The organism is Actinacidiphila sp. bgisy167, assembly GCF_057707665.1.
Window position 1 is genome coordinate 1 of the sequence record NZ_JBYIQP010000056.1, and the last position, 45,171, is coordinate 45,171.

Consider the following 45,171-nt stretch of genomic DNA (forward strand, 5'->3'; position numbering starts at 1 on the left):
CCCCTCCACACCCGGGTCAGCGGGGCGCGGTCCGCCGTGGGCGACCCGGCGGACCGCGAGGACACCGAAGACGTCGGGGAAGCCGAGGAGAACGAGGAGGCTGAGGCGGACGCCGAGGACGCGTCTGGGCCGACGCGCCGGGCGGCGGCCCCGCGGGGCGCCGGGACGGACGCCAAGGCCGAGGCCCGGGCGGTCCGGCGCGCATCGGTCGGCCCATCGGTCGGCGCGCTGGTCGGCACAGCAGGCCGTGGGCCGCCGCCGAGCCGTACCGTGCGGTCCGCCACGGCGAGCAGCGCCGGGCGGTGCACCACGAGCAGCACCGTACGGCCGGCCGCGAGCCGGCGGACGGCGTCGACCACGGCCACCTCGGTCTCGCCGTCCAGCGCGGCCGTGGGCTCGTCGAGCAGCAGCAGCGGGCGGTCGGCGAGGAACGCCCGGGCCAGGGCGACGCGCTGCCGCTGTCCTGCGGAGAGCCCGGCCCCGTCCTCGCCGACCGCCGTCGCGGGGTCGAGGTCCGGGGCGCCGGCGTCCCGGAGCGCGGTGCGGACCTCGGCCGCGTTCGCGTCCGGCCGGGCCAGCCGTACGTTGTCGGCGACGGTCCCGGCGAACAGGTGCGGCCGCTGGGGCACCCAGGCGATCTGCGCGTGCCAGCCGGCCGGGTCGTGGGCGGCGAGGTCGGCGCCGCCGGCCAGGACCCGGCCCGAGGTCGGCTCGGTGAAGCCCAGCAGCACGGAGAGCAGCGTACTCTTGCCGATCCCGCTGGGGCCGGTGAGGGCGATCGTCTCCCCGGGGGAGATGCGAAGGGAGACCGGTTCGAGGCGGCCCCGCACGGCGACCCCGTCCAGTTCGACGACGGCGCCTCGCAGGTCGGGGGCCGGGGCCGTGCCGCGCCGGGGCGGCGCCGTCTCGAGGACGGCGAAGACCTCGTCGGCGGCCGAGAGCCCCTCGGCGGCAGCGTGGTAGTGGGCACCCACCTGGCGCAGCGGCAGATACGCCTCGGGCGCCAGGACGAGGATGACCAGCCCGGTGTAGAGGTCGAGTTCGCCGTGGACCAGCCGCATGCCGACGCCGACGGCGACCAGGGCGACGGAGATGGTGGAGAGCAGTTCCAGAGCGACGGAGGAGAGGAAGGTGATGCGCAGCGTCCGCATCGTGGCGCGCCGGTGCTCGGCGGTGATGGCGCGGATGGATGCGGCCTGGGCCTTGGCCCGGCCGAAGACCTTGAGGGTGGGCAGGCCCGCGACGACGTCGAGGAAGTGGCCGGACAGCCGGGCGAGCAACTGCCACTGACGGTCCATCTGGGCCTGCGTGGCCCAGCCGATGAGGATCATGAAGACCGGGATGAGGGGGAGGGTCAGCGCGATGGTGAGCGCCGAGATCCAGTCCTCGGTGACGATGCGGGCCAGGACGGCGGCGGGTACGACGACGGCAAGGCCCAGTTGGGGCAGATAGCGGGCGAAGTAGCCGTCCAGGGCGTCGATTCCCCGGGTGGCGAGCGCGGTGAGCTCTCCGGTCCGGCGCTCGGTGAGCCCCGCCGGGCCGAGGGCGGTGACGTGCTCCAGCAGCCGTGTGCGCAACCGGGACTTGACGGTGGCCGAGGCCCGGTGCGCGCACAGCTCGGTGAGCCAGGAGACCGCCGCGCGGCCGGCCGCCACACCGGCGAGCAGCAGCAGCGGGCCGCGCAGCGCCCCGGCGTCGAGGCCGTCCTGGAAACCCCCGACCACGATCTTCGCGAGGAGCATCGCCTGCGCGACGACCAGTCCCGCACCGGCGAGACCGAGCAGGACAGAGACGGCGAGGAACACCCGGGTCGCGCTCGCGTGCCTCAGGAGCCGGGGGTCGACGGGTTTCACGTGAAACAGCTCCTTCGGTGCGCGTCAGTGCGCTTCGGCGATGTGCTGGGTGCCGATCCGCTTGCGGAACACCCAGTACGTCCAGGCCTGGTAGAGCACGACCAGCGGGGCGGCGATCCCGGCGCACCAGGTCATGATCTTGAGCGTGTACGGGGTCGAGGAGGCGTTCTCCACCGTCAGGCTCCACGCCGGGTCCAGCGTGGAGGGCATGACGTCCGGGAAGAGCACGAGGAAGAACATCGCCACCGTGGCGACGACGGTGATCCCGGAGAACGCAAACGCCCAGCCCTCGCGGCCCCGCAGATTGGCGCCCAGAGCGGCGAGCAGCGCCGCGACGGCGACCGCCGCGGCCGCCAGGCTCCGGCTGTCGCCGCCGTCGCCCTGCGTCCAGGCCAGGAAGGCGAGTGCCAGCAGCACGGTGACGGCTCCGGCCCGGGTGGCGAAGCGGCGGGCGCGGGCGCGGATGTCGCCGAGGGTCTTCAGCGCCGCGAAGACCGCGCCGTGGAAGGTGAAGAGGCTGAGCGTGACCAGCCCGCCGAGCAGGGCGTAGGGGCCGAGCAGGTCACGGACCCCGCCGGTGTACTCACCGGAGGCGTCGATCGCGACGCCGTGCACGATGTTGGCGAAGGCCACGCCCCACAGGAACGCGGGGACCAGGGAGGTCCAGAAGATGGCCTGCTCCCAGGCGGACTGCCAGCGTTCGCCGGTGCGCTTGGCGCGGTACTCGAAGGCGACCACCCGGATGATCAGGCAGAGCAGGATCACCAGCAGCGGCAGGTAGAAGCCGGAGAAGAGGGTGGCGTACCACTCGGGGAAGGCGGCGAAGGTGGCGCCGCCCGCGGTGATCAGCCACACCTCGTTGCCGTCCCAGACCGGCCCGATGGTGTTGATCAGCACCCGCCGCTCGGGGCGGTCGCGGGCGAGCAGCCGGGTGAGGACACCGATGCCGAAGTCGAAGCCCTCGAGGAAGAAGTAGCCCGTCCACAGGACGGCGATGAGGACGAACCAGACGTCGTGGAGTTGCATGCCGTCTCTCCCTAATACGAGAAAGCCATCGGGCGGTCGGGGTCGCCGCCGCCGATCTTCGTGGGGGGTTGGAGGTCGGCCTCGGTGAGCTCGGGCGGCCCGGCCTTGGCGTACTTGACCAGGAGCTTGACCTCGACGACCGCGAGGACGGCGTAGAGCGCGGTGAGGACGATCAGCGAGGTGAGCATCTCGGCGGTGGAGACACCGGGGGAGACCGCGTCCTCGGTGCGCAGCAGCCCGTAGACGACCCAGGGCTGACGGCCGTTCTCGGTGAAGATCCAGCCCCAGGAGTTGGCGATCAGCGGGAAGCCCATGGTGAGCAGCCCGATCCGCCAGTACCAGCGGGACAGGGCCGGGGAGAGGGCGGTGTTCCGGGTGAGCATCAGGCGCGGCGGTTCGTCGTCGGCGGTGCGCTGCTCCTCGGCGAGCCAGAACCGGCGGCGGGTGAGCCACAGGCCGGCCAGGCCTACCGCGAAGGAGGTCATGCCGAACCCGATCATCCAGCGGAAGCCCCAGTAGGCGACCGGGATATTGGGCCGGTAGTCGCCGGGGCCGTACTTCTCCTGCTCGGCCTTGTCGATGTCCTTGATGCCGGGGACGAAGGAGTCGAAGTCGTCGTGGGCGAGGAAGGACAGCAGTCCGGGGACCTCGATGGCCACGCTGTTGTGCCCCTTGTCGACGTCGCCGTAGGCGAAGATCGAGAACGGGGCCGGGGCCTCGCCGTCCCACAGGGCCTCGGCGGCGGCCATCTTCATCGGCTGCTGCTCGTACATGACCTTGCCCAGCCGGTCCCCACTGATCGCAGTGAGCAGGCCGGCGACGACGGCGGTGACCAGGGCGAGGCGCAGCGAGGTCCTCATGACCGCCACATGCCTGCGCCGGGCCAGGTGGTAGGCCGATATGCCGATCATGAAGGCGGCACCGGTCAGGAAGGCCGCGGTCAGTGTGTGGAAGACCACGACGAGGGTGGTGTTCTGGCTGATCACCGCCCAGAAGTCGGTGAGCTCGGCGCGTCCTGTGGCCTTGTTGTAGCGGTAGCCGACCGGATGCTGCATCCAGGAGTTCGCGGCGAGGATGAAGTACGCGGACAGGATCGTGCCCAGCGAGACCAGCCAGATGCAGGCCAGGTGGATTTTCTGCGGCAGCTTGTCCCAGCCGAAGATCCACAGGCCGATGAAGGTGGACTCGAAGAAGAAGGCGATGAGCGACTCGAAGGCGAGCGGGGCGCCGAACACGTCGCCGACGAAGCGCGAGTAGTCCGACCAGTTCATGCCGAACTGGAACTCCTGGACCAGGCCGGTGGCCACGCCCATGGCGATGTTGATCAGGAAGAGCTTGCCCCAGAACTTGGTGGCCTTGAGGTACTTCTCCTTGCCCGTGCGCACCCAGGCCGTCTGCAGACCGGCGGTCAGGGCGGCGAGGGAGATCGTGAGGGGTACGAAGAGGTAGTGGTAGACGGTCGTGATGCCGAATTGCCAGCGCGCGACGGCGACGGAGTCCAGTGCAAGATCCACGCCACGCCTCCTATCCTGGTGCGCTTGTGAAAGTGAACGCATTCACAAGCACAGTATGCCGCACACGTTTTCGCCCCCTCACACCGGGGGGTGTAGGGGGCGGAAACGGGACGGGTCAGGACGCCCTTGCGGAACCCGGGGCACCGCGCCCGGGCCGGCTACAGCTCCTTGCGGAAGGTCTCCGCCGTGCGGAGCATGACGTCGTTGGCGGCCTCCTCGCCGATCGTGATCCGCACGCCCTCCCCCGCGAACGGACGTACGGTGACGCCGGCCCGCTCGCAGGCCGCCGCGAAGTCGGCCGTGCGCTCCCCCAGCCGCAGCCACACGAAGTTGGCGTGGGTCTCCGGCACGGTCCAGCCCTGCCCGGTCAGCGCGTCGACGACCCGGGTCCGCTCACCGACCAGCGCGTCGACCCGCCGCAGCAGCGCCTCCTCCGCGCGCAGCGAGGCCACCGCCGCGTCCTGGGCGAGCTGGCTCACACCGAAGGGGACGGCCGTCTTGCGCAGCGCCGCGGCGACCGGCTCGTGCGCGATCGCGAAGCCCACCCGCAGTCCGGCGAGCCCGTACGCCTTGGAGAAGGTGCGCAGCACCGCCACGTTGGGGCGGTCGCGGTAGACCTCGACCCCGTCCGGCACCTCGGGGTCGCGGATGAACTCCCGGTACGCCTCGTCCAGTACGACCAGCACATCCGAGGGGACGCGGTCCAGGAAGCGCTCCAGCGCGGCCCGGCGGACCACCGTGCCGGTGGGGTTGTTGGGGTTGCAGACGAAGACCAGCCGCGTCCGGTCGGTGATCGCGGCGGCCATCGCGTCCAGGTCGTGGGTGTCGCCCGCGTCCAGCGGCACCCGCACCGAGGCCGCTCCGCTGATCTGCGTGATGATCGGGTAGGCCTCGAAGGACCGCCAGGCGTAGACGACCTCGTCACCCGGTCCCGCGGTCGACTGCAGCAACTGCTGGGCCACACCGACCGATCCGGTACCCGTCGCGATGTGCTCGACCGGCACGCCGAAGCGGTGCGCCAGCTCGGCGTGCAGGGCCGTGCACGCCATGTCCGGGTAGCGGTTGCACTTCTCCGCGGCGGCGGTGGCCGCCTCCAGGACACCCGGCAACGGGGCGTAGGGGTTCTCGTTGGAGGACAGCTTGTAAGCCGTCACCCCCTCTTCCACGGCCGGGGGTCTTCCCGGCTTGTACGTGGGGATGCCGTCCAGTTCGCGGCGCAGTTTGGGGCTCATGCCCCACACCATACGAGTGGCTGGGCGGCCCGGGGGAGGCCTTGCGGCACACGGGTTCGCGACAGGGGCCCGCGGCGGCGGACCGGGGTGCGGCACGCACTGCGCGCTGGTGGCGCGCGCGGTGGCGCGCATCCCTCGTAGGGGTGAGTTGAAGGCCCCGCAGCCCACGCGGCACGGGGGCGGCGGCGGGCCGTGCAAGGGCCGTATGCGGTGCCGGATACCCGCCGCCACCTGCGCTTTCCCGGCACGCGCCCGGCGGCGCGTGCGAGGAAACGTATCTGTCGGCGCCCTCCTTCGCACCCCGCGAACGGACCAACCGCGCCCCTACTATCACCACGCCATGACAGCAGCAGGGAAGCACCAGGCGAGCCGGCCCGTCGGACGCCGGCTGAGGCGTGCCGGCATCAGGGACGTGGCCGCCGCGGCAGGGGTCTCGATCACCACCGTCTCCGACGCGCTCAACGGCAAGGGCCGACTGCCCGACACCACCCGCCGTCACGTCCGTGAGGTCGCCGACCGGCTGGGCTACCGCCCCTCGGCCGCCGCCCGCACACTGCGCACCGGCAGGTCAGGGCTGATCGGCCTGACCGTGACGACGTACGGGGAAGAACCCTTCACCTTCACGGAGTTCGCCTACTTCGCCGAGATGGCCCGGGCCGCCACCTCCGCCGCGCTCGCCCGCGGCTACGCCCTGGTCATCCTGCCGGCCTCCTCCCGGCACGACGTGTGGAGCAACGTCGCGCTGGACGGCACGGTCGTGATCGACCCCTCCGACCACGACCCCGTGGTCACCGAGCTGGTACGGCAGGGCATCCCCGTGGTCAGCGACGGCCGCCCGGCCGGAAGCCTGCCCGTCCGCGCCTGGGTCGACAACGACCACGAGGCCGCCGTCCTCGGCATCCTGGAACACCTCGCCGAGGCCGGGGCCCGCAGGATCGGCCTGCTCACCGGCACCAGCACCGACACCTACACCCGGCTGTCCACCGCCGCCTACCTCGACTGGTGCGAGCGGATCGGCCAGGAGCCCGTCGTCGAGGCCTACCCCGCCCACGACCCGTGCGCCGGCGCCGTCGCCGCCGACCGCCTGCTCGCCCGGCCCGACCGCCCCGACGCCGTCTACGGCCTCTTCGACCCGGGCGGCACCGACCTGCTCGCCGCCGCCCGCCGCTACGGGCTGCGCGTGCCCGACGACCTCCTGCTGGTCTGCTGCAGCGAGAGCATGGTCTACGCGACGACCGAGCCCCCGATCACCACCCTCTCCCTCAAACCGGGGCGGATCGGCACCGCGGTCGTCCAACTGCTCGTCGACGCCATCGAGGGGGTGGACCCGGGCCGCCCGGTGCGGCAGGTGATGCCGACCGAGCTGATCGTGCGCACGTCCTCCCAGCGGCGGTCGCCGCGCACCACCGTCAGCCCGCCCCGCGGGCCCGCGGGAGGATAGAAGAAGGCGTCCGCCGGGAGGAAGAGGAGCCCATCCCGGGCGGATTTGTCCGGACCCAGGAAAATCGCTGTCAGCAGGTGTGTCACGCCACGACATCCTCATTCCTATGATGGGCGGATGGTGGCGAGACGGTGGAGGGGTCGATGACTCAGGGGGCAGGTCGGGGACCCATGCCCGATACCTCGTACGGCTGGTCTCAGGACCCGTCGGAGGCGGTGGCGCACGCCGCGCCCGTGGCGCCCCCGGCGCACCCCGCCGACGTCGGAGCCCCGCCCGCGCATCCGGCCGGACACCCGCCAACCATGATCGACGAGCAGATGGCGCCGCCCGAGTACACGCCCACTCAGCGCGACCTCCCCGTCATCACCACGACGGACGCCCGGGCCCTGGGCCCGCTCTACGCCGTCGGCGACATCCACGGCTACCTGGACCGATTGCGCGAGGCCCTGTACACGACCGGGCTCATCGACGCCGAGGGCCACTGGGCGGCCGGCAACGCCCGCCTGTGGTTCCTGGGTGACTTCACCGACCGCGGCCCCGACGGCGTCGGCGTGATCGAACTCGTCATGCAGCTCTCCGCGGAGGCCGCCGCGGCCGGCGGCTACGCCAGGGCCCTCATGGGCAACCACGAGCTGCTGCTGCTCGGCGCCCACCGCTTCGGCGACACCCCGGTGAACTCCGCCGGCGGCACCGCCTCCTTCCTGGCCGCCTGGCGCCTCAACGGCGGCCAGACGAGCGACATGGAGCGGCTGCAGGACCACCACATCGCCTGGATGTCCCGGCTGGACGCGGCCGCCCTCACCGACGGCCACCTGCTGCTGCACTCCGACACCACCGCGTACCTGGAGTACGGCACCACCATCGACGCGATGAACGACGCCGTCACCGGCGTCCTGCAGCGCGGTGACGCCGACGAGTGCTGGGAGCTGTTCCGCAAGTTCACCCGGCGCTTCGCCTTCCGCGGCGAGGCCGGGCCCCAGGCCGCCCGCGAGCTGCTGGACGCCTACGGCGGCCACCGCGTCGTGCACGGCCACAGCCCCATCCCATACCTGCTCGGCGAGCCGGGCGGCGATCTCGGCGCCGAACAGCCGGACCGCTCCGCGGTCGTGGAGGGCCCCCATGTGTACGCGGACGACCTGGCGGTGGCCATGGACGGCGGGGTGACGATGGACGGCAGGCTGCTGGTCGCCCAACTGCCCCTCTAGTCCCCGGAAGGCCCGATTTTCCGGAAACACTCTGTCATGGCGTCACCCCCGCGCTCTACCATCGGTATTCCGTAGGCAGCTTCTCCTCCGCTTCCGCCCAGCCGGACCGGACCTTCGTCCTTCGTGAACCCCGGGAGGAGCCGGAGACGGAGCATCGGGGGATGCACATGAACAGCGCTCCACACCTGCTGACCGAGGACCGTCCGGAGTTCGAGCGGGCCCTCGACGCGGCCCTGCGGTCGGAGGGCACCCGGGCCGCGCTCGCCGACACCCACAGCCGCCTCAGCGCCGAGCAGTTGCGCACCATGGCGCTCAACGCGGCCGCCCCCATCGCGGCCTGCGCCGCACCCGAGTACGAACAGTTCGTCAAGCTCCGCGAGACCGCGGCAGAGCGCCGCCGCGCGGCACGCACCGCGCGCGTACCCGGCCTCGGCTACGCGGCCGCGGCGGCCCCGGTCACCACGGACGGGCCGGGGGCCGGACTGTTCGCGATCGTCGCCGTGCTCACGCCGATCCTGGCGGCCACGGCCGCCGTCATCCTGCTCCTGCTGGGATACGCGCTGCGCCTCGGGCACCCGGAGCCGGCGATCGCGCCGCCGCTGCGCCAGGCCGGCTGGCTGTTCGCGGCCGTCGCCGCCTGCGGCATCGTCATCGGCATGGTCGGACTGCTGCTCACCGCACTGCGCAACGGCGCGGCCAACCGCCACGAGCCCCCGGACGACGACGGGTCACGGGACGTCGCGCTCGCACGCGAGGTGTGGCGCCGGGCGCTGCTGGAGCGAGGGCTGCAGCCCTTTCTCGCAGAAGCCCTGGCTCAGGCCGCCGGCACGGCCACCACGGCCCCCGCCCCTTCCGCGACCACCGGGGGCAACGCCCGGATGCCGCGCCTCGGTTACTCCCGCCCGGACTTCTCCAGCCCCGGCCCCGAGTCCTCCCCCGAACCGGGCGACCGCTTCTCCAGCCCCGACTTCTCGAGTCCGGACTTCTCCAGCCCCGACTTCGGCGGCCCGGAGCACCGATCCGACTGACGCGTCGCAGCGGGGAGCGCTGTCACACCCCCGTGTCAGGGTTCGGAGCATGGACATCGACCGGTTCTGGTCCCTGATCGCATCCGCCCGCTCCACCGCGGCGACCAGTGGCGAGCCCTTCGACGAAGTGCTGGCGGACCTGCTCACCGGGCTCCCGGCCCCGGAGATCCTCGCGTACGCGGAACGCTTCGACGCCCTGCACGACGCCTTGTACCGCTGGGACGTCTGGGCCGCCGCCTACCTGGTGGGCGGCGGTTGCTCCGACGACTCCTTCATCGACTTCCGCGCAGGGGTGATCGCCCAGGGCCGCGCGTGGTACGAGCGCGTCGCCGCCGCACCCGACAGTCTCGCGGGCCACCCCGCAGTGGTCGCGGCCGCACGGGCCGGGAGCGATGACGCGCTGTTTCACGAGGAGGTCGACTACGTGGCCGCCGAGGCCTTCGAGCGCATCACCGGCGACCGGGACGCCTTCTACACCGCCTGGGCCGCCCACCGGCCCGGCGACGCCCGGGCCACGGCGGAACCGGACATGGGCGAGGACTTCGACTTCGACGACCCCACGGAGATGCACCGCCGCCTGCCCCGGCTGGCCGGTCTGTACCTCGGCCCGGACAGCGCCTGAAGGCGGTCGAGGCACCGTGGCCCTGCCCCGGGGCGGGCCCGCGAGCCTGTGAGGTCGCGGGCCCGCACGGCAGCGGGCGGGTCGGTCGGCGGTCAGCGTGCGGCAGTCGATCCGCGGCTCAGTCGGCGATCGGGAGGTAGACGCGGTTGCCCGAGGCGGCGAACTCGCGCGACTTCTCCGCCATGCCGGCCTCGATCTCCTCCGCCGTGCCGCCGTGCCGGCGTCGGATGTCCTGGGAGATCCGCATGGAGCAGAACTTCGGACCGCACATGGAGCAGAAGTGCGCGGTCTTGGCCGGTTCCGCCGGGAGCGTCTCGTCGTGGAACTCCCGCGCCGTGTCCGGGTCGAGGGCCAGGTTGAACTGGTCCTCCCAACGGAACTCGAAGCGGGCGTCGGAGAGCGCGTCGTCCCATTCCTGGGCGCCGGGGTGGCCCTTGGCCAGGTCGGCGGCATGCGCGGCGATCTTGTACGTGATGACGCCGGTCTTGACGTCGTCGCGGTCGGGCAGGCCGAGGTGCTCCTTGGGGGTGACATAGCAGAGCATGGCCGTCCCCCACCAGGCGATCATCGCGGCGCCGATGCCGGAGGTGATGTGGTCGTAGGCGGGCGCGATGTCCGTGGTGAGCGGGCCCAGGGTGTAGAACGGCGCCTCCTCGCAGATCTCCTGCTGGAGGTCGATGTTCTCCTTGATCTTGTGCATCGGGACGTGCCCCGGGCCCTCGATCATGGTCTGGACGCCGTGCCGCTTGGCGACGGAGTTGAGCTCGCCGAGCGTGCGCAGTTCCGCGAACTGGGCCTCGTCGTTGGCGTCCGCGATGGAGCCGGGACGCAGGCCGTCGCCCAGGGAGTACGTGACGTCGTAGGCGGCGAGGATCTCGCAGAGCTCCTCGAAGTTCTCGTAGAGGAAGCTCTCCTTGTGGTGCGCCAGGCACCAGGCCGCCATGATCGACCCGCCGCGCGAGACGATGCCCGTCTTGCGGCGGGCGGTCAGCGGAACGTAGCGCAGGAGCACTCCGGCGTGCACCGTCATGTAGTCGACGCCCTGCTCCGCCTGCTCGATGACGGTGTCCTTGTAGATCTCCCAGGTCAGTTCCTCGGCCTTGCCGTCCACCTTCTCCAGGGCCTGGTAGAGGGGGACGGTGCCGATGGGGACGGGGGAGTTGCGCAGCACCCACTCGCGCGTGGTGTGGATGTTGCGTCCCGTGGAGAGGTCCATCACCGTGTCGGCGCCCCAGCGGGTGGCCCAGGTCATCTTCTCGACCTCCTCCTCGATGGAGGAGGTGACGGCCGAGTTGCCGATGTTGGCGTTGACCTTCACCAGGAAGCGCTTGCCGATGATCATCGGCTCGGTCTCCGGGTGGTTGACGTTCGCCGGCAGGACGGCGCGTCCCGCCGCGATCTCCTCCCGGACGACCTCGGGGGAGACGTTCTCGCGGATCGCGACGTACTCCATCTCCGGGGTGATCTCGCCGCGCCGCGCGTACGCGAGCTGCGTCACCGGCTGCCCGGTACTGCCGCGCCGCGGGAGGCGGGGGCGGCCGGGGAAGACGGCGTCCAGGTTGCGCAGACCGCCGCGCGGCGAGGTGTGCCGCAGGCCGTCGTCCTCGGGACGGACGGGACGGCCGGGGTACTCCTCGGTGTCGCCGCGGGCGACGATCCAGTTCTCCCGCAGCGCCGGGAGGCCGCGGCGGACGTCGGTGGTGATGTTGGGGTCGGTGTACGGGCCCGACGTGTCGTACAGCGTCACATCCTGGCCGTTGGTCAGATGCACTCGGCGGACGGGGACCTGGATGTCCGGGCGGGACCCGGTCAGATATCCCTTGTGCCAGCCGATTTCGCGCGCGCGTGCATCCTGCATGGTCATGAGACCCACTCCCTACGCCGGCATTACCCGGTAACAGGTTCAGCGGTCGGCGCAGCTGATGGCCCCTCGGCCGGTCAGCGCCCTCTCAGCCCGGTGCTCCGAGCTCCCGCGTTTGCAAAGGTGCCTCAACGCTAGCGGGTCCACGCCGGTCCACACCAGTGGGTGTTGCGATGATCGGGCGGTGGAAGCCTCTCCCCCGCAGACACCCGCCCACGGGCACACGCACAGCCACACGCACGGGCACGGCCACGGCCCGGTGCCGCCGGTCTCCCGGCACCTGCGCACGGTCATCGCCGCCGTGCTGATCCCGTTCGTCGCGGCCGTCGCGGCCGGCCTGGTCGTGCTGTGGCCGGGCGGTGTGCCCGAGCACCGGCACACCGGCGTCGGTTTTGACCAGCAGACGCAGACCGGGCGGGTGGTGAAGGTCGAGGACGTCGGATGCGCCGACGTCGGCGCAGGACCGGACGCCGATGCCGCACCCTCCCCGGCCTCGGCGCGGAAAGCCGCGGCCACCTGTGAGCGCGCGACGATCGAGGTCGGCTCGGGCGAGGACAGGGGCCGCACCTTCACCGAGATCGTGCTCCCGAGCCAGACCCGGCACTACACCGAGGGGCAGAGGGTGCTCCTGGCCTACGCGCCGCAGGCGCCGCGCGACCTGCGGTACTCGGTGGCCGACGTCGACCGGGCCTTCCCGCTGTGGCTGCTGGCCGGGATCTTCGCCGCCGCGGTGGTCGTGGTCGGACGGCTGCGCGGATTCCTGGCGCTGGCCTCGCTGGTCGTCAGTTTCGCGGTGCTGACGCTCTTCATCCTCCCGGCGATCCTGCACGGCGGCGATCCCCTGCTGGTCGCGGTGGTCGGCGGCAGCACCATCATGCTGATCGCGCTCTACCTGTGCCACGGCCTGAGCGCCCGCACCTCGGTGGCGGTGCTGGGGACCCTGTGCTCGCTGCTGCTGATCGGCCTCCTGGGCTCGGTCTTCGTCGACCGGGCGCTGCTCAGCGGCGACACCTCCGACGAGACGGGGCTGATCCACTCCCTGTACCCGGGCCTCGAGATCCGCGGACTGCTGCTGGCCGGCATCGTCATCGGTTCCCTGGGCGTCCTGGACGACGTGACGGTCACCCAGACCTCGGCGGTGTGGGAGCTGCACGGGGCTGATCCGGGGGCGAGCCGGCGACGGCTGTACGCGGCGGCGATGCGGATCGGGCGCGACCACATCGCCTCGGTCGTCAACACCCTGGTGCTGGCCTACGCGGGCGCGGCACTGCCGCTGCTGCTGCTCTTCTCCGTCACGGAGCGCGGGGTGCTGGCGGTGGCGGGCAGCGAACTGGTCGCCGAGGAGATCGTACGGACACTGGTGGGCAGTGTCGGCCTGGTGGTGGCGGTGCCGTTGACGACGGCGCTGGCGGTCCTGGTGGTGTCCGCGGACCGCGGCGGCGGCGGCGCTGTGCTCGCGGGCACCGCCCGTCACGTGGCGCGGCCCCGCGGGGTCACCACCTGTCGCGGTGGTCGGACGAGGACGAGGACGAGGTGAACTTCCTGACCAGGTACACCAGCCCGCCGACCAGCGCCACGAAGACCAGCACCTTGAAGAGCAGCCAGAACAGGAAGCCGATCGCACTGGCGATCATGCCGCCGAAGACCGCGATCGCGATCACCGGCACCGCGACCCATGTGACCCACCAGGGCAGGCCTTCGAAAAGCTTCTTCACCGTGTCCTCCTCCGTGTCGTCCTTCCGCTCCCAGGCTAGGGCCGCGACGGCGCTCCGCGGAGGCTCCGCGGTCCCCATCCCTCCCTGACCCTTCCCCTACGGGACCCGGGGCCGGCCGCCCCTCAGGCCTCGGGGGGCGAGAACACCACGAGGACCTTCAGGTCCTCGGTGACGTGGTGGAAGCGGTGCGGCGCCCCGGCCGGGACGTAGACCACGCTGCCGCGCGCGACGTGCGTCGTCTCCTCCCCCACGGTGATCAGCGCCCGGCCGCTCACGACCAGGTAGATCTCGTCCTGGGCATGCGGTTTCTGCGGGTCGAGCTCCCCCGTCCGCAGGGCGTACAGGCCCGCGGACATGTTCCGCTCGCGCAGGAAGCTGAGGTACGCGCCCTCGTTGGCCGCCCGCTCGGCCTCCAGGTCGTCCAGCCGGAACACCTTCACGTGGCCGCTCCCTCTCGTCCGTGCGCCTGCTCTGTGCCTGCGCTGCAGCTTCTGCGACGATCTCAGCCATGATGAACTTCGTCGTCAAGACGCTCGCGAACGCCGGGGCCCTGCTGGTGGCCATCTGGCTCGTGAGCGGCATCACGCTCACCGGTGACGACACCGGCCAGAAGGCCCTCACCCTCATCCTCGTCGCCCTGGTCTTCGGCGTGGTGAACTGGCTGGTGAAGCCGGTGGTCAAGCTGCTGTCGCTGCCCCTGCTGCTGCTCACGCTCGGGTTGTTCACGCTGGTCGTGAACGCCCTGATGCTGCTGCTGACCTCCTGGATCTCCGGCGAGCTCGACCTGGACTTCCACGTCGACGGCTTCTGGGCGGCGTTCCTCGGCGGCCTGGTCATCAGCATCGTCTCGTGGGCCCTGAACATGATCCTCCCGGACGAGGACTGACATCGGGGCTGCATCATGGAGCCCATGAGCGCTCCGTCCTCCCGCACACCCCTGCGGGTGTGCTTCGTGTGCACCGGCAACATCTGCCGTTCGCCGATGGCCGAGTCCGTCTTCCGCTCCCGCGTGGCGGAGGCCGGGCTCGCCGGCCTTGTCGTCGCCGGCAGCGCGGGGACGGGCTCCTGGCACGAGGGGGACGACGCGGACCACCGCACCGTGGCCGTGCTCCGCGCGGCCGGGTACGGGTACGAGCACATCGCGCGCCAGTTCCAGCCCGAATGGTTCGCCGAGCTCGACCTCGTGATCGCCCTCGACTCGGGCCATCTGCGGGATCTGCGCCGGCTGGCGCCCACGGCGCGGGACGCCGCCAAGGTGCGGCTGCTGCGCTCCTACGACCCCGCCGCGGACGCCGGTGCGGACGACCGCGGCCTGGATGTTCCCGACCCCTACTACGGGGACCTGAGCGGCTTCGAGGAGTGCCTGCGGATGTGCGAGGCCGCAGCCGACGGGCTGCTGGACGCCGTACGCGACGCCCTCGGCAGCGAGCCCGCCGGCACCCCGTGACGGACGCGCCCGGGCTCGCGGACCGGGTCGCCGCCCTGCTGGGCGAGCCGGTGACGGAGGCCGGCCCGGTGGGCGGCGGTTCCGTCTGCCGATCCGTCCGGCTGCGGCGCCGCTCGGGCGGCACGGTCTTCGCCAAGACCCTCGCGGACGCGCCGCCTGGCTTCTTCGCCGCCGAGGCCGCGGGCCTGCGGCTGCTGGGCGGGACCGGCACGGTCGCCGTACCCGAGGTGCTGGCCGCGGACGAGCGCACGCTCGTCCTGGAATGGGTGGAGCCCGGTCCGGCGACCCCCGCAGCCGCCGAGCGCCTCGGACGTGAGCTGGCCGCGCTCCACCGCGTCCCCGCCCCGGGGTACGGGACGGCGCACGCGGCCTTCATCGGCCCGCTCCCCCTGCCGGCGGCCGGGCCCGGGCCCGCGTCCGGGCTGCCGGGCGGCGGGGAGGACTGGGCCGCGTTCCACGCCGCGAGGCGGCTGCTGCCCTTCCTGCGGCAGGCCGCCGACCGCGGGGCCATGGCACCGGCGGACGTGCGCGCGGTCGAGCGGCTCTGCGAACTGCTGCCGAGGATCGGCGGCCCCGCGCAGCCTCCTGCGGTGATCCACGGCGACCTGTGGTCCGGCAACGTGCTGTTCGCCGCCGACGGCCGCGCCCGGCTCGTGGACCCGGCGGCGCAGGGCGGGCACCCCGAGGCCGATCTGGCGATGCTGGAGCTGTTCGGCTGCTCGCACCTCGAGCGGGTGCTCGCCGCGTACGAGGAGGTCCGGCCGCTGCCCGGCCGCCGGGAGCGGGTGCCCCTGCACCAGGTGCACCCGCTGCTGGTGCACGCCGTCCTGTTCGGCGCGGGCTACGGCGCCGCCGCGGGGCGCGCCGCCCGCGCGGCCCTCACGTCCGTCTAGCGGACGGCCGTGTTCGCTGGCCCATACACCGGTATCTTCCGCTTGTACATGTGTGAACGCGGGGGAGCGAGGAGAGGGCGATGACGGAGTACGAGAGCAGGCCGGGGGACAGCACCCGCAGCGTGCACGCGGGCCGCCCGCCCGCCCTGCCCCACGAGCCGGCGCTGCCCGGCCCGGTGTTCGCCGCGCACTACCACCTGCCGGGCGACGTCACCGGCCCGTACACCTACGGCCGCGACGAGAACCCCACCTGGACCCGGCTGGAGGAGGCGATCGCCGCGCTGGAGTCGCCCGACGTCCCCGCCGAGACGCTGGCCTTCTCCTCCGGCATGGGGGCGATCTCCTCCGTGCTGCTCTCGCAGGTGCGTTCCGGCGACACCGTGGTGCTGCCCTCCGACTGCTACCAGGCCACCCGCTCGCTGCAGGGCCGGCTGGAGGACTACGGGGTCGCGGTGCGCCTGGCGCCCACCGCGGGCGACGCCCAGCTGGAGGTGCTGGAGGGCGCCCGGCTGCTGTGGATCGAGACGCCGTCCAACCCCGGCCTGGACGTCTGCGACATCCGCCGGCTCGCCGACGCCGCACACGCCGCGGGCGCGCTCGTGGCCGTCGACAACACCCTGGCCACCCCGCTCGGCCAGCGCCCGCTGGAGCTGGGCGCGGACTTCTCGGTGGCGAGCGGCACCAAGGCGCTGTCCGGCCACGGCGACCTGCTGCTGGGGTATGTGACCACGCGCCGGCCCGAGCTCGCCGCCGGGGTGCGGATGTGGCGCAAGACGATCGGCGCGATCCCCGGCCCCATGGAGGCCTGGCTCGCCCACCGTTCGCTGTCGACGCTCGCGCTGCGGGTGGACCGGCAGGCCGCCAACGCCCTGGAGCTGGCCGCCGCCCTGCTCCGGCGCCCGGAGGTGACCGACGTGCGCCACCCCGGCCTGGCGGAGGACCCGGCGCACCCCGTCGCGGCCGCGCAGATGACGCGGTTCGGCAGCGTCGTGTCCTTCACGCTGCCCGACAGGGAGCACGCCGAGCGCTTCCTGTCCGAGCTGCGGCTGACCACCGAGGCCACCAGCTTCGGCAGTGTGACCAGCACCGCGGAGCGCAGGGCGCGCTGGGGCGGCGATGCCGTCCCCGAGGGCTTCGTCCGCTTCTCGGTCGGCGTGGAGGACGCGGCCGACATCGTGCGGGACGTGACGCGGGCCCTGGACGCCGCCGCGCGCTGACCCCATCCGTTCATCTCGCGCGGATGGGCACGCAGTCATCGGCCGCACATGCGGAAGGGGTGGCCCGAGCCTCCCCCCTCGTGGCTCGGACCACCCTGGCTTGACGGGCGGAGATCCGCTTGGACAAGGCTAGTTGACTCTGCGTCAGTGTCCAATCACAGTTGCGATACAGACCTATCGATATATTTATATGTCCGCGGTCGTACGGCGGCCGGGAGGGAGCGGTTCATGGATCTGGCTCTGCTGCGCACGTTCGTCACGGTGCACCGAGCCGGTTCCTTCACCAGAGCCGCCCAGTTGCTGGGCCTGTCCCAGCCGGCCGTCACCATCCAGATCCGCAGCCTGGAACGGCAGCTCGGCCGCCCCCTGTTCCTGCGCCTGCCGCGCGGCGTCGCCCCGACGCCGGTCGGCGACGACCTGGCCCACCGGGTGGCGCCGCACCTCGACGCCCTGCTACAGATAACACAGGCGGACCTCGGCGAGCAGTCCGCGCAGCGCACCCTGCACCTCGCCGGGCCGCCCACCTTCACCTCCGTGCGCGCTCTGCCCGCTCTGGCCCCGCTGGTCGCCGAGGGCCTGCAGCTGAGGGTCACCCTGGTCGGCGAGGACGAGGCGCTGGCCGGGCTCGCCGCGGGCCACCACGACCTGTCCATCGGCACCGTCCGGCCCCGCGACCGGCTGCTGACCGCCGCCGCCCTGTGGGACGAGGAGCAGGTCCTCGTGGCCGCGCCCGCCTGGCTGGAGCGGATCGGCGGCCCGCTCGCGGTGCGCGATCGCGGCGCACGGGTCCTCGAGGGCATCCCCGTGATCTCCTACGACGAGGGCATGCCGCTGTTCGACCACTACTGGTCGGCGGTCTTCGACGTGACCCCCGCCATCGTCCCCGCGGTGGTGGTGCCCGATCTGCGGGCCGTCCTGGAGTGTGTGGTCTCCGGCATCGGCATGGCCGTCCTGCCCCGCTACCTGTGCTGCGAGGCGATCACGGCGGGTGCCGTCAGCGCGCTGCTGGAGCCGCCGGTGCCGCCGCTGCGCACGTACTTCGTCTCGGTGCGCGCCGGCACGCTCGCGCTGCCGCACATCGCGCGGGTGCACGAGCAGCTGATCCGCTCCTCCGCCGCCTGGTGACTGCGCGCCCGGCGCACGGCGGGTGGCCTCCGGAAGAACGGAAGGTTCCGATTCGCCGTCCCGGAGGCGTTTGCCGCCTCCCGCGCCGCGGCAGATCTCAGGCATGGCCCCGGACAGCGAGAACCCTGCCGCACCGGGTGCGCCGACCGTCCCCGCCACCCGGCCGGTGGTCAAGCGCACCGCCCGCGCCATCCTGCTCGACGGCGACTTCCTCGTGCTCATCAAGCGCACCAAGCCCGGGCTCAACCCGTACTGGGTCACCCCCGGGGGAGGCGTCGAGCCCGAGGACGCCACCATCGTCGAGGCGCTGCACAGAGAACTGGACGAGGAGCTGGGCGCCAAGGTCACCGATGTCGTGCCGGCCTTCGTCGACACCGTCGAGCACATCGGCGAGGACGGCTCGCACGGGGTGAAGGTGCAGCACTTCTTCGTGTGCCGGCTGGCGTCCATGGACCCCTCGCGGCGGCACGGCCCGGAGGTGGACGAGCCCTCGGGCACCTACGACGTCGTCCGCGTGCCGTTCAGCCGGGTGGGGCTCGCCTCCGTGGAGATCGTTCCGCTGACCCTGCGGCACTACCTGGACGGCAACATCGAAGGGGTGCTGGGACTGCTGTCGACCGACCTCGGCTGACGTCGGCTGTGGGGCCGGCTGGGTCGGCTGACGTCGGACGAGCCGGCTGACCGGCCCCGGCCGGCATCGGGTGCCGCGGGTCCCGCGGGTGCCGTCGGGAGGCTCCCGTGGCGACGTTCCTTCCGGCGAGGGGCCGCGCGGGCGGGCGGCGCGGGCGGTCTCAGCGGCCCGCCGCGACCAGTTCCTCGATCAGGTCGTGCCGGATGCGCCGGGAGGGCATGCCGCCGCGCACGAGGGTGTCGACGCCGCTGCGGATCATCCCGGGCGGCCCGCTCAGATACGCGTCGTACTCGGGCCAGGGGCCGTACTGCTGCACGATCTCGGGGAGCGGACCGTGCAGCCCCCCGTCCCCGCGGCCGTCGGAGACCACAGGCCGCACGGAGAGCCAGGGGTGGCGCTGGGCGAGCCCGAGCAGGGTGTCCAGGTCGTAGAGGTCGTGGTCGCTGCGGGCACCGTAGAAGACGTCGACGGCCCGGCGGCGGCCGTGCTCGGCGACGTCCTCGACGAGGGCCTTGATGGGGGCGATGCCGGTGCCGCCGCCCAGGCAGAGCAGTCCGTTGTCGGTGGTGTGGTCCACGACCATGGAGCCGCCCGGCGGGCCGAGCCGCAGGACGTCGCCGGGACGGGCGCGGTGGACCAGCGCCCGGCTCACCCAGCCGGCCGGCACGGCCTTGACATGGAACACCAGCAGGCCGTCCGCGCGGGGGGCGCAGGCGAAGGAGTAATGCCGCCAGACCCGGGGCCACCAGGGCGTCTCCAGTGTCGCGTACTGGCCCGCGAGGAAGGGGTACGGGTGGTCGGTGCGGACGCCGACCACCGCGATGTCGGGGGTGCGCAGCTCGTGGCTGACGACCTCGGCCTGCCACCAGGGCGGTGCGTGCTTCTCGTCGGCGGCCGCCGCGTCGATCATGGTCTGCGAGATCACCGTGTAGGCGCGCGCCCAGGCGCTTTCGACCTCGTCGTCCCACAGGGCGGATGCGTACCGGCTCAGCGCCCCGATCAGGCATTCCCCCACGGCCGGGTAGTGCTCGGGGCGCGTGCCGTATTTGCGGTGGCCGCGGCCCAGGTGGGACAGGTATTCGGTGAGTATCTCGGTGTCGTCGAGGTGTTCCGCGGCGGTGAGGAGCGCTTTCAGCAATCGGTCGCGTTGCGTGTCCATCGCGGCGGGAAAGAGTTCACGCAACTCCGGATGCCGTATGAACAAAAGCGCATAGAAATACGACGTCGTCTTGTCAGCGACGGGCGCGACCTCCTCCAGCGTGCGCCGGATGAGTCGCGCGTCCGCGCTCGGCGGCCGTGGCCGCGGCCGGGCCTGCGCCCGCGGCGCAGACGGTGGCAGTGGCGGTGCGGCGGGCGGCTCCGGGCGCGGACGCGACCCCGCCGCGTCCTGGGCGGGGCCGGACCGCTGCCGGCCGGGCTCGGAGGTCCACCCGGCTCCCTTGCCCACCGGCCTTATCGGCCGCACCCGGCGGCTCGGCGCAAGCGCGCCTTCGCCCTGATGGTGGGGTCGGGGCCCGTCAGGGGGTGTGTGCGGCGTGAACCAACCGGAGGACCCGGTCCCGGTTCCCTTTCCCGTTTCGGCCGCGTTCGTGGTCAGAGCGTCCATGATCAGCTTCGCCTCGAGCCTCTCCCGGTCGGAATCCGTACCTCAGCCTCACATCCTGTGCGGAAAGCCTGCCAGGGCTTCGAGCCGCCCGGACAAATAGCCGGAAGTACGGGAAACGGCGATACCGATCGGGTTAAGCTCAGCCGAATGTGAAGCGCGCCGCGGCGGAGTCGTGGGCGCTGTCCGGAGTCGTGCGTCTTCCCGGAGTCATGCGCCCCGGGGCGCCTGTTTCCCCCGGCGTCACTCGATTCCCACGACGATCAACGCTTCGGCCCCCGCGCGTTCAGCCCGAGACCAGCGCATACGCCTCCCGCAGATCGCGCCCGGTGTACGCGTGGCTCGCCAGGCCGCGCACATGGTGGTCCCCGTTGACGGCCACCGACACCGGCACCGCGGCGAACAGCGCCGTGTCCGAGAGCGAGTCCCCGTACGCCACGCAGTCGCGGCGGCTGATCCCGTAGCGGGCGCACAGTTCGTCCGCCGCCGTCACCTTGCTCTCCGGCAGCAAGATCCCCGCCGCGTCCAGTGCCACGGCCGGGTCGAACGGGAGCTGCGGGAAGGCCGACGCCCGGACCGCGTGCGCCCCCCACTCCAGCAGCCGGCGCACAAAGAAGTCCGGGGAGAGCGACACCACGGCGCAGTGCTCCCCCCGGGCGGCGATGTCCGCCCACACCTCCCGTATCCCGGCCAGCCACGGGGCATGCGCGAACGCCGCCGCCACCTGTGCCGGGGTGAGCTCCCGCCACAGCTCGTACGCGCGCACCGCGTAGCCCGGCGGGTCCAGCAGGCCGTTCCCGAGCGCGTGCTCCAACTCCCTGAACTCGGCCACCAGCCCCAGCTCCCGGGCGAGCTCCAGGCTCGCCGAGGAACCGTGCATCAGCGTCCCGTCCATGTCGAAGATGTGCAGTCGTCCCATGCGGCCCCTCCCTCGTCGGCCGCCGACCGTCCGGCCCCCGGCGGCGCTTTCCCGAACAGCCGGGCGGCGTCCTCCACCGCCCCGCGGACCGCCGGCCTGCGGTCCGCGGCCCGCCAGGCCAGCGCGACCGTGCAGCGCACGTCCCCGGCCAGCGGCACGAACACCACGTTGGACCGGGCGTAGTGCTCGTCCGTCGACGTGCTCGCCAGCGCGCAGCAACGGCCCGCTGCCACGAGTTCGAGCGTCTCCTCCAGGGACCCGGACGGCACCGTGCCCGCCACGTGGACGACCCCCACGGCCGACGGGTGGCGGAAGCCGGCGTAGGCCGCGTCAGCGGTCCGCGGCACCACCCATGTCCTGCCGCCCAGTTCGGCGGGCGCGACCTCGGTGCGGCGCGCCAGCGGGTCCGTCGCGGGCAGCGCCACGCAGCGCCGGTCGTCGGCGACGGTCACCATCCCCAGGCCGGGAGCGTCCAACGGCGGCCACACGATGCCCAGGTCGCACCGGCCGTCCAGCAACCCGCAGGAGGGGTCGTCGAAGTCGTAGCGGCGCAGCCGCACCTCGCCGCGGACGCGCGCCTGGATCAGGTCCAGCAGCTCGCGGGTCCGGCCGGCCGCGGCCTCGCCCAAGAAGCCCACGGTGAACGGCCGGGGCGCCGTCCCGGCCAGCAGTCCTTCGAGCTCGTCCGCCGCGTCGACGGCCGCCACCGCGTGGGCCAGGATCCGCCGCCCCAGGTCGGTCAGTTCGGCCCGTTCGCGGTTGCGCACCAGCAACGGCCGCCCGGCGGCGGCCTCCAGTCGGCGCACCGACTCGCTCACCGTCGGCTGCCGTACGTCGAGCCGCCGCGCGGCCGCCGAGAACGAGCCCGTGCGCGCCACCGCCACAAAGGCCCGCAGGCCGGGCAAGGAGAGCGTCACCCGGGGAGGATAGCCGGGTACCGGCCGATGGCCATAGGGGATAACTATGGGAGCCGCCCGCCGCCTCGGCGGCACGCTGCCCGCATGACATTCCCCGCGGCACCCGTGCGCCGTCTCACCCCCGCCGATCTCCCCGCCTGCAGCGCGCTGGCCGTCAGCAGGGACTGGGGGGCCGAGGAACACAAGTGGCGCTTCCTGCTCACCCACGGGACCGGCTACGGCGTCGACGCCCCCGACGGCGACGGCCTGGCCGCCACCACCGTCCTGACCCGTTACGCGGGCGGCCTGGCGGCGGTCAGCATGGTCCTGGTCGCGGCCCGGTACGAGGGGCGGGGGCTCGGGCGGCGCATCATGTCACACGTCCTGGCCGAGGCCGGCGACGACACCGTCACCCTGCACGCCACCGATCGCGGCCGCCCGCTCTACGAGAAGCTCGGCTTCCGCGCGATCGGCACCGTCGTCACCCACCGCGGCCGCCTCTCCCCGCCCGAGCCCGCGCGTACCACGGAAACGGCCGGGGCCTCCAGCGGTTCCCGCGTTTGCGACGGCTTCGGCGGCTCCGACGGCCCTGGCGGCCCCGGCGGCTCCAGCACCACGCGGTCGCGAGCCTTCACCGAGACCGACCTGCCGGCACTGCTCGCCCTGGACGCCGAGGTGTTCGGCGCGGACCGCTCACCCCTCCTGCGCGACCTGCCCCGGTTCGCCGAACGCGTCATGGTCGCCGAGCAGGACGGCACCCTGACCGGTTACGCCTCGGCGTGGGTCAACGGGGACACGCTGGTCGTCGGCCCCGTCGTCGCCGGGAGCCCTGCCGTGGCCAGGGAGCTGATCACCACGATCGCCCGGAACGCGGACCTGCCCGTCCGCCTCGATCTGCGCACCGACCTCCCCGACGGCCAGGGCGGCTGGGCCGCGGAGCACGGCGTGGCACCCGTCTTCCCCAACACCTTGATGGTGCTCGGGGACCGGGAACTGCCCGGCGACGCTCACCGCCGCCATGCCCCGCTGATGGTGGCCCTGGGCTGACCCCGCACGCCCGACGGCGGCCGGTTCCGCGGGAGCTTCCCGCCGACCCTCCGGCCGGGCCGTGACGTCCGCCGCGGAACCCCTGCCCGCCGGGCCTAGCGGAAGGTCACGCCTGCCACAGCTTCTGGCCCTGGTAGCTGATATAGAGCTCGCCCGAGCCCGTGATCACGAGGACGGCGCCGTCGTGGCCGTCGGTCCTGGTTGACCAGGCCGTGCTGGTGTCCGTGCGGTAGACGACGAAGTTGCCGTCGTCCTGGAATACCGTGCTGACCCCTTGCCCCGTCGTTCCGCTCGCCCATCTGACGGCACCGCGGTACGTCAGAACGAGGTTTCCGCCGGAGGTCATCGTCAGCGACGTCTCACCGTTGACGATGGACTGCCCCCGGTTGAGCACTCTGGTGGCCGACACCGTCAACGGCGCCGGCGGCTTGGCCGGGGCCTTGACCGTGGCTTTGACCGTCGGCGATGCGTCGTTCGACTTCGGCAGCTCCGTCTTCGAGCCGCCGCCGGAGGTGTTGTGTGTCGTCGAGGTCGTGGGTTCTTCCGCCTTCAGGGAGTGGCTCGGTGACGCCGGCGTGCGGGGCTTCCTGCGCGGGGAGGAGGTACTGGACGGGGTCGGCTTCCTTTCCGGAGTGCGGCTGGCAAGGGGGCTCGCCCCGGCGTCGAGGAGCCGCGAAGCCTCCGGTCCCGCCGAACTGTCCGTCACGGTCCCGGCGGGTGCCGGGTCCGCGTCGCCGCCGACGGTGCGCTGCAGCGTGAGGAACGCCGCCACCGCGACGGCGGCGCAGACGACGATGGCCAACCCTCGTCGTGCGCCGCCGCCCGGACGGCCGGCCTTCGGCCCCGTCGGACCGGTGGGCCCGAGAGCGGTGGGCCCGAGAGCGGTGGACTCGGGTCCTGTCCGCTGCGTGAGCCTGGACGTCACCGACCTGACGGAGGCCTGCGTCGAGGCCTTGCGCCGCAGCGCGGTGTACACCGCCGCCTCGACCGACACCGTCGGCGAGTCACCTTGCGCAGGTGCCGGTCCCACCGCGGGTCGGGCATCCGCCCGGGACTCCGGCACACGCGCCGCCTTGGCATCCGCCCGGGACTCCTGCACACGCGCCGCCTTGGCATCCGCCGGTTGTGCGGGCTCGGCCTGGTCGCGGTCGGACCTCGACCACGTCTCGCCCTCACGCACCGACTTCAACTCCGCGGCGGCCGTTTCGGCGATGCGGCTTCCAGCTGGGACAGCCGTGTCGACCAGTGGTACCGGCGGGACGGCAGAGGACGAAGACGAAGACGAAGACGAGGACTTGGGCGCGGGCGCCGGTGTGGTCGCCGGCTTCGGCTTCGGCTTCGGCGTCGGCGCGGACCCCACCGGAGCGGGCGGCGACTTCGGCTTCGGCTTCGGCTTTGGCGTCGGCTTCGGCTTTGGCGTCGGCTTCGGCGTCGGCTTCGGCGTCGGCGCGGACCCCACCGGAGCGGGCGGCGACTTCGGCTTCGGCGGCGACTTCGGCGTCGGCGCGGGCGCCGGCGTCGGCTTCGGCGTCGGCGTCGGCTCGGCGGACGCGGGTGCGAAGAGCGAGTCGGCCTCGGTGTCGACGACCGGAAGCGAGGTGGCTTTGCGCGTGGTCACCGCCGGAGCCTTGGGCGAAGCGGGTGACTTCTGGTGGTGCAAGGACGGGCTCCTGTCTGTCGTTGTCTGCCGGGGACTCGGGGACGGTCCGGCGCCCCGACCCGGCCGGCCCGTTGCTACGTGGCTGTACCTGCTCAGTGGTCGCCGACACTTCCGCTGCAGCGTGCCGGCCATGGACCGGTGCCCCAGGTCAGCTCCGCCAGCGCCTGTTCGAGACGGGCCAGCGCGGTCTCGTCGGCGTCCTCCAGAGCGTCCGCGCTCCCGGCCGTGAGCCGGTCGGGCAGCTGGCGGAGGAGGATCAGCGGCTCGCCGCCCTGCGTGCGTACATCGAGCACCCGGTACTTCGTGCCCGGCGCAAACACGATCTCGTTCATTGCCTTGCGCGCTCCCTCGCGCAGCGCACCCACGGCGCGGCCCGTGATGGACCAGATCACGTACGCCGCCTGCGCCCCCGAGACGGTGTCGGCCTGATCGATCGGCAGGCCACTTATCGGGGCGGCATCATAGAGCATCTGACCGCGGCGCGGCGTGCTGCCGGTGCCGAACGGGGGCGCCCCGCGCAAAACCGCTCCGCGGTACGGCGGGAGCCACTGCAGCCCGGACGTCAGGCAGGCGGCGAACGGCTGCCACTGGGGCTCGCCCGAACGCAGCAGCGCCCGCAGCTCTGCGTGGCGCTGCGGACTGTCGGCCTGTTCCATGTACATGCGAACGGCGACGAGATCGTCGTGGACGGCCTCGTCCTCCTGTCCCTGGGGGGCCGGCAGGCTGGTCATCGCCCGGCGCACCGCAGAGCTGTGCCGCTCCCACACCGCACTGGCGAAGCCGCGGAAGGCGCTGCGCTCTTCGAGCGTGCTGCGATGGCGTGGTGACGTCGGTGCGGGGCCCCTGGCGGCGTGTCCGGCCTCGTGCGGGGACTGCTGGGCTTCGGGAGCCTGCGCGGGCCGCGGCGTTCGCGGCGGCGGGGCGGCGGAGCCCGGTTTGGGTGCCGCCGGGGCGGTGCGGCGGGGGGCGGGTGAGGGGGCCCCGCGGTGCTCGGCGGGCCCCTGCGGACCGCGCTCGTCCAGGGGCCGGGGCGGCTTCTGCTGTGTGCCCTGCGGGCGGCTCGCGCTCCCGGCGGCCGGACCCACGCGTGGGGTCCCAGGGGTCCGGGGGCCGGGAGCAGGAGTTCCGTGGGTCCCAGCGGCCCCGGGGGCCCCAGCGGTCCCAACGGCCCCAACGGCCCCGGGGGCCCCAGCGGTCCCGGGGGCGGCCGGGCGTACCCCTTGGACGGGGGAGAAGCGGATGACGCGCAGGCTGTGCTCGGCCGCCAGGGACCGCAGCGCACGGCCGCCGTCGGGCGGGGTAGCGTGGACGTGCAGCGTGGTGAGGGCTCGGACGGCGGGATTCACCGCCACGAGCACACGGGACACAACGGGCCACAGCGTCGCCGTGAGACGGTCGCCGGGCCGTCCGATATCGATCACGGGTCCGTCGTGGTTCACCGGCCGGTCACTGTGCGGGATCGGAGCGCCGCCCATGGGGCCGACCCACAACCCGGCCCTGGTGAGCACGACGCGCCACTCGGGGGACAGGAGGAACTCCCCGTTCACGGCGGGACCGTTCGCGGGGCGGAGCCCGCCGATCCCCTCGGGTGCGAACCAGCGCAGCAGGCGCGGCGGGTGCGGGCGGTCCGCGGTGCCCGCGGGAGCGCAGACGACCGCGTCGACGTACGGCAGCCACCGCGGCACCTCGTCGGTCCCGACCATCGCCGAGCGCACCCCGTAGCGCCCCATGGGGCCGTCGGAGGCGAACAGGGGCAGGCCCGTGGTGACCTCGACCTCGATGCCCAGAGTCGAGGAGACCGACTGGGCCAGGGGCAGCAGATCGGTTCTCCCCCCTGGCACGAGGCGCACGTCGCAGTCCTCGGCCGGTATCGCCTCCAGGAGCGCGACGACGTCCGATGCCGCGACGTCCTCACCGAAGGGGACGCCCACGATCACGGCGGCCCGCCGGGGATCGACAGGAACGGTGTGGAAGAGGTCGCCCGGACTCGGTGCAGCCGAGCCCGCGGGGCGGATCAGCAGCCCTGCCGGCACCTGATCCACCACGCAGCCGCTGACCGCCGTCGCGGGGACCCGGCGAAGGGCGTTCTGCCACCGGGGAGACGGCATGCGCGGCCCGAGCGGCACCGGAGCCCGCCCCGGGGCGAAGCGCCGCCACCCGCCGGTGCCGGGCGGCACGAACGCCGAGCCGCCCGGCACCACCATCACCGGTCCGTCGGGCGCCTCGACCGTCATGTCCCAGGCGTCGGCGATCCGCCGGGCCGTGGCGGGGCGGCCGGGGCGGTCGTCGCCGGCCCCGGAGAGCACCAGACGCACGGTCCGGGTGCCGTCCGCCCGGAGGGTGTCCAGTACCTCGCGGAGCCGTGGCCACAGCCCGCTGTGCCCGGACGGGTCCACGGCGACGACGATCGTGGCCGTGCCGTCCGGCGAGGCCATGGTGCGGGACAGGTCGATGACGTCGGCCGGGTCCAGGCTGTCCTCGGTGGGCGGCCGCAGCACAAGCAGTCCGCCGTGGTCCTCGACGAGAACCCGCGGGGCGGGGTCGTCGTCGAGCCGACTCTCGGGTCGCCTGCGCGGCGGAACGCTCGCGCCGCCGCCTTGCCTGGCAAACGTCTCGCGCCAGCGGCTCATGGGCCTTCCTTGTCCTTACACGTACCGATTCACCGAAACCGGCTCGCGCCGACGTCGCCGCGACCGGACCTCCAGGGCACCCGCGGGTGCCGGGGCAGCAGCGGCTGCGCCCATCCTGCGTTCAGGGGGTGTGCGCCGCTTCGCCGGCAACCGCCGGCGCCGTCCGCCGCACCGCACGCGGCAGTGGCGCCCGGTCACCCGTCCGACGCGTCGCGCCCTCCGCCGCGGACCCCCTCATCGCCGCGACAGCGAATGTCACCGTTGCCCCGTCCCAGCCCCGGCAGCTGATGACCGCGATGTCGCCGCGCCGTGGCCTACGAGGTTCCCCGCACCCCGTCGTTCCGCTCGTTCCCCCCTGTCACACCGCGGTGAGTCGCGGCCAGGTTTCCCCCGTAGTCTGGCGGCCATACCGACGGACGGTTGACGTCGGGCCTCCTCCGGGTGAACAAACTCGCCTGGCCGACCCTGCCGATGAAGATTATCGCCGACCGACGGAGTTGCGTGAGCACGGTCCCGGATCGGACCTCTCCCGGCGAATCCCCCTTGCGGTCGCTTCCGGTGCGCGACCCGGGAGTTCTCGGCCGCCTCACGGCCTTGGCACCCGTGATCCGTCTCCACACGCCGGGCCCCGAGCACGAGGACAACCGGCGAGCCCGGATCGCGCGCCGATACGGTTCCCGAGCCGCACCGGTCCACGTACCGGACACCCCCGGACGAAAGGCTGGCCATGCGGAAACTGATCTACGGCATGAACCTGACTCTGGACGGCTACATCGCCGCGGCCGGCGACGACATCGGCTGGAGCGGACCTCCGAGCCACGAGCTGTTCCAGTGGTGGCTCGACCATGACCGGGCGAGTGGCCTGTCGCTCTACGGCCGCAAGCTCTGGGAGACGATGAGCTCCCACTGGCCGACCGCCGACCGGCAGCCGGGCGCCACCCCTGCGGAGATCGAGTTCGCCCGGAACTGGCGGGACACGCCGAAGGTGGTGTTCTCCTCGACGATCGACGAGGTCGACTGGAACACCCGCCTGGTCACCGGCGACGCGATCGCCGAGATCACCCGGCTCAAGGCCGGGGACGGCGGCCCCATGACCATCGGCGGCGCGACCCTCGCCGGGGCGGCCGTGCGTGCCGGCCTGATCGACGAGTACGTGATCGCCACCCATCCGGTCCTGGTGGGCGGCGGCACGCCGTTCTTCCCCGCGCTGGACACCTGGGTGAACCTGAGCCTGGTGGAGCACCGGACGCTCCCCGGCGGCGTCGTCCTGACCCGGTACGAGACGAGGCGCTGAGCGCCGTCCGTCCGACGTCGCCCAGGGGACCGCACGGGAAGGAGACCTCCCGGCCGGACCGCTCAGGTCTGCGCCATGTCCACGAAGCGCGAGTAGTGGCCCTGGAAGGCCACGGTGATGGTGGCCGTGGGGCCGTTGCGGTGCTTGGCGACGATCAGGTCGGCCTCGCCGGCGCGCGGCGACTCCTTCTCGTAGGCGTCCTCGCGGTGCAGCAGGATGACCATGTCCGCGTCCTGCTCGATGGAACCGGACTCGCGCAGGTCGCTGACCATGGGCTTCTTGTCCGTGCGCTGCTCGGGACCACGGTTCAGCTGGGAGAGCGCGATCACCGGGACCTCGAGTTCCTTCGCCAGGAGCTTGAGGTTGCGGGACATGTCCGAGACTTCCTGCTGACGGCTCTCGGGGCGGCGCGAACCGCCCGCCTGCATCAGCTGGAGGTAGTCGATGACGACCAGCCGCAGGTCGTTGCGCTGCTTGAGCCGGCGGCACTTGGCGCGGATCTCCATCATCGACAGGTTCGGCGAGTCGTCGATGTAGAGGGGGGCCGCCGAGACGTCGGGCATACGGCGGGCCAGCCGTGTCCAGTCGTCGTCGGTCATGTTGCCGGACCGCATGTGGTGCAGGGCGACCCGGGCCTCGGCGGACAGCAGGCGCATCGCGATCTCGTTGCGGCCCATCTCGAGGGAGAAGAAGACGCTGGGCATGCCGTGGGCGACCGAGCACGCCCGGGCGAAGTCCAGCGCGAGCGTGGACTTGCCCATCGCGGGGCGGGCGGCGATGACGATCATCTGGCCCGGGTGCAGGCCGTTGGTGAGGGAGTCCAGGTCGGCGAAGCCGGTGGGCACCCCGGACATCTGGCCGCTGCGCGAGCCGATGGCCTCGATCTCGTCGAGGGCGCCCTCCATGATCTCCGAGAGCGGGAGGTAGTCCTCGCTGGTGCGCTGCTCGGTGACGGCGTAGATCTCGGCCTGCGCGGAGTTGACGATCTCGTCGACGTCGCCGTCGGCCGCGTACCCCATCTGCGTGATGCGGGTGCCCGCCTCGACGAGCCTGCGCAGGACCGCGCGCTCGTGCACGATCTCCGCGTAGTACTCGGCGTTGGCGGCGGTGGGCACCGCGTTGACGAGGCTGTGCAGGTAGGGCGCGCCGCCGACGCGGACGAGCTCGCCGCGCTTGGTCAGCTCGGCGGCGACGGTGATGGGGTCGGCGGGCTCGCCACGGGCGTAGAGGTCGAGGATCGCCGCGTACACGGTCTCGTGCGCGGGCCGGTAGAAGTCGGCGCCCTTGAGCACCTCGACGACGTCGGCGATGGCGTCCTTGGACAGCAGCATGCCGCCGAGCACCGACATCTCGGCGTCCAGGTCCTGCGGCGGTACGCGCTCGAAGCCGGAGCTCCCGCGATCGTCGTCACGGTCGCGGTCCCGCTCGTCCCTGCGCCGGAAGCGGGAGACGGGCAGACGGTCGCCGGGACCGTCCGGCGGGAAAGGCGGTTCGCTCCCCCAGTGGTCGTCCGCGGGTTCGGGCTGGCTCACCCCCCTGCCACCTCCTCCCCTCCGGCGCGGACCACTGCGTCGTGCCCCTTTTGCTACGCCACGGCTCTGACATTCACGTCGCTCGGGCACACCTGTGGCACCGGGCGACGCCCCACGGTAGGGGTCCACGGGGCTCACAGCCAAGACGGTTATCCACAGGCGTGGGGGATGACCTGTTGATGAACTGCCCCTACCTGTGGAGAAGCCCCCTCCAGCTGTGTACAGGGCGGGGGACAGCGCGGTGGACAAGCACACAATCACCCAATGATCACGCGGCTGACCTGCGGTTTTTTCATCCACCCGCTGTGGACAAGAAAAACTTGCCCGCTCAGCCCAAGATCACGACAAACGGCACGGAGGAGATCACCCTGCGCAGCCACAAGTAAGAGGCAGGGCCCCCTTGTGTCCCTTACATGTGGATGATTACCCTGGCCGGGTGCCCCAGGTCGCCGAAGTCTCACCCCGTCAAGCCGTACGCCGCCACGACCGCGAGATCATCGGTCTCGCACTGCCCGCCTTCGGGGCGCTGGTCGCCGAACCGCTCTTCCTCATGGCCGACAGCGCGATCGTGGGCCACCTCGGCACCTCGCAGCTCGCGGGCCTGGGCGTCGCGGGCGCCCTGCTCACCACCCTCGTCGGCGTCTTCGTCTTCCTCGCGTACGCCACCACCGCCGCCGTCGCCCGCCGGGTGGGCGCGGGCGACCTGCCCGCGGCGATCCGCCAGGGCATGGACGGCATCTGGCTCGCCCTCCTCATCAGCGCCGCCGCGGTGGCTATCGCGATCCCCGCGGCCCCCGCCCTCACCGACGTGTTCGGCGCTTCCGGCACCGCCGCCCCCTATGCCGTCACCTACCTGAGGATCAGCGCACTCGGCATCCCCGCGATGCTCGTCGTCCTGGCCGCCACCGGTGTGCTGCGCGGGCTGCAGGACACCCGGACCCCGCTCTACGTCGCCGTCGGCGGCTTCGCCGTGAACGGTGTGCTCAACGTGGTGCTGGTGTACGGCGCCGGGCTCGGGATCGCCGGCTCCGCCTGGGGCACCGTGATCGCCCAGAACGCGATGGCGGCCGTCTACCTGGGTGTCGTCGTCCGCGGGGCACGCCGGCACGGCGCCTCCCTGCGGCCCGACCTGGCCGGCGTCCGCGCCTGCGCCCAGGCGGGGACGCCCCTGCTGATCCGCACGCTGAGCCTGCGGGCCGTGCTGATGCTGGCCACCGCGGTCGCCGCCCGGCTCGGGGACGCCTCGATCGCCGCCCACCAGATCACCACCACCCTCTGGTCGCTGGCCGCCTTCGCCCTGGACGCGATCGCCATCGCCGGTCAGGCCATCATCGGCCGCCACCTCGGCGCCGACGACGTGGCCGGGGCCCGGGCCGCGTGCCGCCGCATGGTGCAGTGGGGCATCGCCTCGGGCGTGGTCATCGGCCTCGTCCTGGCCGTCTCCCGGCCGCTGGTCGCCCCGCTGTTCACCACGGACCCAGCGGTGCGCTCCGAACTGATGACCGTCCTGCTGGTGGCGGCGCTCTTCCAGCCGGTCTGCGGCGTGGTCTTCGTCCTGGACGGGGTCCTCATCGGCGCCGGCGACGGCCCCTACCTCGCCTGGTCGATGGTCGTCACCCTCGCCGTCTTCACCCCGGCCGCCCTGGCCGTCCCGGCTCTCGGAGGGGGACTCACCGCCCTGTGGTGGGCGACGGGCCTGATGATGCTCACCCGGCTGGCCGGCCTGCACTGGCGCGCCCGCTCGGGAAAGTGGGCCATCGCCGGCGCCGTGCGCGCCTGACCGGCGACCTGCCGGTCGGCGACCAGAGGCTTCCCGCCGACGACAAGACGCCGGGCCCGGGACCTCATGGTCCCGGGCCCGGCGTTCACGCGGTGCGCGAGGGTCAGGAAGCGACGACCTCGACGTCGAGAGCGGCCTCGACCTCGGGGTGCAGACGCACCGACACCTTGTGCGAGCCGACCGTCTTGATCGGGGAACCGATCTCGACCCGGCGCTTGTCCACGTCCGGGCCGCCCGCGGCCTTGACGGCGGCGGCGATGTCGGCCGGGGTCACCGAGCCGAACAGGCGGCCGGCGTCACCCGCGCGGGTGGACAGCTTGACCTTGACGCCCTCGAGCTGCGCCTTGAGGGCGTTGGCCTGCTCGACGGTCGCGATCTCGCGGATCCGGCGCGCGCGGCGGATCTGCTCGACGTCCTTCTCGCCACCCTTGGTCCACGCGATCGCGAAACCGCGCGGGATCAGGTAGTTGCGGGCGTAGCCGCTCTTGACCTCGACGACATCGCCGGCGGCGCCGAGGCCGCTGACCTCGTTGGTGAGGATGATCTTCGCCATTGCTCAGTCCACCCTTCCTTAGCGAGCGGTCGAGGTGTAGGGCAGCAGCGCCATCTCACGGCTGTTCTTCACGGCCGTGGCGACGTCGCGCTGGTGCTGGGTGCAGTTGCCGGTGACCCGGCGGGCACGGATCTTGCCGCGGTCGGAGATGAACTTCCGCAGCAGGTTCGTGTCCTTGTAGTCGACGTAGGTGATCTTGTCCTTGCAGAACACGCAAACCTTCTTCTTAGGCTTGCGAGCAGGCGGCTTCGCCATTGTCTCTCTCCAGTGTGATCAAGAAGTTTGGTGCGCTGCCGCCCTTAGAAGGGCGGCTCGTCCGAGAAGCCGCCGCCGGAGCCGCCGGAGCCGCCGCCCCAGCCGCCGCCGCCCTGGCCGCCCCCGGCCGGAGCGCCGGTCGCCCACGGGTCGCCGTCGGGCGCGCCGCCCTGGCCGCCACCGGGGCCACCGCCCCAGCCGCCGCCCTGGCCGCCCCCGCCGCCGTACCCGCCCTGGCCGCCGCGCGAGGCGCCGCCGCCACCGCTGGCGCGGGTGACCTTGGCGGTCGCGTTGCGCAGGCTGGCGCCGACCTCGTCGACGTCCAGCTCGTAGACCGTCCGCTTGACGCCCTCGCGGTCGTCGTACGAGCGCTGCTTCAGACGGCCCTGCACGATGACGCGCATGCCCTTCTGAAGCGACTCCGCCACGTTCTCCGCCGCCTGCCGCCAGACCGAGCACGTGAGGAAGAGGCTCTCGCCGTCCTTCCACTCGTTGGTCTGCCGGTCGAAGGTGCGGGGAGTGGACGCGACTCGGAACTTCGCGACCGCCGCACCCGAGGGGGTGAAGCGCAGCTCGGGGTCGTCGACGAGATTGCCGACGACCGTGATGACGGTCTCGCCTGCCATGGTGAGTGACCTCTCGGCGTTGCTTGGCTTCTCGGTTTCCCGAATGCCTGAGCCGTCAGGCTCAGTGGGTCTCGGGACGGAGGACCTTGGTCCGGAGGACCGACTCGTTCAGGTTCATCTGACGGTCGAGCTCCTTGACGACCTCAGGAGTGGCGTTGAGGTCGATGACCGAGTAGATGCCCTCGGGCTTCTTCTTGATCTCGTACGAAAGACGACGACGGCCCCAGGTGTCGACCTTCTCGACCTTGCCGCCGCCGTTGCGGACGACGCCGAGGAAGTTCTCGATCAGCGGGGAGACAGCGCGCTCCTCGAGATCGGGGTCGAGGATCACCATCACCTCGTAGTGACGCATGTGGAACCCACCTCCTTTGGACTCAGCGGCCACGGCGTTTCCGTGGCAGGAGGGTTTGCATCGCGTCGCAACGGTATCCCGGCCCACTGACAACGCCCCCGGACCCGCGGGGACCGCTCCCCGCGGCCCCTTCGGAACCGTCATGTGGACCTGCACAGACACCGGTGCAGACGGTACACACTACCCGCCTCGCGGCTTCCGGTTGAAATCCGCCCGCGCATGCCCGCAATCTGTACACATCGGGTGTGTTCGGCGCTACGATGCGCCACCTCTCCATCACGGAGGTGCCCCATGGCACAGGCAGTACGACCCGCTCGCGGCGGCCGGCCCCATCGGTCCCGGTTCACCCTCAACACGGACGGCCGGCCCCATCCGGTGGAGAACACCCTGGCCGTCGTGACCGTCGTGCTCGGCCTGGTCTCCGCCATCGCGGCGTTCTGGAGCGGCCTGCACCTGCTCAGTTCCTGGGCGGGCCTGGTCGGCGTCCTGGTGGGCGCCTTCGGCCAGTACCGCTCCGTCACCACGGCCGAGCGCTTCCTCTTCATCATCGGCATGGGACTGGCCGCGGTCGGCTTCTACATCGGCATGGCCCACGGCGGTCTCTTCGGCGGCGTGGTGTCCTGAGCCCGCGCCGCCTGCCGTCCCTCCCGGCCCCCGCCGGGCGAAGCCGCGGAACCGACTTGTCCACAGCCCTCGCAGGGGCGTTCGCCGTTCGCAGTAGGCTTCGGCGCAGTAATGCAGTCAGCAATGCCGTAGCCGCAGCGATGGGGAGCGCCCCGCATGAGCTTGACCCTGAGGACCATCAGTCGGGAACAGCACCTGGCGTACATCCAGAGCCTGCCCTCGGCAAGCCACTGCCAGGTGCCCGCCTGGGCCGACGTCAAGACCGAGTGGCGTTCGGAGAACCTCGGCTGGTTCGACGACAAGACCGGTGAGCTCGTCGGCGCCGGCCTGGTGCTCTACCGGCAGTTGCCCAAGGTGAAGCGGTACCTCGCCTACCTCCCCGAGGGCCCGGTGATCAACTGGTACGCCCCCAACCTGGACGAGTGGCTGCGCCCGATGCTGGCGCACCTGAAGCAGCAGGGCGCGTTCTCCGTGAAGATGGGTCCGCCGGTCGTCATCCGCCGCTGGGACGCGGCCGCCATCAAGTCGGGCATCGCCGACCCGGACGTCAAGCGCCTGCGCGACGTCGAGGCGACGTTCATCGAGCCCCGCGCCTTCGAGGTGGCCGACCGGCTGCGCCGCATGGGCTGGCAGCAGGGCGAGGACGGCGGCGCCGGCTTCGGCGACGTGCAGCCCCGCTACGTCTTCCAGGTGCCGCTGGAGAACCGCAGCCTCGACGACGTCCAGAAGGGCTTCAACCAGCTCTGGCGCCGCAACATCAAGAAGGCCGAGAAGGCCGGCGTCGAGGTCGTCCAGGGCGGCTACGACGATCTCCCCGTGTGGCAGCAGCTGTACGAGGTCACCGCCGAGCGCGACCGCTTCCGCCCGCGGCCGCTGCCGTACTTCCAGCGCATGTGGCAGGTCCTCAACGCCGAGGACCCCAACCGCATGCGGCTGTACCTCGCCCGGCACGAGGGCGAGGCGGTCGCCGCCGCCACGATGCTCGTCGTCGGCCGGCACGTCTGGTACTCCTACGGCGCCTCCGCCAACCACAAGCGCGAGGTCCGGCCGAGCAACGCCATGCAGTGGCGGATGCTGCGGGACGCCTACGCGCTCGGCGCGAGCGTGTACGACCTGCGCGGCATCAGCGACTCGCTCGACGAGAGCGACCACCTCTTCGGTCTCATCCAGTTCAAGGTGGGCACCGGCGGGCAGGCTGCCGAATACTTGGGCGAGTGGGACTTCCCCCTCAACAAGCTGCTGCACAAGGCGCTCGACATCTACATGTCCCGCCGCTGACCGGCCGGCCCCGCCGGCCGGCCGACCCCTTGCCCAGCTGCCCCAGCTGTCCGACTGACCGCAGAACCGCAGAAAGGTCCACGTTCCGGCCATGGCGCTCACCCTGTACGTCGACACCGCGCGCTGGCGTGCGCACCAGCAGTCCGTGGCGGAGCAGTTCCCCGGACTGGTCCCCGTCTGCAAGGGCAACGGGTACGGCTTCGGCCACGAGCGCCTGTCCGAGGAGGCGATCCGGCTCGGTTCGGACATCCTCGCGGTCGGTACGACGTACGAGGCAGCCCGGATCAAGGACTGGTTCGGCGGGGACCTGCTGGTGCTGACCCCGTACCGGCTGGGCGAGGAGCCGGTGCCGCTGCCGGACCGCGCCATCCGCTCCGTGTCCTCCGTCGAAGGCGTGCGCGGCCTGGTCGGGGCCCGGGTCGTGATCGAGGTCATGAGCAGCATGAAGCGGCACGGGGTCAGCGAGGACGACCTGGTCAAGCTGCACTCGGCCATCGACGACGTCCGGCTGGAGGGCTTCGCCATCCACCTGCCGCTGGACCGCACCGACGGCTCCGACGGGGTGCAGGAGGTCCACGCCTGGATGGAGCGGCTGCGCGCCGCCCGGCTGCCGCTGCACACCATGTTCGTCAGCCATCTGAAGGCCGCCGAGCTGGCCCGGCTGCGTGACGAGTTCCCGCAGACCCGTTTCCGCGCCCGCATCGGCACCCGGCTGTGGCTCGGCGACCACGAGGCCACCGAGTACCGGGGCGCCGTCCTGGACGTCACCCGCATCGCCAAGGGCGAGCGCTTCGGCTACCGCCAGAACAAGGCCTCCGAGGACGGCCACCTGGTCGTCGTCGCCGGCGGCACGTCGCACGGGGTGGGCCTGGAGGCTCCCAAGGCCATGCACGGCGTGATGCCGCGCGCCAAGGGCGTCGCGAGGGCCGGCCTGGCCACCATCAACCGCAACCTGTCGCCCTTCGTGTGGGCCGGCAAGCAGCGCTGGTTCGCCGAGCCCCCGCACATGCAGGTGTCGATCCTCTTCCTGCCGGGCGACGTGGCGCCCCCGGCGGTCGGTGACGAGCTGGTGGCACACCTGCGGCACACGACGACGCAGTTCGACCGCGTCGTCGACCGCTGACGCACACGCCGCCGCCCCCGAGCCCCTGAGGCCCGGGGGCGGCGTGCCGGCGGTCTCTGCGGTGCCCCGGACGTCCTGGACGCCCTTGGGCGGCCCCTCCGCCCCCTCCGCTCAGTGCGGCGGGGTCCGGGGCTCCTTCTCCAGGCCCCAGTGCACCGTGGGCGCCTCCCCGAAGCCGTAGCCGTCCTCGGCCCCGTGCTGCAGCGGCGCCGCGTGCCGCGGCTGGTGCGAGGGCCGCCCCAGCACGAACACGTCCTCAGCGCCGTCCAGCACGCCCCCGGAGGGGTCGTCCGAGCCGTCCTGGCGCACCGCGTCGCGCTCCGGGAAGAGGATGTCGCGGACGACGACCGCGCACAGGTACAGCGTCCCGAGCAGGTGCGCCGCGATGGCCAGGTGGTAGCCGTCCTGCGGCAGGCCCTTGCTGTTGCCGCCCGTCGTGTACGCCAGGTACGACCAGATGCCGAGGAAGTACATGACCTCGGCGGCCTGCCAGACGAGGAAGTCCCGCCAACGGGGCCTCGCGAGCGCCGCGAGCGGCACCAGCCAGAGCACGTACTGCGGTGAGTAGACCTTGTTGGTCAGGATGAAGGCGGCCACGACGAGGAAGGCCAGCTGCGCGAAGCGCGGGCGCCGCGGGGCGTACAGGGTCAGCCCGGCCATGCCGGCGCAGAACAGCAGCATGAGCGCGATCGCGTAGAAGTTCGCGCCGTCGATGGACCTGCCGGTCTGCTGGGAGATGATCAGCCAGATGGAGCCGTAGTCGACGCCCCGCTCCTGGCTGAAGGTGTAGAACTTCGCCCAGCCGTCCGAGGCGAGCAGCATCACCGGGAGGTTCACCACCAGCCAGGCGCCCGCGGCGCCGCCCACCGCCGCTCCCCAGGCCCTCCACTTCCCGGCCCGCAGGCACAGCAGGAACAGCGGCCCCAGCAGCAGCACCGGGTAGAACTTGGCGGCCGTCGCCAGCCCGATCAGGATGCCCGCGGCCAGCGGCCGGTTGCGCGACCAGAGCATCATCCCGGCCGCCGCGAGGGCGACGGCGAACAGGTCCCAGTTGATGGTCGCGGTCAGCGCGAACGCCGGCGCCAGGGCGACCAGCAGCGCGTCCCACGGACGGCGCCGGTTGGTCCGGGCCACGCAGACCGCGATGACGGCCGTGCAGACCAGCAGCATCCCGGCGTTGACCAGCCAGTAGACCTGCTCCCGGTGCTGGATGGTGCCGCCGTGCGGGGTGAACCAGGAGGCGACCTCCATGAAGAGCCCGGTCAGCACCGGGTACTCCAGGTAGCCCATGCCGCCGGAGATCGTGTCCGGGATGTGGTCGAAGTACGGGACCAGGTCGTCGGCGAAGCCCCGGCCGTAGTACAGGTGCGGGATGTCGGAGTAGCAGGCGTGGCTGTACTGGGCGTTCGCCCCGAAGAACCAGCCGCTGTCGTAGCAGGGCAGCTTCTGCACCATGCCCAGCGCGAACATCCCGATGGCGATCAGCACGATCACCCGCAGGGGGTTCCACCAGCCCCGCCGCCCCACGGCCGCGAAGCGGCCGAGCGGACCGCCGATGACCTCGCTCCCGGCCGCGGCGACCGGGTCATCGCGGGTCGGGGGCACGACCGCCTCGGCCTCCGAGGCCTCGTGGTGGGGGTCTTCGCGCACGATCGTCATGGGCCACATCCTGCCCTACATCCGCGCGCGTGGAGCGTCCGATCCCCAGGCCGCCGGCCTCGCCCCCACCCGCCGGGGAACGGCCGCGGCCGCGGAGGGCACGGTGCCCTCCGCGGCCGCGGATTCACTGCTCGGCACTACCCGGGGCGGTCAACCGCCCGGACCTCCGAGCAGTCCGCCGTTCTTGCCTCCCCCACGGGTCGATGTGGCGGTCGGGGTCCCCGTGGGAGTCGTCCCGCCGTCCGTGGCACCGCCGTCCGTCACGCCGCCGTCCGTGCCGCCGCCGTCCGTGCCGCCGCCATCCGTCACGCCGCCATCCGTCACGCCGCCGTCCGTAGCGCCGCCGTCCGTGGCACCGCCGTCCGTGGCACCGCCGTCCTGGCACTGCCACTGCCAGGGCTTGCACTCCGGCGACTTCGTCGGCGTCTCCGGGACCTCCGGCTGCGTGTGGGTCGGGGTCACCGGCGCGGTCGGCGTCTCCGTCGGGGTGGCCGAGACCGAGGGGCTCGGCGACACCGAGGCGCCTTCCCCGTTGTGGATCTTGCCGATCTTCGGGGCGTCCGGGAAGCCGCTGTCGGGGCCCGTCACCGCCTCCTTCATGTACGCGGTCCAGACCTCGGTCGGGATGTCACCACCGTGGATGGACTCGACGCCTGCCGTGCCGTTCATGGACAGCAGACTGTGGCTCTTGGGGTCCTCACGGAACATCGCCACGGCCGTGGACAGCTGCTGGGTGTACCCGACGAACCACGCCGACTTGTTGCTGTCGGTCGTACCGGTCTTGCCGGCCGCCTTGCGGCCGAGCTCCTTGGCGCGGAAACCCGTACCGTTCTGGATCACGTTCTCCAGGACGTCGGTGACGTTGTCGGCCACCTCGGGCGGCATCGCCTGGGAGACCTTGGGCTTCTTGAAGCCGGGGACCTCCACCCCGTCCTTCTTCACCGAGGTGACCGAGTACGGGTCCGCGTGCTTGCCGGAGGCGGCGAAGGTCGCGTAGGCGTCGGCCATGCGGATCGCGCTCGGGGTGGACGTACCGAGGGCGAACGACGCGTTCTGGCTGGCCATGGAGGACTTCAGGACGCCGGACTTCTCGGCGACGGCGGCCACCTTGTCCATGCCCACGTCCATGCCGAGCTGCACGAACGGCGTGTTGATGGACTGCTCCATCGCCTTGCGCAGCGTGATGTAGCCGTTCTTCGCGTCGCTCTCGTTCTCCTGGTAGAAGGGCGTGTTGTCCTTGTTCAGCACGTAGGTGCCGTCGGGCCGCTTGATCTTGATGTGGTCGTTGCCGTTGTAGAGGCTCATCGGCGAGATGCCCTCGCCGTCCGAGCGGTAGGTGCCGTACTCCATGGCGGCTGCCAGCACGAACGGCTTCCAGGTCGAACCGACCGGGACGCCCAGGGTGTCGGCGTTGTTGGTGAAGTGGTTGTTCTCGAAACCCGCGCCACCGTAGAGGGCGACGATCGCCCCGTCGTTGGGCTTCACCGACGCGGCGCCGAACTGGACGTGCTTGTCCAGCTCCCGCTTGTCCGGCTTGATGTTCGCCTTCTCGACCTTCTTGACCGCGGCGGCCAGCGCGTCGACCTTCTTCTTGTCGAAGGTCGTGCGGATCGTGTAGCCGCCCTTGTCCAGCTCCGTCCGGCTGATGTCGGAGTGGGCCAGCACGTAGCGCTTGGCCGTGTCGACCAGGTAGCTGATCTGGCCGGTCATCCCCTTGGTCGCCTTGAGGCCCTGCGGCTCGGGGTACTTGGCGATGGCCTCGTCGTACTCGGCCTTGCTCAGGTGACCGTCCTTGTACATCTCGGAGAGGATGGTCTTCCACCGGCGCTCCGAGTTGGCCCGGTTCTTCTCGGGCGTCGCACTCGAGTCCAGGTTGACGTTGCCGGCCGGGTCATAGTAGGTCGGGCCCTTGAGCAGCGCCGCGAGGAACGCGCACTGGCTGGGGCTCAGATCCTTGGCGTCGACGCCGTAGTAGGTCTGCGCCGCCGCCTGGATGCCGTAGGCGTTCCGGCCGTAGTACGAGGTGTTCAGGTAGCCCTGCAGGATCTGCGGCTTGCCGAGCTTCGCGCCCACCTTTATCGAGATGAAGAGCTCTTTGAACTTGCGGCTGACCGTCTGGTCCTGGCTGAGATAGGTGTTCTTGACGAACTGCTGGGTGATCGTCGAACCACCCTGGGTGTCACCGCCGTTGGCCATGTTCCAGAAGGCACGGCCGATACCCATGGGGTCGACACCGGAGTCGTCCCAGAAGGTCTTGTTCTCCACCGAGATGACCGCGAACTGCATCGCCTTGGGAATCTCGGAGAGCGGCACGTTCTGCCGGTTGACCCCGACGCCCGTGGCGACCATCCGGGAACCGTCGGCCCAGAGGTAGACGTTGTTCTCCGACTTCGCCGCATCGTTCTCGTCGGGGATGCCCACCAAGGCGTAGCCCACGCCGCCGACGGCCACGATGCTGCCGAAGAGGAACAGGCACAGCCCGGAGACGAGCTTCCAGGACGGCATCCAGCGACGCCATCCGTCCTTCCCCCACCGCGGATAGTCGATGATGCGCTTCTTCGGGGGCTGTCCTCCGCCGCGGCCGCCCTGCCCGCCCGTGGCGGCACGGCGGCGGCCGCCCCTCTGCGTGGCCTGGGCCGCACGGCGGGCGGCGGCACGTCCCTGGTACGGCGGCTCGGCCCCGTGGGCCCGGCCGCCGGCGCTCGCACGGCTCCCCGCGCCCGCCCCCGGATGGGGGCCGTGCCCCATCCCCTGGCCCGGGCCGTATCCCTGCCCCGAACCGGTTCCTTGCGTGCCGTACGGCTGCGGCCTCGGTGGCCCAGCGGCCCGCCGACCGCCGGGCGGCGGGGGCTGCTGCTGCGCGCCGCGCCGGGCGGCTGCCCGGCCGTCGCCGGGCGACTGCGGCGGCTTGCGACGGTGCTCGCTCATGAACAGCTACTCCTAGGACAGGCGGAATCGCCTGAAGCGGCAGTTGGTTTTCCGGTCCCCCCGGCGTGCGATGCCCGCACTGCACCGGCGACAGGGACGCTCACTGACGTCACTCGGTTCCCAGTGCTCTGCATGGCGAACAGAGTACGCAGGGACAAAAGATGCGTTAGTCAGAAGTTCGTCACATTCCGGGCAGTTGACAGAGGACGGATTTCGCGATGTGACGCCAGTCACCGCGGGGCGCCTTGCCGTGCCCGGGAACTCGTTCTATCGTCTCGATGTATCGAGCCGATACATCACGGCGAGATAAGAGGCGACGAGGACACGGACGGGAGGGGAGCGAGGGCATGAGCAAGCGCTCCGGTATCCTTGAGTTCGCCGTCCTGGGCCTGCTGCGCGAATCCCCGATGCACGGCTACGAGCTGCGCAAGCGGCTCAACACGTCACTCGGTGTGTTCCGCGCGTTCAGCTACGGCAGCCTCTACCCCTGCCTCAAGACACTGGTCAATCAGGGCTATCTGGTCGAGGAGACCGGCCCTGAGCCCGATCCGCTCGCCGCGCCGCTCGCCGGCCGACGGGCGAAGATCGTGTACCGGTTGACGGCGGCCGGCAAGGAGCACTTCGAGGAGCTCCTCGCCCACTCCGGCCCTGACGCGTGGGAGGACGAGCACTTCGCGGCTCGCTTCGCCTTCTTCGGCCAGACGTCCAGGGACGTACGGATGCGTGTCCTCGAGGGGCGGCGCAGCCGTCTCGAGGAACGTCTGGAGAAGATGCGCGCGTCCCTCGCGCGTACCCGTGAGCGGCTCGACGACTACACGCTCGAGCTGCAGCGGCACGGCATGGAGTCGGTGGAGCGAGAGGTCCGCTGGCTGAACGAGCTGATCGAGACCGAGCGGGCAGGGCGCGGCAAGCAGCCCCCGGCCGCTCCGTCCGCCGATGCCGAGCAGGACAACCAACAGGAAAACGGCGGACCCGGCACGCGCCGGGGACCCGCGTGACGAGAACACAGGGAGCAACCGGAATGGGTTCGGTTCGCGTAGCCATCGTTGGCGTGGGCAACTGCGCCGCCTCGCTGGTGCAGGGTGTCGAGTACTACAAGGACGCCGACCCGGACAGCCGCGTGCCCGGCCTCATGCACGTGCAGTTCGGCGACTACCACGTGCGTGACGTCGAGTTCGTCGCCGCCTTCGACGTGGACGCGAAGAAGGTCGGTCTCGACCTCGCGGACGCCATCGGCGCCAGCGAGAACAACACCGTCAAGATCTGCGACGTCCCGCAGAAGGGCGTGACGGTCCAGCGCGGCCACACCCTGGACGGTCTCGGCAAGTACTACCGCGAGACCATCGAGGAGTCCGCCGAGGAGCCGGTCGACGTGGTGCAGGTCCTCAAGGACCGCCAGGTCGACGTGCTCGTCTGCTACCTGCCGGTGGGGTCCGAGGACGCGGCGAAGTTCTACGCGCAGTGCGCCATCGACGCCAAGGTCGCCTTCGTCAACGCCCTCCCGGTGTTCATCGCCGGCACCAAGGAGTGGGCGGACAAGTTCACCGAGGCCGGTGTGCCGATCGTCGGTGACGACATCAAATCGCAGGTCGGCGCCACCATCACGCACCGCGTGCTGACCAAGCTCTTCGAGGACCGCGGTGTCATCGTCGAGCGCACCATGCAGCTGAACGTCGGCGGCAACATGGACTTCAAGAACATGCTCGAGCGTGAGCGCCTGGAGTCCAAGAAGATCTCCAAGACCCAGGCCGTCACCTCGCAGATCCCCGACCGCGACCTGGGCGCGAAGAACGTCCACATCGGCCCCTCGGACTACGTGGCCTGGCTGGACGACCGCAAGTGGGCGTACGTTCGCCTCGAGGGCCGCGCCTTCGGCGACGTCCCTCTGAACCTGGAGTACAAGCTCGAGGTCTGGGACTCCCCGAACTCCGCGGGTGTCATCATCGACGCGCTGCGCGCGGCGAAGATCGCCAAGGACCGCGGCATCGGCGGCCCGATCCTGTCGGCGTCCTCCTACTTCATGAAGTCCCCGCCGGTGCAGTACTTCGACGACGAGGCCCGCGAGAACGTGGAGAAGTTCATCCGCGGCGAGGTCGAGCGCTGAACGGCGGCGTGACCTCCGTCTCCGCTCGTCGTACGACGTGACCGCGCAGGCCCCCGGATACGGCATCCGGGGGCCTGTTCGTCATGTGAGGGTGTGTGCATGCCCGTAGTCCGTGATCTCCGTCTGCTGCTGCGCTTCCGCGACTTCCGCCGGCTGCTGACGGTGCGGTTGCTCTCCCAGCTCGCCGACGGGGTCTTCCAGGTGGCGCTGGCGACCTATGTGGTCTTCTCCCCGGAGAAGCAGACCTCGCCGACCGCCATCGCCTCCGCGGTGGCGGTCCTGCTGCTGCCGTACTCGCTCCTGGGACCGTTCACGGGCGTTCTCCTGGACCGTTGGCGGCGCCGGCAGGTCCTCCTCCACTGCAATCTGCTGCGGGCCGCGCTCTGTCTCGGCACGGCCGGCCTGGTGCTGCTGCGTGTCCCGGACTGGCTCTTCTATCTGTCGGCTCTGTCGGTCACCGGCGTCAACCGCTTCGTTCTCGCCGGTCTGTCGGCCGCCCTGCCCCGCGTCGTCGACGGTGAGCGCCTGGTCATGGCGAACGCGCTCTCCCCGACCGCCGGAACGCTCGCCGCCACGGCGGGCGGCGGAGCGACCTTCCTGGTGCATCTGGTGGTGGCCGAGGGCCCTGCCTCCGACGCCCTGGTCGTGGGGCTGGCCGCCGTCGTCTATCTCTGCGCCGGGCTCGCCGCGCTCGCCCTCGGACGGGATCTGCTGGGACCGGACCCGTCCCGTGTCCAGCCGCGCGTCGGCGAGGCGCTGCTGAGCACCTTCCGCGGTCTGGTGCACGGACTGGGGCATCTGCGCCGACGGCCGCCCGCGGCCCGCGCCCTGGCCGCGATGACCGCGATGCGCTTCTGCTACGGCGGACTCACGGTGACGGTGCTGATGCTCTGCCGCTACGCCTGGTCGGGGTCGGGTGGCGCGGACCACGCGACGGCCGACGGACTGGCACTGCTCGGCCTGGCGGTCGCCGTCTCGGGCGCCGGCTTCTTTACGGCGGCCGTCATCACCCCGTGGGCCACCGGGCGTTTCGGCACCTTCGGGTGGATCACCGTCTGCGCGAGTTCGGCCGCCGTCCTGCTCCCCGTACTGGGCCTCACCTTCGAGCCGGGGCCGGTGATCGCGGCGGCCTTCGTGCTGGGCCTGGCCACCCAGGGAGCGAAGATCGCCACGGACACGGTGGTCCAGTCCTCGATCGACGACGCCTACCGGGGGAGGATCTTCTCCCTCTACGACGTGCTGTTCAACGTCTCCTTCGTCGGCGCCGCGGCCGTCTGTGCGCTGGTCCTCCCGCCCGACGGCCGCTCCGCCGGGCTCCTCCTCGTCCTCTCGGCGGTGTACGCGGCGGTGGCGCTGGGCATCGCCGCACATCAGCGTCGTTTCACGTGAAACAACGCGACCACCGCGCCTCCACCTGTTTCACGTGAAACCGGCGTCTTCAGTTCGCCGCCATGACCGCGGGGGGGTGTTTTGCTTTGAACACCACCCCCCCCCCCCC

The 45,171-nt window shown here is 71.9% G+C and carries 40 protein-coding genes; 20 read left to right on the forward strand and 20 right to left on the reverse strand.

The genetic code is table 11. The features are described from left to right. The 4 genes from cydD to hisC form a co-directional block, all read right to left on the reverse strand. The coding region (gene cydD, locus AC3ET4_RS20620; protein ID WP_431951484.1) for a thiol reductant ABC exporter subunit CydD at window positions 1–1,853 on the reverse strand (1,853 nt) is incomplete at its 3' end. A gap of 24 nt (window positions 1,854–1,877) precedes the next feature. Further along, complete coding sequence (gene cydB / locus AC3ET4_RS20625) at window positions 1,878–2,879, reverse strand: cytochrome d ubiquinol oxidase subunit II (RefSeq protein ID WP_431951486.1); 1,002 nt, start codon at window positions 2,877–2,879, stop codon at window positions 1,878–1,880. A gap of 11 nt (window positions 2,880–2,890) precedes the next feature. Beyond that, window positions 2,891–4,393 carry a cytochrome ubiquinol oxidase subunit I gene (locus AC3ET4_RS20630; protein ID WP_431951488.1) on the reverse strand — a complete coding sequence of 501 codons (1,503 nt, stop codon included), beginning with the start codon at window positions 4,391–4,393 and terminating at the stop codon, window positions 2,891–2,893. 158 nt (window positions 4,394–4,551) lie between these two features. Further along, window positions 4,552–5,625 (reverse strand): histidinol-phosphate transaminase, encoded by a 1,074-nt coding sequence (gene hisC / locus AC3ET4_RS20635; protein ID WP_431951490.1) that lies wholly within the window; start codon window positions 5,623–5,625, stop codon window positions 4,552–4,554. Between the two features lie 340 nt (window positions 5,626–5,965). Between hisC and AC3ET4_RS20640 the strand changes: the two genes are divergently transcribed. The 4 genes from AC3ET4_RS20640 (at window position 5,966) to AC3ET4_RS20655 (ending at window position 9,921) form a co-directional block, all read left to right on the forward strand. Continuing rightward, the gene (locus tag AC3ET4_RS20640; protein ID WP_431951492.1) at window positions 5,966–7,066 is read left to right on the forward strand and encodes a LacI family DNA-binding transcriptional regulator; all 1,101 of its coding nucleotides are present in this window, start codon (window positions 5,966–5,968) and stop codon (window positions 7,064–7,066) included. Between the two features lie 170 nt (window positions 7,067–7,236). Continuing rightward, complete coding sequence (locus AC3ET4_RS20645) at window positions 7,237–8,271, forward strand: metallophosphoesterase (RefSeq protein ID WP_431951494.1); 1,035 nt, start codon at window positions 7,237–7,239, stop codon at window positions 8,269–8,271. 161 nt (window positions 8,272–8,432) lie between these two features. Further along, window positions 8,433–9,299, forward strand: coding sequence for a hypothetical protein (locus tag AC3ET4_RS20650; RefSeq protein WP_431951496.1), 867 nt, complete (start codon window positions 8,433–8,435; stop codon window positions 9,297–9,299). Window positions 9,300–9,348: 49 nt separating this feature from the next. After that, window positions 9,349–9,921 carry a DUF4240 domain-containing protein gene (locus tag AC3ET4_RS20655; RefSeq protein WP_431951498.1) on the forward strand — a complete coding sequence of 191 codons (573 nt, stop codon included), beginning with the start codon at window positions 9,349–9,351 and terminating at the stop codon, window positions 9,919–9,921. A gap of 118 nt (window positions 9,922–10,039) precedes the next feature. On the opposite strand, the gene thiC is transcribed toward AC3ET4_RS20655, so the two are convergent. Beyond that, window positions 10,040–11,785, reverse strand: a complete 1,746-nt coding sequence (gene thiC, locus AC3ET4_RS20660; protein WP_431951500.1) for a phosphomethylpyrimidine synthase ThiC — start codon at window positions 11,783–11,785, stop codon at window positions 10,040–10,042. Window positions 11,786–11,966: 181 nt separating this feature from the next. Here thiC and AC3ET4_RS20665 point away from each other — a divergent pair, with 181 nt between their 5' ends. Further along, window positions 11,967–13,319 (forward strand): YibE/F family protein, encoded by a 1,353-nt coding sequence (locus tag AC3ET4_RS20665; RefSeq protein WP_431951502.1) that lies wholly within the window; start codon window positions 11,967–11,969, stop codon window positions 13,317–13,319. Here the strand turns inward: AC3ET4_RS20665 and AC3ET4_RS20670 are convergent. Both AC3ET4_RS20670 and AC3ET4_RS20675 read right to left on the reverse strand, forming a co-directional pair. Next, a complete protein-coding gene (locus AC3ET4_RS20670; RefSeq protein ID WP_431951504.1) occupies window positions 13,276–13,497 on the reverse strand; it encodes a DUF5326 family protein in 222 nt (73 codons plus the stop codon). The genes AC3ET4_RS20665 and AC3ET4_RS20670 overlap by 44 nt on opposite strands. A gap of 122 nt (window positions 13,498–13,619) precedes the next feature. Further along, on the reverse strand, window positions 13,620–13,937 hold the full coding sequence (locus AC3ET4_RS20675) for a cupin domain-containing protein (RefSeq protein WP_431951506.1): 318 nt from the start codon (window positions 13,935–13,937) through the stop codon (window positions 13,620–13,622). Window positions 13,938–14,005: 68 nt separating this feature from the next. On the opposite strand from AC3ET4_RS20675, the gene AC3ET4_RS20680 reads away from it, so the two are divergent. From AC3ET4_RS20680 to AC3ET4_RS20705, 6 genes are all read left to right on the forward strand, one after another. Continuing rightward, window positions 14,006–14,383, forward strand: a complete 378-nt coding sequence (locus AC3ET4_RS20680; RefSeq protein WP_431951508.1) for a phage holin family protein — start codon at window positions 14,006–14,008, stop codon at window positions 14,381–14,383. Window positions 14,384–14,407: 24 nt separating this feature from the next. Continuing rightward, on the forward strand, window positions 14,408–14,944 hold the full coding sequence (locus AC3ET4_RS20685; protein ID WP_431951510.1) for a low molecular weight protein-tyrosine-phosphatase: 537 nt from the start codon (window positions 14,408–14,410) through the stop codon (window positions 14,942–14,944). Next, complete coding sequence (locus AC3ET4_RS20690) at window positions 14,941–15,837, forward strand: fructosamine kinase family protein (RefSeq protein ID WP_431951512.1); 897 nt, start codon at window positions 14,941–14,943, stop codon at window positions 15,835–15,837. The genes AC3ET4_RS20685 and AC3ET4_RS20690 overlap by 4 nt, the downstream gene beginning before the upstream one ends. Before the next feature lie 80 nt (window positions 15,838–15,917). Next, complete coding sequence (locus AC3ET4_RS20695) at window positions 15,918–17,054, forward strand: cystathionine gamma-lyase (protein ID WP_431951514.1); 1,137 nt, start codon at window positions 15,918–15,920, stop codon at window positions 17,052–17,054. Window positions 17,055–17,282: 228 nt separating this feature from the next. After that, window positions 17,283–18,179, forward strand: coding sequence for a LysR family transcriptional regulator (locus tag AC3ET4_RS20700; RefSeq protein ID WP_431951516.1), 897 nt, complete (start codon window positions 17,283–17,285; stop codon window positions 18,177–18,179). Between the two features lie 103 nt (window positions 18,180–18,282). Next, window positions 18,283–18,810 carry an NUDIX domain-containing protein gene (locus AC3ET4_RS20705; RefSeq protein ID WP_431951518.1) on the forward strand — a complete coding sequence of 176 codons (528 nt, stop codon included), beginning with the start codon at window positions 18,283–18,285 and terminating at the stop codon, window positions 18,808–18,810. 160 nt (window positions 18,811–18,970) lie between these two features. Here AC3ET4_RS20705 and AC3ET4_RS20710 read toward each other — a convergent pair whose 3' ends face one another. The 3 genes from AC3ET4_RS20710 to AC3ET4_RS20720 all read right to left on the reverse strand — a co-directional run bounded on the left by AC3ET4_RS20710 (window position 18,971) and on the right by AC3ET4_RS20720 (window position 22,249). Next, on the reverse strand, window positions 18,971–20,416 hold the full coding sequence (locus tag AC3ET4_RS20710) for a globin domain-containing protein (RefSeq protein WP_431951520.1): 1,446 nt from the start codon (window positions 20,414–20,416) through the stop codon (window positions 18,971–18,973). A gap of 283 nt (window positions 20,417–20,699) precedes the next feature. Beyond that, the gene (locus AC3ET4_RS20715; protein WP_431951522.1) at window positions 20,700–21,332 is read right to left on the reverse strand and encodes an HAD family hydrolase; all 633 of its coding nucleotides are present in this window, start codon (window positions 21,330–21,332) and stop codon (window positions 20,700–20,702) included. Continuing rightward, window positions 21,293–22,249 (reverse strand): LysR family transcriptional regulator, encoded by a 957-nt coding sequence (locus AC3ET4_RS20720; RefSeq protein ID WP_431951524.1) that lies wholly within the window; start codon window positions 22,247–22,249, stop codon window positions 21,293–21,295. The genes AC3ET4_RS20715 and AC3ET4_RS20720 overlap by 40 nt, the downstream gene beginning before the upstream one ends. Window positions 22,250–22,333: 84 nt before the next feature. Between AC3ET4_RS20720 and AC3ET4_RS20725 the strand changes: the two genes are divergently transcribed. Next, window positions 22,334–23,275, forward strand: coding sequence for a GNAT family N-acetyltransferase (locus AC3ET4_RS20725; RefSeq protein WP_431951526.1), 942 nt, complete (start codon window positions 22,334–22,336; stop codon window positions 23,273–23,275). 106 nt (window positions 23,276–23,381) lie between these two features. Here the strand turns inward: AC3ET4_RS20725 and AC3ET4_RS20730 are convergent, their stop codons facing one another. From AC3ET4_RS20730 to AC3ET4_RS20740, 3 genes are all read right to left on the reverse strand, one after another. After that, window positions 23,382–24,269 (reverse strand): hypothetical protein, encoded by an 888-nt coding sequence (locus AC3ET4_RS20730; RefSeq protein ID WP_431951528.1) that lies wholly within the window; start codon window positions 24,267–24,269, stop codon window positions 23,382–23,384. Between the two features lie 178 nt (window positions 24,270–24,447). Next, window positions 24,448–25,044, reverse strand: a complete 597-nt coding sequence (locus AC3ET4_RS20735) for a hypothetical protein (protein ID WP_431951530.1) — start codon at window positions 25,042–25,044, stop codon at window positions 24,448–24,450. Further along, window positions 25,028–27,565: a hypothetical protein gene (locus AC3ET4_RS20740; RefSeq protein WP_431951532.1), complete on the reverse strand. Its 2,538-nt coding sequence runs from the start codon at window positions 27,563–27,565 to the stop codon at window positions 25,028–25,030. Before AC3ET4_RS20740 ends, AC3ET4_RS20735 begins: the two co-directional genes overlap by 17 nt. 727 nt (window positions 27,566–28,292) lie before the next feature. Between AC3ET4_RS20740 and AC3ET4_RS20745 the strand changes: the two genes are divergently transcribed. After that, window positions 28,293–28,859: a dihydrofolate reductase family protein gene (locus AC3ET4_RS20745; protein WP_431951534.1), complete on the forward strand. Its 567-nt coding sequence runs from the start codon at window positions 28,293–28,295 to the stop codon at window positions 28,857–28,859. Between the two features lie 62 nt (window positions 28,860–28,921). On the opposite strand, the gene dnaB is transcribed toward AC3ET4_RS20745, so the two are convergent. Then, window positions 28,922–30,391 (reverse strand): replicative DNA helicase, encoded by a 1,470-nt coding sequence (gene dnaB, locus AC3ET4_RS20750; protein ID WP_431951536.1) that lies wholly within the window; start codon window positions 30,389–30,391, stop codon window positions 28,922–28,924. 436 nt (window positions 30,392–30,827) lie between these two features. On the opposite strand from dnaB, the gene AC3ET4_RS20755 reads away from it, so the two are divergent. Next, the gene (locus tag AC3ET4_RS20755) at window positions 30,828–32,171 is read left to right on the forward strand and encodes an MATE family efflux transporter (RefSeq protein WP_431951538.1); all 1,344 of its coding nucleotides are present in this window, start codon (window positions 30,828–30,830) and stop codon (window positions 32,169–32,171) included. Window positions 32,172–32,274: 103 nt separating this feature from the next. Here the strand turns inward: AC3ET4_RS20755 and rplI are convergent, their stop codons facing one another. From rplI to rpsF, 4 genes are all read right to left on the reverse strand, one after another. After that, the gene (rplI, locus tag AC3ET4_RS20760) at window positions 32,275–32,724 is read right to left on the reverse strand and encodes a 50S ribosomal protein L9 (protein ID WP_431951540.1); all 450 of its coding nucleotides are present in this window, start codon (window positions 32,722–32,724) and stop codon (window positions 32,275–32,277) included. 18 nt (window positions 32,725–32,742) lie between these two features. Then, window positions 32,743–32,979, reverse strand: a complete 237-nt coding sequence (rpsR, locus tag AC3ET4_RS20765; protein ID WP_026250812.1) for a 30S ribosomal protein S18 — start codon at window positions 32,977–32,979, stop codon at window positions 32,743–32,745. A 44-nt stretch (window positions 32,980–33,023) separates the two neighbouring features. Further along, window positions 33,024–33,605, reverse strand: a complete 582-nt coding sequence (locus tag AC3ET4_RS20770) for a single-stranded DNA-binding protein (RefSeq protein ID WP_431951543.1) — start codon at window positions 33,603–33,605, stop codon at window positions 33,024–33,026. Window positions 33,606–33,666: 61 nt separating this feature from the next. Then, window positions 33,667–33,957, reverse strand: a complete 291-nt coding sequence (gene rpsF, locus AC3ET4_RS20775; RefSeq protein WP_361791024.1) for a 30S ribosomal protein S6 — start codon at window positions 33,955–33,957, stop codon at window positions 33,667–33,669. A gap of 291 nt (window positions 33,958–34,248) precedes the next feature. Between rpsF and AC3ET4_RS20780 the strand changes: the two genes are divergently transcribed. The 3 genes from AC3ET4_RS20780 to AC3ET4_RS20790 all read left to right on the forward strand — a co-directional run bounded on the left by AC3ET4_RS20780 (window position 34,249) and on the right by AC3ET4_RS20790 (window position 36,982). Then, complete coding sequence (locus AC3ET4_RS20780) at window positions 34,249–34,581, forward strand: hypothetical protein (RefSeq protein ID WP_431951545.1); 333 nt, start codon at window positions 34,249–34,251, stop codon at window positions 34,579–34,581. 156 nt (window positions 34,582–34,737) lie between these two features. Continuing rightward, on the forward strand, window positions 34,738–35,859 hold the full coding sequence (locus tag AC3ET4_RS20785) for a lipid II:glycine glycyltransferase FemX (protein WP_431951547.1): 1,122 nt from the start codon (window positions 34,738–34,740) through the stop codon (window positions 35,857–35,859). A 91-nt stretch (window positions 35,860–35,950) separates the two neighbouring features. Beyond that, window positions 35,951–36,982 carry an alanine racemase gene (locus AC3ET4_RS20790; RefSeq protein ID WP_431951549.1) on the forward strand — a complete coding sequence of 344 codons (1,032 nt, stop codon included), beginning with the start codon at window positions 35,951–35,953 and terminating at the stop codon, window positions 36,980–36,982. A 111-nt stretch (window positions 36,983–37,093) separates the two neighbouring features. Here AC3ET4_RS20790 and AC3ET4_RS20795 read toward each other — a convergent pair whose 3' ends face one another. Together AC3ET4_RS20795 and AC3ET4_RS20800 are read right to left on the reverse strand one after the other, a co-directional pair. Beyond that, complete coding sequence (locus tag AC3ET4_RS20795) at window positions 37,094–38,641, reverse strand: glycosyltransferase family 87 protein (RefSeq protein WP_431951551.1); 1,548 nt, start codon at window positions 38,639–38,641, stop codon at window positions 37,094–37,096. A gap of 150 nt (window positions 38,642–38,791) precedes the next feature. Then, a complete protein-coding gene (locus AC3ET4_RS20800; protein ID WP_431951559.1) occupies window positions 38,792–41,146 on the reverse strand; it encodes a transglycosylase domain-containing protein in 2,355 nt (784 codons plus the stop codon). Between the two features lie 770 nt (window positions 41,147–41,916). Here AC3ET4_RS20800 and AC3ET4_RS20805 point away from each other — a divergent pair. From AC3ET4_RS20805 to AC3ET4_RS20815, 3 genes are all read left to right on the forward strand, one after another. Then, window positions 41,917–42,567 (forward strand): PadR family transcriptional regulator, encoded by a 651-nt coding sequence (locus tag AC3ET4_RS20805; RefSeq protein ID WP_431951553.1) that lies wholly within the window; start codon window positions 41,917–41,919, stop codon window positions 42,565–42,567. Window positions 42,568–42,590: 23 nt separating this feature from the next. Beyond that, window positions 42,591–43,673: an inositol-3-phosphate synthase gene (locus AC3ET4_RS20810; RefSeq protein WP_431951555.1), complete on the forward strand. Its 1,083-nt coding sequence runs from the start codon at window positions 42,591–42,593 to the stop codon at window positions 43,671–43,673. Window positions 43,674–43,772: 99 nt separating this feature from the next. Continuing rightward, complete coding sequence (locus AC3ET4_RS20815; RefSeq protein ID WP_431951557.1) at window positions 43,773–45,062, forward strand: MFS transporter; 1,290 nt, start codon at window positions 43,773–43,775, stop codon at window positions 45,060–45,062. The last annotated feature ends 109 nt before the right edge of the window (window positions 45,063–45,171 follow it).

Coding starts and splice junctions, on each gene's coding strand:
- rplI (WP_431951540.1), bottom strand. CDS start 32,724: ATGGCGAAGATCATCCTCACCAACGAGGTCAGCGGCCTCGGCGCCGCC.
- AC3ET4_RS20680 (WP_431951508.1), top strand. CDS start 14,006: ATGATGAACTTCGTCGTCAAGACGCTCGCGAACGCCGGGGCCCTGCTG.
- AC3ET4_RS20815 (WP_431951557.1), top strand. CDS start 43,773: ATGCCCGTAGTCCGTGATCTCCGTCTGCTGCTGCGCTTCCGCGACTTC.
- AC3ET4_RS20770 (WP_431951543.1), bottom strand. CDS start 33,605: ATGGCAGGCGAGACCGTCATCACGGTCGTCGGCAATCTCGTCGACGAC.
- AC3ET4_RS20800 (WP_431951559.1), bottom strand. CDS start 41,146: ATGCCGTCCTGGAAGCTCGTCTCCGGGCTGTGCCTGTTCCTCTTCGGC.
- AC3ET4_RS20655 (WP_431951498.1), top strand. CDS start 9,349: ATGGACATCGACCGGTTCTGGTCCCTGATCGCATCCGCCCGCTCCACC.
- AC3ET4_RS20810 (WP_431951555.1), top strand. CDS start 42,591: ATGGGTTCGGTTCGCGTAGCCATCGTTGGCGTGGGCAACTGCGCCGCC.
- AC3ET4_RS20705 (WP_431951518.1), top strand. CDS start 18,283: ATGGCCCCGGACAGCGAGAACCCTGCCGCACCGGGTGCGCCGACCGTC.
- AC3ET4_RS20745 (WP_431951534.1), top strand. CDS start 28,293: ATGCGGAAACTGATCTACGGCATGAACCTGACTCTGGACGGCTACATC.
- rpsR (WP_026250812.1), bottom strand. CDS start 32,979: ATGGCGAAGCCGCCTGCTCGCAAGCCTAAGAAGAAGGTTTGCGTGTTC.
- AC3ET4_RS20805 (WP_431951553.1), top strand. CDS start 41,917: ATGAGCAAGCGCTCCGGTATCCTTGAGTTCGCCGTCCTGGGCCTGCTG.
- thiC (WP_431951500.1), bottom strand. CDS start 11,785: ATGACCATGCAGGATGCACGCGCGCGCGAAATCGGCTGGCACAAGGGA.
- AC3ET4_RS20640 (WP_431951492.1), top strand. CDS start 5,966: ATGACAGCAGCAGGGAAGCACCAGGCGAGCCGGCCCGTCGGACGCCGG.
- AC3ET4_RS20710 (WP_431951520.1), bottom strand. CDS start 20,416: ATGGACGCTCTGACCACGAACGCGGCCGAAACGGGAAAGGGAACCGGG.
- AC3ET4_RS20740 (WP_431951532.1), bottom strand. CDS start 27,565: ATGAGCCGCTGGCGCGAGACGTTTGCCAGGCAAGGCGGCGGCGCGAGC.
- rpsF (WP_361791024.1), bottom strand. CDS start 33,957: ATGCGTCACTACGAGGTGATGGTGATCCTCGACCCCGATCTCGAGGAG.
- AC3ET4_RS20790 (WP_431951549.1), top strand. CDS start 35,951: ATGGCGCTCACCCTGTACGTCGACACCGCGCGCTGGCGTGCGCACCAG.
- AC3ET4_RS20700 (WP_431951516.1), top strand. CDS start 17,283: ATGGATCTGGCTCTGCTGCGCACGTTCGTCACGGTGCACCGAGCCGGT.
- AC3ET4_RS20725 (WP_431951526.1), top strand. CDS start 22,334: ATGACATTCCCCGCGGCACCCGTGCGCCGTCTCACCCCCGCCGATCTC.
- cydB (WP_431951486.1), bottom strand. CDS start 2,879: ATGCAACTCCACGACGTCTGGTTCGTCCTCATCGCCGTCCTGTGGACG.
- AC3ET4_RS20785 (WP_431951547.1), top strand. CDS start 34,738: ATGAGCTTGACCCTGAGGACCATCAGTCGGGAACAGCACCTGGCGTAC.
- AC3ET4_RS20695 (WP_431951514.1), top strand. CDS start 15,918: ATGACGGAGTACGAGAGCAGGCCGGGGGACAGCACCCGCAGCGTGCAC.
- AC3ET4_RS20715 (WP_431951522.1), bottom strand. CDS start 21,332: ATGGGACGACTGCACATCTTCGACATGGACGGGACGCTGATGCACGGT.
- AC3ET4_RS20685 (WP_431951510.1), top strand. CDS start 14,408: ATGAGCGCTCCGTCCTCCCGCACACCCCTGCGGGTGTGCTTCGTGTGC.
- AC3ET4_RS20645 (WP_431951494.1), top strand. CDS start 7,237: ATGCCCGATACCTCGTACGGCTGGTCTCAGGACCCGTCGGAGGCGGTG.
- hisC (WP_431951490.1), bottom strand. CDS start 5,625: ATGAGCCCCAAACTGCGCCGCGAACTGGACGGCATCCCCACGTACAAG.
- AC3ET4_RS20780 (WP_431951545.1), top strand. CDS start 34,249: ATGGCACAGGCAGTACGACCCGCTCGCGGCGGCCGGCCCCATCGGTCC.
- AC3ET4_RS20650 (WP_431951496.1), top strand. CDS start 8,433: ATGCACATGAACAGCGCTCCACACCTGCTGACCGAGGACCGTCCGGAG.
- AC3ET4_RS20795 (WP_431951551.1), bottom strand. CDS start 38,641: ATGACGATCGTGCGCGAAGACCCCCACCACGAGGCCTCGGAGGCCGAG.